Below are 54,685 nucleotides of genomic sequence, written 5' to 3'. Positions count from 1 at the left end.
CCGTAGAGAAAATAGCCGTGGGCCATACCAATTTCTAGGCCGCGCCGCTGGGGCGATAGCCCCTGGCGGTAGGCCGGTAGATTGCCGATGAAGGCTTTAGAAAATCCGGAGGAATTGATCGGCGTTTCTAGATTGCCGATCTGTGGATCCCCAGCGGGCTGAATAGCTTCTGTCATAGGGGGTTTCTCCAACTCAAATAAGGTCACAGCAAATGGAAAAGACGGTTTCTAGATGCCGTTAAGTCCCCAAAAACCATCTTTTAAGCAGCATACTTAGAGCGATCGCAAAGCGTCCTGAGCCGGACGACTGAGCAAGATCTATGCCCTAGGGATGCAGCAGCAAATCGGGGAAGAAGCGGTTGAACTCAATCAAAATACCGGCGGTAATCACCATCCACACGGTGGCAAGCACTGGCGCAGACGACAGATACCGAAGCAAATTATTGTCCATGGTCTAACTAGTTCTCCTGGATCGTAGTTCTGGGAGTAAGCAGAGCAGTTGCCTAGCGAGGAGATACGGTGATCTCGTTATCTTTGGCAAACATAGCCCCGCTGGCGATGTCTTTGAAAGCGGTTAAAGGCCAAGCAAACCCAGTCAGAGCGGTCTTGATAGCCAGGGGCACATCAATAATGATCTCGCTGTCTTCGGGGTTCTTTCTGCCACGCACCGTGATCAGGTAGGCCCGACCGACCCAGCCAATCCAGCCCGCGATGTACAGAAACAGAACGCTAGGAATCAAAAATTCCCCGGCGTGGGCCAGATCGCCATCTACCACCAGGTGAGGCAGGCCGTCGCTGCCGCACAGCAGAGTGGAGCTACCGTAAAAGTCAAACCGAGCCTTTGCCGCATCTGTCTTGGCATTGGCAGCCCGCTTTAGAAACGCTTCATTTTGGCCACAGGGGGTCAGCCCTGCCACGTTGTCGCCAGCCAGGCTAGCGGAGGCCGGGGGGGCAAACCCGAACCAGAGAAACACTACAAGCGCTACAGCAAAAAACCGTCGCATAAACTGTTCCTTTTAATTACCTAAGAAACTAGGGCGATTTGAACGCAAAGTTAAGTTTTTTGAACAAAAATTCACCCAACTTGGTCGCCATAATACCCCGCAGCCGAACCCCCGTAAAGCTAAGATCGGTGGGGTGTTTACATCTCTACAAATTACGGCTTGGCTTACATTAGTACCTCCTCGGCGGCAGTTCAATGGCGACAATCTTAGCTCTAGAAACCAGCTGTGACGAAACGGCGGTGGCGGTGGTGCGCGATCGCGCTATTTTGAGCACCGTCGTTGCCTCGCAAATCGATGTTCACCAGCCCTACGGCGGCGTTGTGCCCGAGGTGGCCTCGCGGCACCACGTCGCTACTCTGGGTGATAGTCTGCGCGTAGCTCTAGAGCAGGCCGGGCTGGGCTGGGCCGACATCGACGCCGTGGCGGCCACCTGCGCCCCAGGACTGGTCGGAGCGCTGCTGGTGGGGCTGACCGCTGGCAAAACCCTGGCCATGGTGCATCACAAGCCCTTTTTAGGGGTGCACCACCTGGAGGGGCACATCTATGCTAACTACCTGGCCAGCCCTGACCTCCAGCCTCCCTACCTGTGCCTGCTGGTGTCGGGGGGGCACACCAGCTTGATCTATGTCAAAGCCTGCGGTCAGTACCAAACCCTGGGCCAAACCCGCGACGATGCGGCGGGCGAAGCCTTTGACAAAGTGGCCCGGCTGCTGGGGTTGGGCTACCCCGGCGGCCCCGCGATCGACAAACTGGCTCAGGTCGGCAATCCCAAAGCCTTTCCCCTGCCCGAAGGCAACATTTCGCTACCGGGCGGCGGCTTTCACCCCTACGACTCCAGCTTTAGCGGGCTAAAAACGGCGGTGCTGCGGCTGGTCGAGAAACTCAAAGCCGAAGGGGTAGACCCGCTGCCCGTTGCCGACCTGGCTGCTAGCTTTCAGGCTACGGTGGCCCGCAGCCTGACGCGGCGGGTGGTGGCCTGTGCCCAGGCCTACGGTCTAACCACGGTGGCAGTAGGGGGTGGAGTCGCCGCCAATAGCGGTCTGCGCCAGCAGCTTCAGCAGGCGGCAGATACCCACGGCCTGCGGGTGATCTTTCCACCCCTCAGCCTGTGTACCGATAACGCCGCCATGATTGGCTGTGCCGCCGCCGACCATCTCAACCACGGCCATCGGTCTGGTCTGGAGCTGGGGGCGCAGTCGCGACTCGACCTGGCACGGGTGATGGAACTTTATGCTCCTCAAGCGGAGCGCTGATCTAACGGCCCATCGGCAGGGCTTGACGCTACACTAGGGAGGCAACGGCGCGTCTCCCTATAACGCTGCTCGCAGTGCTGGTTATTGCGTTGATTTAATTGCAGCATTCTGGATGAGTTCTATGGTTCAAACCCACCCACTCCAGCGCTGGCCCCAGGCTATAGGGCTAGGTGGCCTTGCTCTGGCGGCGCTGCTGACGTTTGGGTGCAGCCCCAATCCCTCAGCTACCAGCGACACCAGTAGTTATGAAGCTCAGCTTGCCCAACATCTAGCGGCTACAGGTGGCGTTATGTACGGGGCCTACTGGTGTCCCCACTGCGCTGACCAAAAAGCTATGTTCAAGGAGTCTGCCGAGCAGTTGCCCTACGTGGAGTGTGCCGCCGATGGTGACAACCCTCAGCCCGAGCTTTGCCAGCAGAAGGGCATTCAGGGCTACCCCACCTGGGAGATTGATGGTCAGCTGTATCCAGGGGTGCGATCGCTCGATGAACTGGCCGATCTATCGGGCTTCTCTGCCTCTCAATAGCACTTTTGTAGCTGGCCAGCCCGCCCAAATTCTCGATATTGTCGCCCAACCTCTGCTCGATTTTCTTTCTACAGCCGCATACAGCCGTTGCATAACCCTAGCTCCCACCCCCACCCTCACCTGCACGAGGTCGATGTCACCGCTGACGGCAGCGCTCATCCCCACGTGCACGATCCCGAGTCGCTGCGGCGCATCGTCAACCGTTTGGCCCGCATTGAGGGCCACATTCGCGGCATTAAAACCATGGTGCAGGAGAGCCGCCCCTGCCCTGACGTGCTGGTGCAGGTGGCGGCGGTGCGGGGCGCACTCGATCGCGTCGCCCGCATTATTCTCGATGAGCATCTGACCGAGTGCATTGGCCGCGCCGCTGTGGACGGCAACATTGAAGAAGAAATTGCCGAACTCAAGGCAGCGCTCGATCGCTTCTTGCCCTAGGTTTAGGGTTTAGGGTTTAGGGTTTTAGAATAAGGCGTTCAGACGGCCCCATCGACCCCAGACCTAGGGCCGTAAACCGCTAAGCCGGAATAAAGCGATCGTGCTCGCGCAGCAGGCGGCGCTCAAACTGACGCACCCAGTGGCTAAAGCGATCGCCCTCCTGAGCCGTTGCAAAGGTCAACGGTTGGCGCAGCAGCAGGGCGACGTATTCTTCCTTGGTGCGCACCACAACGGCGGTTTGCTGCTCTAGCTCAATGCAGATGTGCGAAAAGCCATCTAGCTTGAGCGATGACATCAACAGAGATTTTAACCCTAGTGCCTGAAAGACGAGCTGCACCCAGCTGGTGCTTTCGTTGTCGGCGGTGACAAAATACTCCTGGGGTAGGCCGCTGAAATCAAAAATTGCGACCCCAACAATATTTTCCAACATCGCGTCCTGGGCGGAGAGAGAAGACGCGGGCTGCGCCGGTACAGATGCCTTAGCCGTAGTCATAGACCCATGCAGGTGACACAGAATGCTGAACAAAACAGGCCAGTGAAGGCTGAGCCGTAGAGGAACCCCAATAGGCCTAGCATACCCGGCTGAGCAACCGAAATCATGGTCAAAAATGCGGGCTATAGAATTCAACCGGAGCTAATATGCCGCAGCGGGCGAGGCGCTCAACCTGGCTGCGGTAGCTGAGTCTACAGGCGCTCATCAGCTAGCCCTAGGGGCTGTTATCAATTAGCTGCTAAACGTACAAAAATCAAGGGTTACAGCCCCTAGCCTGTCTTTTGGGTCGGGCGTGGCAAGGCTTGATATCCCGAGCTTTTGGCCACAATTGATGACACGCCCTAGGGTGTGTTATCCCATTCTGGTTTGATATTAAACCCGCTTGGGAGCGGGCTGTCCCGTCGTTGCCAGAGTCTTTTGCCGCAAAAAGTAGGTGCGCATGTGCCCTTTGCCCTTGACCCACACTTCCCCACGCGGGTCGAGGTCGTGGGTGTCTTTGAGGCATTGGTAGGTGGTTTCGCTCACCTGGATATGCTCGGCTACGCCAAACGCTTCCATGCGGCTGGCGGTGTTGACGGTATCGCCCCAGAGGTCGTAGATAAACTTTTTGGTGCCAATCACCCCGGCTACCACCGGCCCGGTGTTGATACCAATTCGCAGCCGGAAGGACTGGCCCGTGCGATCGCTGAAGGCCTGGGCCATAGCCTGCATGTCGAGGGCCATATCGGCGACGGCCTGGGCGTGGTCGTCGCGCTCGTGGGGGATGCCCCCGACCACCATGTAGGCATCGCCAATGGTTTTAATTTTTTCGAGCTGGTGCCGCTCGGCCAGGTCGTCAAACTGAGAAAAAATATCGTTGAGTAACGCCACCAGATCTTGAGGACTGAGGTGCTCAGAGAGCTGGGTAAACTCGACAATGTCGGCAAACAGCACCGTGACTTCGGCAAAGTGGTCAGCGATCGTGTTGCGCCCCTGCTTGAGCCGGGTGGCAATGGGCAAGGGCAAAATATTCAGCAACAGCTGCTCCGATTTCTCTTTTTCCTCCTGCAGGGCTTGCCGCGCCTGCTCCCGCTCGGCAACTACGCTCGCCAACATTAGAGCTGTAAAGGCTAGTACGCAGATAAAAGCCTGAAGCGGTTGCACTGCCTTGAGAGGATCGTCAAAAGAAGTCCAAAACGGCCCCTGCCCCTGGCTCACCCCCCAGGTGGTAATGATGGTGACAATAGCGGTGCCCAGGGCGGCTCCAAACGGCCCCAGTCGCAGGGCCGCCCACAGGAGAATGGGAAACGGCAGGTATTCTAGAGGGTAGGGAGCCTGAGCCATCCGCCGGGGGTCGCAGAACAAATACCAGCTCACGGCCATCAAGATGATCAGCCACAGCACAATCAAAGAGGGCGAGTAAAAGCTCCGAAATCGTTTTACCCCCTGACGCCAGGTAATCATCAGGGCGGTAATCACAACGACGCCAGTCACATTGCCAATCCACCAGCTAAACCAGCTGGGAACATAGTCAGCCCAGCGCATTGGAGTCATCAGGCAGAAGTAGGTGACCCCGATGGTGGCGCTGAGGGTAGCGGGCACAACCGCGCCAAAGCCAATTAAAGCTCCCACATCTTTAATGCGCTGCAGGGAGCTGATAAAGCCAACGCGACGCAGTAACCACAGCCCCAGCAAAGGTTGAAGGGTATTGTTAATAGCACCGACTACATCCCGGTGCCAAACTTGCTCAGGAGAGGTCAGCGTTACTATCAGTGATCCCAGCGTAATACCTGGGGCTAGAGCCGCCCCCGTCATCAGCACAACGCCCTGGCTATAGCCCGCCGGTGGCCAGATAGGCAGTACAGCCTCGCCACTTCCCACAACGTGAAAACTGAGCTTGGCGATGATGGCATAGCCTACAGCCACGGCTAAAACACTGGGCCATCGCCGCCACCAGCGTTTGAACGATGATAAAACCTCAGCCATTGATGACCCCAATGGAAAATTAACGACCCCTTCAAACGCCTGGCTTCTGTACTCTGGCTGGAGCGCCTCGGCTCGGGCCAGCTCAACCGTGGTAATAGTGATTTTGATTAAATCAGTAGCCTGGCCAAAATCGGCCGCTCTACATTAAGTCTTAGCGTTGTCTAAATTTAGGTTGAGCTTAGCGGCTGAGTCTCTGGCCTGCTCGCCCCTGGGTCTAACCTTCACGTAGACTGAGTCAAATTCCGCATTGTGGGCTGGCTCTATGACCTTAGAATGGGAGCGTTTTCTGATTTAGGCCGATAATCTCCAGAAACATTAAGGAAACCATAGACGCTGATCAAAGGGTCGCTAAAAATCGTATGGTTTTTAGAGGACACCGCCCCTCTACAGCGGCTTTCATGTCACTTTATTTGTGTTCGTAAGCGACTAGCATTGTCTATGGCTTCCCCCACCATTGAATCGGTTCTGCACGAAAACCGCCTGTTTCCCCCTGCCGATGAGTTTGCTCAAAACGCATCGATCCAGAGTCTGGAGGACTATCGCGCTCTGGCTGAACAGGCGGCGGCAGACCCCGCCAAGTTTTGGGCCGAGCTGGCCAGCCAGGAGCTGCACTGGTTTAAGCCGTGGGATACGGTGCTGGACTGGCAACCCCCCTTTGCCAAGTGGTTTGTGGGGGGGAAAATCAACATTTCCTACAACTGTTTAGACCGTCACCTGACCACCTGGCGACGCAACAAGGCCGCCCTGATTTGGGAAGGCGAGCCGGGCGACAGCCGCACCCTCACCTATGCCCAGCTGCACCGGGAGGTGTGCCAGGTAGCCAACGTGCTGAAAGGGCTGGGGGTGCAAAAGGGCGATCGCGTCGGTATCTATATGCCGATGGTGCCCGAGGCGGCGATCGCCATGCTGGCCTGCGCCCGCATTGGTGCCCCTCACACCGTCATCTTTGGCGGCTTTAGCGCCGAGGCCCTTAAAGATCGCCTCAACGACGCTGAAGCCAAGGTGGTGATCACCGCCGACGGCGGCTTCCGCAAAGACAAGGTGGTGCCGCTCAAGGCCGCCGTTGACCAGGCGCTAGAGGGCGACGGCGTGCCTAGCGTGTCAGCGGTACTGGTGGTGCAGCGCACCAAAGCAGACATTCCCATGGTGGAGGGGCGCGACCACTGGTGGCACGAGCTACAGGCCATCGCCTCAGCCCACTGCCCCGCTGAAGAAATGGATGCCGAAGATCTGCTGTTCATTCTCTACACCAGCGGCACCACGGGCAAGCCCAAGGGGGTGGTACACACCACGGGTGGCTACAACCTCTACACCCACATGACCTTTAAGTGGGCCTTTGACATTAAAGACACCGATGTCTACTGGTGCACCGCCGATGTCGGCTGGATTACCGGCCACAGCTATATTGTCTACGGGCCGCTGTCAAACGGGGCCACCACGGTGATGTACGAAGGGGTGCCGCGCCCCTCTAACCCCGGCTGCTTCTGGGATGTAATCGAGAAGTACGGCGTTACCATTTTCTACACTGCCCCTACGGCCATTCGCGCCTTCATTAAAATGGGCGACGCACTGCCCAAGGCCCGCGATCTGTCGTCGCTGCGGCTGCTGGGCACGGTGGGTGAGCCGATCAATCCCGAAGCCTGGATGTGGTATCACCAGGTGATCGGCGGTGAGCGCTGCCCGATTGTCGATACCTGGTGGCAGACGGAAACCGGCGGCTTTATGATCACGCCGCTGCCGGGGGCAATTCCGACCAAGCCCGGTTCCGCCACCCTGCCCTTCCCCGGCATTCTCGCTGACGTGGTGGATTTGGAGGGCAACCCGGTGGCCCCCGGCGAGGGCGGCTACCTGGTGATCAAGCACCCCTGGCCCAGCATGATGCGCACGGTCTACGGCGACGACGATCGCTTTCGCCGCACCTACTGGGAGCACATTGCCCCGGTCGAGGGCCAGTACCTCTACTTTGCCGGTGACGGTGCCCGCAAAGACGCCGACGGCTACTTCTGGGTGATGGGCCGCGTCGATGACGTCATCAATGTATCGGGCCACCGTCTGGGCACGATGGAGGTCGAGTCGGCCCTGGTGTCGCACCCCGCCGTAGCGGAGGCCGCCGTGGTGGGCCGCAAAGACGAGGTCAAGGGTGAAGACATTTTTGCCTTTGTGATTCTAGAGGGCCAGTACAGCCCCAGCGACGAGCTGAAGCAGACCCTCAAGCAGCATGTGGTGAACGAAATCGGCGCGATCGCGCGCCCCGGTGAAATTCAGTTTGCCGACGCTTTGCCCAAGACGCGATCGGGCAAGATCATTCGCCGCTTTTTGCGCAATTTAGCCAGTGGGGAGGCGATCGCAGGCGATGCCTCCACCATGGAAGACCAGAGCGTGCTCGATCAGCTGCGCCAGAGCTGACGCTGGGCTAAAACGAGTTGAAGCTGGCTCCAGGGGGCGTTGCGGCGAGCCCTGGAGCTAGCTTCGATGCGTTGCAGATGGCCGGCGATCGCCGCCTACTCTCAAGCGGCAATGCCAACAGCGGGGTGGTTTACCCGCTGAGAACGCCGTTTTGCGCGACGCTGTGCCAGAGAAGAAAAACAGCCATACCCGTTCCTTGGCCAAAGTTGATGGAACGCATATTTTTAGAGCAGATCTGCCCCCGGTTTATCGTCATGAATTCCGTAGGGGCGCGGCCTGTTGCGCCCCTACAAACCCATTAGGGGTACTCATTCGGGATTTAGGACCAATTATTTGGAGGAGCATCTTGTCAGAGACCTGGTGGGCGTTCCAGCACATTAAGAGTGTCAACCAATGGTCGATTGGCAGATCTATGCCCTAAGATAGATGTTATTTTTTCTATCGTGAAAAACAGGTTTTTGAGCGTTAGCCCGATGCATAAATGTAGTATTGACCTCTCGCCACAAAACCCCTGTGAAATGATTGACTTAAACCATTGTTTCCATTGGCTCAAAACTTGAATGACGCTATTTCAGGGCCGGGTTAGTCTGAGGAGAACTTTGCCTTTTGACCGGAGGGCGGTTCAATAGGTGTGAAACGAAGAATAGGAATGTAGCGGTCAGATTATGCCGCTACTCTGTACGGGGCTGCTGAGTACTGGGCAGTCAGAAAGACCCGAGTTAGGGGAGCGATCGCCCTACCCCCTGGGTAAACTAACGGCGCAGCCGCAGCTGTATCGAATCGAGAGCTTTTCTAAAGTCACCTGGGTCGAAGGGAATCAATAGCATGTGGAGGCAATCAACAAAAGCTGATCAAAATCATTTATTTTTTGGATGACAGCTCTTGGCGCTATGCCTATAATTGGTTGTGCGAGTAAGCAGATTTGTTTGCTATTATTCATTTGCTATTACTCAATGGCTGTCAACCTTGTTCACGGGTTGGGCCGATATTTTTCACTATTCAACTTCACGTCTCATCACAAGGATTTTTCCTGAACAATGGCCGAAAAACCCACTCCCCTCACCGGTAAAGCATTACTACAGAAGGTTAAAGACCTTTCTGACCTCACCAAGCGCGAAACGGCCAGAGAATGTGGCTACTACACCCTCACCAAAGACAATCAGGTGCGGGTCAATCTGTCCGGCTTTTATGATGCACTGCTAGAGGCTAAAGGCATCAATCTTGATCCTGAAAGCAACAAAGATGGTCGAGGGCGCGAAGCCACTTATCGGGTGAGCGTTCACAAAAATGGTCAGATTGTTATTGGGGCTACCTACACTCAAGAAATGGGCCTTAAATCTGGCGATGAGTTTGAAATTAAGCTGGGCTACAAGCACATTCACCTGAAGCAGCTTGACGCTAATTCGGATGAAGAATAGTACGGGTCTACTATGGTAGGTTTGACGGTAACTATGGTGGCGATCGCCCATCTAGCTGTTTTTTTTTGAGCTGGATGGCCCTGGGCATTCCAGCTAGTCTGCTGGTTGCTCGGATGGGTCAAATTCCACTGACGTATCCGGTTGCCCCCCAGCACAAATTACCCCTGCTGCTGCCGCTCTACCTAGTAGCGCCGGTAGCGGTTGAGGTGCACCGTCGCCTAGGGGCAGGTGCCTGGTCTGACTACGGCATTGCCTGGGATCAGTCCTTTTGGGGGTTGATGGTGGTGGGCTTTGCGATCGCGGCGGGCGGCGTAGTGGCGCTCGTTGCACTACAGCTGAGCCTGGGCTGGCGAAGGTGGCAGCCCTTTGCTCAGTCCCCTCCCCTACAGCCCTTTGCTACTCAGGCGCAGAGCCCGGAAGCTCTAGGGTCTAGCACCCAAACGGCAGAACCTTCGCCAGGGGTCGTGCTGCTGGCGGTGCTGCCCCTGGCGCTATTTGTGGGCTGGATTGAAGAACTGGTCTTTCGCGGCGTGCTGGTGAATGGGCTGGGTCAGGCCTGGCCCGTTTGGGTGATGGCGATTGCCGTCAGCTTCATTTTTGCCGTCTCTCACCTGGTGTGGGATGGCCCCGCCGGAGCGCCTCAGCTGCCAGGCTTAGCGATCATGGGAGCCGTGCTGCTGCTAGCTCGCTGGGTAACCGGGGGCAGCCTGGGGCTGGCCTGGGGGCTGCACGCAGGCTGGGTGTATGCGATCGCCGCGATCGATGCCCTGGCTCTGCTCAAGCCCGGTAAAGACGGCCCCCTTTGGCTGGTGGGGTTGCCCGATCAGCCGCTGACGGGGGTGCTGCCGATGGGGCTGCTGGTGCTGACCGGCGTTGGGCTATGGCTATTTGGGTGACAGCGAGATCAGCGTAATCGGCGTCAGCGGCTGCCAGCGGGTGAGCGAGCCAACTCGAACACCATGCTGCACCTGAATTTGACGCAGTTGAACCGACCAGGATCGGGGGCTGGCGGCGGTGCTATCGACCCAGGCGAGCACCGTGCCCGTGTGCTCTAGGGTGGCCAGGGCTAGGACGATTCGCCCCTGGGGTTTGAGATGGCGCGCACAATGGTCGAGAATGTCGCTCAGGTGACCGCCGCTGCCGCCAATAAAAATGCGATCGGGGTCGGGCAGAGCAGCTAGCGCTGCGGGTGCAGCACCATAGACGGGGTAAAGGTTGGGGCTGCCCAGGCGGCGCTGATTTTGCTGAATCAGACTGTGGCCAGCGGCGGTTTTTTCGATCGCATAGATCTGGGCCGTGGGGCAGAGCCGGCTGAGTTCTACGCTGACAGAGCCTGTGCCCGCGCCAATATCCCAAATCACCTGCTCGGGCCTGGGGTCGAGGTCGGCCAGTATTTGAATGCGAATGTCGCGCTTGGTGATCAAACTGGGGCGATCGCTAAAGGTGGCAAAGGCGCGATCGGGCAGACCCACCAGGGGCAGATCGTCGCTGTCAAAATCGGCCTGCCGCCGCTGCAAGACGACCACGTTGAGGCTGGCAAAAGTTGCGGAGGCGATTGCCTCCGGCGCAAATTCGCGCACCTGTTCGCCCTCGCCGCCCAGGTTTTCGCACACCCACAGGCGGTAGGAGCAGGGCAACTCTAAACTCAGAACGAGCTGCCCCAGAGCGGCTGGGGTATGGACGGGGTCGGTCAGAACCGCAATCAGTTCGTCGCCTCGACGCAGGGCCGCCTCTACATCCTGGGTCGAGCGGCCGTGGGCGCTGACTAGCGTGGCTCCCTGCCAGGGCCGCTTGAGTCGGCTAAAGGCCAGCTGCACCGCGCTCAGATGGGGGTGAAAGACGAGACTTTCTGACGGTAAATGGTCGAGTAACAGCCGCCCCAGGCCAAAAAAGAGCGGGTCGCCCGAGGCCAGCACCACCACGATGCCGGGTTCGCCACTGGCCAGCCACTGGCGCAGGCGATCGAGAATAGTCTTGAGGTCGTCCAGGGGCCACCGCTCGGCCTGCCCCTCGGTAATGTACTTGGGGAAGTAGCTGAGCTGGCGATCGCTGCCCACCAGCACCGCCGCCCGCTGAATTAGCGCCAGACTGGCCGGAGTCAGCCCCGCCTGCCCGTCTAGCCCCACCCCCACCACATGAATTGAAGGATGAATTGAAGGCTCGCCTACAGAATTAGCCAGGGTCACGGCTGCTGCTCCCAGGCCAGCACCAGCAGAGCGTTGAGCATGGCGGCGGCCACCGCTGAGCCCCCCTTGCGCCCGTCAACCCGAATTTGCGGCACCGCAGTCTGAGCCAGCCGCTGCTTGGATGCCTCAACCGCCACAAAGCCCACCGGAGCGCCGATTACCAGCGCGGGCTGGACCAAGCCTGCACGAATGCGATCGCACAGCGCCATCAACGCCGTGGGCGCGTTGCCAATCACCACCAGCGCCTCGGGGTACTCCTCCAGACACCGCAGCAGCCCGGTCTCGGTGCGGGTGCGCCCCGGCTGGGCTGGCTCGCCCACCGCTACCGCCGTCAGCAGCGGATTTTGAAACGTGCGCTCCACCATCCCCACTACCCCCTGGCGCACCATCGTCACATCTACAATAATGGGGCCAGCCTTGGAGAGGTGCTGGAGAGCAGCGGCGATCGCCCCCTCGCCAAACACCACCCGCTGCTTAAATTCAAAATCAGCGGTACTGTGAATCACCCGTCGCACCACCGCATACTCAGCCGGGGTAAAGTCATGAACCCCAAACTCTTGGTCTATCAGCGCAAAGCTTTCTTCTAAAATGGGACTTTGTACTAGCTTTGCCATAGATCCAATCCAATAATCTCGTCTTTAGAACTGCTCCCCGCAGGAGGTTTATCATCCCACGATGCCCCGCAGGAAGAGGAATGCAAAGTTCAAAATTTTGCATGCAAAATTTTGAACTTTGCATTCCTCCGCTCCCTTCGACTCCGCTCCCTTCGACTCCGCTCCCTTCGACTCCGCTCCCTTCGACTCCGCTCAGGGACCATCCACCCACCTACCCTTCCCCCCCATCCCATGCCCGCCTACTACTTCTGGGGCGACGACGACTTTGCCCTCCAAAAGGCCATCCACGACCTGCGCCAGCGCACCCTCGACCAGGCCTGGGCCAGCTTTAACTACGACATTATTTCTGCTGAGGCCGCCAGTAGCCCGACCCAGGCGCTAAACCAGGCGATGACGCCTCCCTTTGGGCAGGGGCAGCGGCTGGTGTGGCTGCAAAATACCGGTCTGGGCCAGCGCTGCCCGGAGACTACCCTGGCCGAGTTTGAGCGCACGCTGCCCCAGCTGCCCGATACCACGGTGCTGCTGCTGACCAGCACCGCTAAGCCCGACGGGCGCGCCAAATTTACCAAATTCTTTAAGACCTGGGGCGAAATTCGCGAGTTTGCCACTATTCCGCCCTGGAAGACCGATCAAATTCGTCAGCAGGTGGTGAGCGTGGCCCAGGGGCGAGGGATGTCTCTAGAGTCGGCCACCGTCGACCTGCTGGCCGAGGCCGTGGGCAACGACACCCGACAGCTGCACCTGGAGCTAGAAAAGCTGGCCCTCTACTGGGGGGCTCGCCTGCATCCCATTCCACCGACCGTGGCGGCGGAACTGGTGACCGTTTCTACCCAAACCAGCCTGAAGCTGGCCCAGGCGATTAAGCAGGGCGATACCCCTACGGCCCTGGCGTTGGTGAATGACCTGCTCGATCGCAACGAGCCCGCCCTGCGGATTGTCGCCACTCTAGTCAGCCAGTTTCGGCTGTGGCTGTGGCTGAAGGTGCTGATACAGGCCGGGGTGCACAGTGACGCCGAGGTGGCCGCTGCCGCTGAGGTGGCCAACCCCAAGCGTATTTATTTTTTAAAGCAGGAGGTGCGATCGCTAACTCTAGCCCAATTGCAATGTATTCTGCCTTTGCTACTAGAATTAGAGTCTGATTTAAAGCAGGGCCGAGATGAACGCGCTACTCTACACACAAAAGTTATAGAACTTTGCCAGGGGCTTAAGCCGGGGGGGGCATAGCCTCAGACTGGAACTAGTGCAGGTTCTGCCCCGTCTGGGCTGAAAGCCTGTCCAGATTAAGCATCTAGGCGACACACCGGGGCGGCACCTCCCAGCCTAAGCAGACGCTTTCAGTTGTTAGAGCACGATCGTTGGAGCACGGGGCCATTCTGGTTAACACCAGCACAGGAGAAACACATAATAATGATTCACCGATTTATTCACCGTTTACCACTTGCAAACCCCAGTCGCAGTGCCGTTATCGCGGCGGCGGTGGCCAGCTTTAGCCTGCTGGCGGGGGCGGGGGCTCAGCTGCCCACGGCGGCGGGCCTCATTACCCTGGGATCCGCCTGGGCCCAGGACAGCGGCGTATCTGAGGAAGAAATCATCGGCTACGCCACCTCAATTCTAGAGATGGATGCCCCCCGCAACGAGGCGCTAAGCCAGATTAGAACGCTGCTAACCGGCACCGGGCAAGACCTCGCCAGTGTCGATATGAGCTGCACCGGCACCGCCAACCTCAACCAGCTGCCCCGCAACCTGCGCAGCAGCGTGCGCACGATTGTGGTCAACTACTGCAACCAGGCCAGCGACATTGTCAAAGCCAACGGTCTGACGCCCCGCGAGTTTAACGCGATTACAGCCGCCTATCCCCAGGATCCGGCCCTGGCGGAGCAGATTCGAGCGGCCATGATTGAGCTTCAGCAGCAGTCTGCCAACGGCGGCACTCAGTAATGCAGTTTATCGATCAAGCTGAAGTTGAGGTAATCGCGGGCGACGGCGGCGACGGCATAGTGGCGTTTCGGCGCGAGAAATACGTGCCCGCTGGGGGGCCAGCCGGAGGCAACGGTGGCCCCGGCGGTTCGGTGTATCTAAAGGCCACACCACAGCTGCAAACCCTGCTCGATTTTCGCTACGCCCATCGGTTCAAAGCCGATAACGGCCAGCGGGGCGGCCCCAAGAATATGACCGGGGCCGCTGGGTCTGATTTATACCTGGAGGTGCCCTGCGGTACGGCGGTGTATGACGTTGAGACCGACGAACTGCTGGGCGATTTGGTCACCGCCGACCAGGTACTGTGCGTGGCCCAGGGGGGTAAAGGTGGCTTAGGCAACCGCCACTTTTTAAGCAATCGCAACCGGGCTCCAGAGCATGCTCTACCGGGCTTGCCGGGCGAGGAGCGGCGTCTGCGCCTGGAGCTAAAGCTGCTGGCAGAAGTGGGTATTGTGGGCCTGCCCAACGCGGGCAAGTCAACCCTGATTTCGGCCCTGTCGGCGGCTCGGCCCAAAATTGCCGACTACCCGTTTACCACTCTGGTGCCCAACCTGGGTGTGGTGCGCCGCCCTACCGGCGATGGCACCGTCTTTGCCGATATTCCTGGGCTAATTGAGGGAGCGCACCAGGGGCTGGGGCTGGGCCACGAGTTTTTGCGCCATATCGAGCGCACCCGGCTGCTGCTGCACGTGGTCGACGCCACCGCCGAGCACCCGCTCGACAACTTTCACACCATTCAGCAAGAGCTAGAGGCCTACGGCCGCGACCTCAGCGATCGCCCCCAGGTGCTGGCCCTCAACAAAGTCGATGCCCTTACCCCTGAGGTGCTGGCTGAGCTGATGAGCCAGTTTGAGGCGCTGGGGCCGGGGCCAGTGTACGGCATTTCGGCGGTGGCTGGTACGGGGCTGGGGCCAATGCTGCAGCAGATCTGGGCCCTGCTCGACCAAATGCCGTTGCTAGGCCACGGTCTTAGGGCACCTTAAGCCTGTATCTCAGCAGGGGTTAGGCGTTGGTCATGGGTGTTTTTGCATTTCCGGGGCAATCTGACGGGGAAGCCACGATGGGCGATAATCGGCCCGGTGACGCGATCGCCCCGCCCGGACTTGCCTGCCCGCTTGGTCTGCCCTGGGCCGAACGACTGCAGCGGCGCAGCCAGGCGATCGCAGCGCTCCAGCTAGAGCACCCCAGCAGCATTCCCGCCTGGGAAGAAGCCGCTCAGGTGGCCGCTCAATTTTTAGGGGTGCCCCTGGTTATGGTAACCGTGGCCAACGGCCCCACAGAATACGTCTATGCCGCCTTTGGCCTGTCCTCCTTGGGCGTAGGAAATCCCCTGTCGCAGCAGCGCCAGCTGCCCCTTAGCAGCGGGCTGGGGGGCTATATTCTCGACAGCGAACAGCCGCTGGTTGTGCCCGATACCACCGAAAACCCGGTCTTAGCCCAGAGCGAGCTGGTCAGCACCTACGGCATTAGAGCCTACTGTGGCGTACCGCTGAGAACGGGCCAGGGCACCTGCCTGGGCACCCTGGCCGTTATGGATATGCGCCCCAGACGGTTTAGCGAACAAGAGCTGGGTTTTTTGGCCATGGCGGCCCGCTGGGGCATGAGCGAGTACGAGCGCCAGAGCGCCAGGGCCATCTTGACTCCACCTGGCTCAGCAGGGCCAGTGGGGCTCGAAGCCATCGCCAATCGGGTGCGCCTTGACCTGCTGACCCAGCTCACCCATGAGCTGCGCAGTCCTTTGACGACGGTGCTGGGCATGAGCACCATGCTGAGCCGCGAAATCTACGGCCCCCTGACCCCTAAGCAGCGAGAGTACACCGACATTGTGCACCGCAGCAGCCAGACCCTAATGACCCTGGTCGATGAACTCATTGACCTCAACCCTGCAGAGGCGGAGCGCACCGACCTAGTGCCCACGGCCGTCGATATTGAGGCCCTTGGGCAGCAGGTGGTGACAGCCCTCACTCCGCTGGCCGAGAAACACGGTCACATTCTCAACCTGACTGTAGAACCGGGAGAAACCCACTGGATACTAGACCAGCGGGTGGTTAAACAGATTTTGTATCACCTGATGGTTGGCATTATGCATGCGGCCGGAGACAACAGCACCCTGCGCGTTCACGCCTGCCGACGGGGCCAGGGGTTGACCCTGGGTTTGTGGTTGTCTAACCCCTGGCTGGGGGAAGGGCTCCCGGCGGAGGTAGCCGAACTATTGCAGGTCTCAACCGCCCCGCTGGCCCCCAGTGCGATCCCCCGTCCCCTGCTGGGGCTGCTGCTGAGTCAGCACCTGGCCCAGCGCCACGGCGGTCAGATTAAGGTTCAGGGCAGCGGCGACAGCAATCGGCTGGAAGTGCTGCTGCCCAGGCTAGAGACCGCCGTGGCTCGCCCAGAAGTGAGCCGCGAGGCCGAAGTAGGGGTGACGCTTTAGTCAAGGGCTGGTGGGTTTACGTAAGCTTAACCAGAACCCGACGTTTCCTTAAGCTGCATCCGACACCATTACTGGTTAGTGCAGACCTTAGGGCGCTAGGGGTGGTCGTAGCCAGGGGCCAGGGCAGCGTTCATTCAATTGCCAGCGCTTTGGGGTTTGCCCGAGTCGTTATTAGGCGCTTGGCCCTGCTGTGCAAAATGTAACCCCTGCTCTATCCCCGCTGTCGGGTGTGCAAGAGCGCATTTTAATTATCGACGACGAAGATTTGATTCGTGAAACCGTAGCCATGGCGCTCAGTGAGCAGGGCTATCAGGTCACCACAGCCGAGTCGGGGCAGCGGGCCCTGGAGCTAATTTTTCCGGCCTCTACCGAGGGGCTGGCAGGGCTGAAGGTTGATCTGGCGATTGTCGATCTGATGCTGCCTGGGGTCAATGGGCTCGACATTTGCCGGTTGATGCGCCACCACAACCTGGATATTCCCATTCTGATTTTGAGCGCCAAGGGAGCGGAGCTGGATCGAGTGGTGGGGCTAGAGGTGGGGGCCGACGACTACCTGGCTAAACCCTTCGGCATGCGAGAGCTGATTGCCCGCTGTCGGGCTTTGCTGCGGCGACAGCAGTGGTCAACGGCAAAACCCGATACCGCTGTTCTGACCTATAAAGACATTGTGCTGTGCACCACCGAGTTCAGGGTGACGGTGGCGGGCCAGGAGGTGAGCCTGTCGCCCAAAGAATTTCGCATTTTGGAGCTGTTTATTCAGAGCCCTAACCGGGTTTGGTCCCGCGAAGAGCTGATTCAGGCGGTTTGGGGGGCAGATTTTGTCGGCGATCGCAAGACTGTAGACGTGCACATTCGCTGGCTGCGCGAAAAAATTGAGGTTGACCCGGCTAACCCGCAGTACGTGACGACGCTGAGGGGGTTTGGGTATCGGTTTGGGTAGGTGGGTGAGTAGGCGGGTGGGTGAGTAGGCGGGTGGATGAGTGGGAGGGTAGATGGGTGGGGGAGTAAGGGAGGGGGGATTGCTATATGATCGGGGGAAAAGATGATGCTTGGCTGGGAGGTCAATTGTGCGAGAGATTTTGATTAGCCTGGGGGTTTTGGCCGCCTGTTGTGTGGTGCTGCTGGTGGCTCAGTTTACCGGCTCTCAGCCGGAGGCGATCGCCTCTAACCTGAACCGCGCCGAGGTGGCTGAGGCCGCCACTACCCTGAGTGAGCCGGTGGCGCAGATTGCCCAGGCTGCCGCCGATTTGGCTCCCGACGTTACCCCAGAGGCCGCTATGCCCGCCGAAGATTTAGTGACTACCGACTCCGGTCTTCAGTACGTCGATGTGGTTGAGGGCACCGGGGCGATGCCGCAGCCGGGGCAGCGGGTCACGGTGCACTACACCGGCACCCTCGAAGACGGCACTAAGTTCGACAGCTCTCGCGATCGCGGTCGGCCTTTCACCTTTCAAATTGGCGTTGGTCAGGTGATCAAGGGCTGGGATGAAGGGGTTGGCACCATGCGAGTGGGCGGTCAGCGCCAGCTGATCATTCCTGCCGAGCTGGGCTACGGCAGCCGGGGCGCAGGCGGAGTCATTCCACCCAATGCAACGCTGCTGTTTGATGTTGAGCTGCTGCGCATCGGCTAAACACCTAGGGTGCAGGTCAGAACTGGTGGCGATCGCAACTCGCGATCGCCACCAGTTCTGTCTTTAAATCTCCTCTTACCGGCTGAAACGACGGCGGCCAGGCCTAACAGCCCGACTCCAGGGACTGCTGAAAATTGCGCAGGGCGCGCTGGGTCTTAGGCCCGGCTACGCCGTCCACAGGGCCAGGATCGTAGCCGCGCTTGGCCAGCTGCTGCTGCACCTGACGGGTGCCTTCGGTCAGGCTTTCGTCGAGTTCTTCGAGCAGCTCCAGGGCTTTGTCGCCGGGGTTGGCGGTGTGGGTCAAATCGAGCAGCTCGCGCAGCCGCGACTTCAGGTTTTCGTTGACCGAGGCGTAGACCCGAGTGGCGCTACCCAGCCCGATGGCGTGGTCGATAAAGTGGTCGGCTTCGTTGATCCAAAAATCGAGGCGACCGTCGGTTTCGGCCATAGCCAGCAGCTGGTCGAGGCGCTGACTTTCGGCGTCGCTGAGGCTGGGGCGGGCCGCTAGCTGACAGTATTCGCGCACCAGGTCCAAACAATCGGCGTCGGCAATCCCTGGAATTTGAGGCGTTAACGATTCACCCATGATCTGACTCGCGTGTTTCGGTACGGTATCAATACGATCTGCACAGCCTGTACAGCTGATTCAGGGTTGGATCTGTAGTTTACTCGCTGAGAGGCCAGGGTAGCGAGGGGGAAATCCCCACAACTCCTAGTGCCCAGCCATTTTGTGGCCAATGTCGGTAACGTTAGCCTGCGCGATGGGGCTGCTGTAGACAAACTGCCCTTCGCTAATCACCAGAATGCGATCGCTGAGGGCCAGCAGCTCGTCGAGGTCTTCGCTGACCAGCAGCACCGCCACCCCCCGATTGCGGGCCTCGACAATGGCGTTGTGAATTTGATCGACGGCGGAGAAGTCCAGGCCAAAGCAGGGGTTGGCGGCAATCAGCACCTTGATGTCGGGCGCAGACAGCTCCCGCGCCAGCACTGTACGCTGCACATTGCCCCCCGATAGGTTTTGCACCGGGGTTTCGGGGGAGGGAGTTTTGACCCTAAAGGTTTCGATTAGCCCCTGGGCCGCTCGGCGAATCGCGCCCAGCCTGAGCCACATCCAGCGGGCCTGGGGCGGGCGATCGAAGGTGCGCAGGGCCATGTTTTCGGCCACGCTCATGCCGGGGACGCAGGCGTTGCGCAGGGGTTCTTCGGGCAGGGCACAGACGCCGTGGCGCACCATTTCGGCGCGGGTGGCGCGGTAGGGCTGGCCGGTAATGCAAATTTGGCCCTCGGTAGGCGATCGCTGCCCGGCCAGCACCTCTACCAGCTCTCGCTGGCCGTTGCCTGAGACCCCAGCAATGCCGACAATTTCGCCGCTGTGCACGGTCAAATCGAGGGGGCCAAAGGCGGTGAGACCGTTGTCTTTAGAGGCCCCTAACCCCTTCACCTCCAGCACCGGCTGCCGCGACACCGCATCGATTTTAGCCACGGTTTTGGTGATGCGCTCGGTCCCCAGCATCAGTCGGGCCATATCGGCCACGGTGAGGTCGGCGACGGCCCCGTGGCCCGCCAGCTGGCCCTTGTGCAGCACCGTCACCTCATCGGTAAAGGCCAGCACCTCACGAAACTTGTGGGTAATCAACAGCACGCTGAGGTGACCCGCCTGGACCTCCTGGCGCAGCAGCCCCAGCACCTCGTCGGCCTCGTCGGGGGTGAGCACCGAGGTCGGCTCATCGAGAATGAGAATGCGGCTTTGCAGGTAGAGCTGCTTGAGAATTTCAAGCTTTTGCTTTTGGCCCGCCGCCAGCTGCCCCACGGGCAGATCGAGGTCAACCTGAAAGGGCGATCGCGCCATAAAGGCGCGCAGAGCGGCGTGCTCCTGCTTCCAGTTGATCACCTGGGTGCGATCGTAGCGGCTGAGCACCAGGTTTTCGGCCACCGTCATGGCGGGCACCGAGGTAAAGTGCTGGTACACCATGCCAATGCCGCAGCTGTGGGCGTCTTTGGGGCTTTTGATCGAGTAGACCCGGTCGTCGATTAGCACCTGCCCGGCGGTGGGGGCGTAGAAGCCCATAATGCACTTCACCAGCGTGCTTTTGCCCGCGCCGTTTTCGCCCAGCAGGCCGTGAAAGGTGCCGGGCTTGAGGGTGAGGGAAACATCTTTGAGGGCCACCAGACTGCCAAACCGCTTGGTCATGTTGACCACCTTGAGTTCGGGGGGTGGGTTGAGGTGCAGCAGCGGTGGGGCAAGGGTGGTCATGGCAAAGGCTGTGCAACTGCGAGCATCATACCGCTATCCCCTGGTGCAGGGCTGTGAGCAAACGGTCATTTTCGGCCTCCGTGCGCACGGCGACCCGAAAGTAGTTTGCCCCCAGTTCGGCAAAGCTCACGCAGTCGCGAATCAAAACCTGGTGGCGGCGCAGCAGCCGCTCCTGCAGCAGCGGAGCCGGAGTTGTGGTCTTGACCAGCAGATAGTTGGCGGCCCCCAGCAGCGGCGACAGTCCCGCGATCGCCTGTAGTCCGTTCAAGAGGGTCTCGCGGGTGGGGGGTAGCCACTCCCAGGTGCGGGTTTGGAAGGCCGTATCGCCCACCGCCGCGATCGCCGCCGCCGCCGCCAGAGCATTCACCGGCCAGGGGTCGCGCCAGCGCTGCCAGCGGCGCAGGCGATCGGGGTGGCCCAGGGCATAGCCAATCCGCAGACCGGGCAGCGTATAGAACTTGGTCAGCGACCTGAGCACAACCAGGTTGGGGTGATGGCCCAGATGGCGAATCAGGGACTGCTGCTGGTCAGGGGGCACAAAATCCATGAAGGCTTCATCCACAATTACCGTGGCAAACTGCTCCAGCAGCGGCTCTAGCTCAGCCAGGGCGAACAGCCGCCCCGTGGGGTTGTGGGGATTGTTGATCAAAATGCTGGTGGCTTTAGGCTCAGGCCAGGATGCCGCCCGATCGAGGCTACCTATTCCCTCCAGGGATAAGGGCCAGGGGCGGACGGCAACGTCGAATGCCGCCAGGGCGCGCCCGTAGTCGCCAAACGCGGGGGTGAGTAGATGGCAAGCTGTGCCGGCTGCCGCCAGGTCGCGGGCGGCCCAGGTCAGCAGCTCGGCTGCCCCATTGCCGGGCAGTACCCAGTCGGCGGGCAGCTGATGATGGCAGGCCAGGGCATGACGCAGATCGCCATAGCCGGGGTCGGGATAGTGGCGCAGCTGCCCCAGCGCCTCGGTCATGGCCTGCACAACCGAGCCGGGTGGCCCCAGCGGGTTAATGCTGGCCGAAAAATCAAGTAAAGAATCGGGGGAACAGTCAGCGATCGCCGCCGCCCAGGCCAAATTTCCCCCGTGAACAGGTCGATTTGAAGGTGTGTGAGTAGACGATGGTTGAATCAAGAGGTGCTTACTTAGCCACCTTCTCTTTGAACAACTTACCGGCCGAAAAGGCAGGAACCTTGGTCGCCGGAATCACCATGGTGTCGCCGGTTTTGGGGTTGCGGCCTTCCCGCTCTTTGCGCTCGCGGCGCTCAAAAGAGCCAAACCCTACCAGGGTGACCTTCTCGCCCGCCGCTACGGCTTCAATAATGGCGTCGATGGTGGCAGAAATAACCAGGTCTACCTCCTTCTTGGTCACGGGTTTGTCGCTACTAGAAGATGCCTTCTCAGCCACCGTATCAACGAGTTCAGCTTTGTTCATACCTGTCTCCTATGGGCAAAAAACAATGGGATCCAGTCGCATTCTGACGATAGGCCCAGAACCTAAACAACAGTCCCGGCAGCCAGAATGGCTGAAACCCCTGTCAATCCAGAATTTCACTGCCTCATTCTAAGGGCAACCCCCAAAAAGTGGATCGCCAAAAGCTTTAATTTATGTGGATTTCGGGGTTTTTTAAGAAAGTTAAACAACTAAATGCCCCAGGGGGCTATGAAGTAGACCCCTGGGGCAAGCGCTAAACGCCTTGCTAAACAAGGCATTCATGGATTTTGGCTGATTTAGCCCGCCGGGCTACCGGCCCAGTTGACCCAGTCCTGGGGCTTGAGAAAAACGTCGTATAGCCGTGCCTCCGGGCTGTCGGCAGCGGGGGTGTAGCCGTATTCCCAGCGCACCAGCGGGGGCAGCGACATCAAAATCGACTCGGTGCGACCGTTGGTTTGCAGGCCAAAGATGGTGCCCCGGTCATAGACCAGGTTGAACTCCACATAGCGACCCCGGCGGTAGAGCTGAAACTGCCGCTGATGGTCGCTGTACTCGGTACTGTGACGGCGCTCGACGATGGGAACGTAGGCGGGCAAGAAGGCATTGCCGCAGTCGCGAGCAAAGTTAAATAGATCGTCCCAGCTGCGCTGGGGCAGTTCACCGATGCCCTGGCTGGTCTGATCGGCGGTTTTGCCCGCGTCGGGGCCGCGGTAGAGCGTACCCTGCCCGTCCTGGTAGTCGAAGAAAATGCCGCCGACGCCCCGGGTTTCGCCGCGATGCTTGAGGTAGAAGTACTCGTCGCACCAGGGCTTAAAGACCGAGTAGTAGCTGGGGTTGTGGCGATCGCAGGTCTGCTTCAACGTCTGGTGGAAGTGCACCACGTCTGCGTCGAAGGGGTAGTAGGGGGTGAGGTCGATGCCGCCGCCAAACCACCACACTGGCCCGGCCTCAAAGTAGCGGTAGTTGAGGTGCACCGTGGGCACGTAGGGGTTGCGGGGGTGCAGCACCATCGACGTGCCGGTGGCGTAGAAGCGGTGGCCCGCCGCCTCGGGGCGCTGCACCAAAATCGACGGCGGCAGGTGGTCGCCCCACACTTCAGAAAAGTTTACGCCGCCCTGCTCAAACACGTTGCCCTGCTTGATCACGCGCGATCGCCCGCCGCCGCCCTCGGGCCGCTCCCAGGCGTCTTGCTGAAACTGGGCACCGCCGTCGAGGGCCTCAAGCCGCTGGCAAATGCTGTCCTGGAGCTGCTTCAGCATGGCGCTGACGCGATCGCGGGAATCTGCCGGAGGAGCGGTGGTAACGGGCTTAGAAACAGGGGTAGTGGTCATGGCATCGGGAAAACAATACGTTATGTCGGCACCGGGTTGAATATGTCACACTGTGGAATGGCTTTTGTGCGGAGCTTAGGATCCATTTTTTGCCGTCGCTGGATTTTTTCTGCTCTGGCAGCAGCTCTTGGTGAGCTACAGGCTCAGGCAACACAGCCAACGGTACCCAGTTTTCTCACGCTACCGTGAAACCATACCCAACACCCAAATCATCCACCAGGTTGAGAAAAATGTTTAGAAACGCAACGCTCTGTAACGAAAGCCCCAGATAGCTGATCCCCCTGTCGCCCTGCGACGTCCTGTTCCCTTTACCGCCATGATTTTTCTGCCCATGTCCCCAATTGGCTGCTGCTGTCAGGTGTTGACCTGGGGACCTCGCCCTGGAGGCTGCCGTGTTTAGAGCCTGGTCATTTCCCCGCCCGTTTCTCACCCTGATGCAGCTGATTCAGCACTGGGTGCAGGTGCAGCAGCAGCTCGAAAAGTCGTACCTGGCCGTGAGCAGCGCCTCGGTAGACGTGCTCTGGCAAACCATTATGGACCTGGCCGATGTTTCCTGGCATCCGCTGTTGACCAGCACCAACGCCCCCCGGGGCCTGAAGCCCAAGCCGGGGCTAATCTACCGGGCGTTTACTCGCTTCTGCCCGGTGCCGGTGGATATTTTTGTGGAGCGGGTGCAGCCCTGCGAGCTGATCAGCGTGCGGGTGCTGCCCATCCCTGGCCTGGAGGAACGGGTTACCTATCACCTCAAGTCAACCGTGCGGGGCACCCAAATTTCCTACTCGGTGACGCTGCGGGGGTGGCTGTCGCCCCTGGCCTGGTCGCTGCTGCGTCCCTACGCGGCCAGAGTGGCTTCGGCCCTGGCTGAGGCCGCCGAGCACCCCGATCTTTTAAATAGCCGCAATTCCCGCTCTCAGGCCTGGTAAGGCTCTGTCCTAAGCACATGTGCTCAAGGGGGACGGTGCGGCTTAAGATAGTGAATGGCCTACGTTGACCTCGCCCTGGCGGGGTGGTGGGCATGGCCCACCCTACGGCATCCCTGGACGGCGATACCCCAAGGGGTTGCCAATGCTGTCCGCCTTTCTCGCTGAACGTTGCCCTGTACCTGGCCTAACTCCCCCAACTCCATGAGCCTAACCCTCTCCGAAGTTTCTGTTCTAGATGTGCTGCGCCCGGTACAAGACCCGGAGCTGCAAAAGAGCCTGGTGGATCTCAATATGATCCGCAATGTGGCGATCGATAACGGCACCGTCAGCTTTACCCTGGTGCTGACCACCCCGGCCTGCCCCCTGCGGGAGTTCATTGTTGAAGACTGCGAGAAAGCGGTTCGTACGCTGCCGGGGGTCGAGACCGTAAAGGTAGACGTGACCGCCGAAACACCCCAGCAAAAGGGGCTGCCCGATCGCACCGGCATTGGCGGCGTTAAAAATATCATTGCGGTGTCTAGCGGCAAGGGCGGCGTGGGCAAGAGCACCGTGGCGGTGAACTTGGCCGTCGCGCTGGCCCAGGCCGGGGCCGCCGTCGGCCTGATCGACGCCGATATCTACGGCCCCAACGCGCCGATCATGATGGGGCTCACCGAGGCTCAGGTGGTGGTCAAACAGGGCGAAATTTTAGAACCCGCCTTCAACCACGGCGTCAAAATGGTGTCGATGGGCTTTTTGATCGATCGCGATCAGCCGGTGATCTGGCGCGGCCCCATGCTCAACGGCATTATTCGTCAGTTTTTGTACCAGGTGGAGTGGGGCCAGCTTGACTATTTAATTGTCGATTTGCCCCCCGGTACCGGCGACGCCCAGCTTACCCTGGCCCAGGCGGTGCCGATGGCGGGCGCGGTGATTGTCTCAACCCCGCAGTCGGTGGCTATTTCAGACGCGCGGCGGGGGCTGAAGATGTTTCAGCAGCTCCAGGTGCCGGTGCTGGGCATTGTCGAAAACATGAGCGTGTTCATTCCTCCCGATGCGCCCGAAAAGCGCTACGACATCTTTGGCTCCGGCGGCGGCGAGCTGTTGTCGAAGGAGCTGGGGCTGCCGGTGCTGGGCTGCATTCCGCTAGAAATGCTGGTGCGCGAGGGGGGCGATGCGGGCATCCCCATTGTGGTGCAGCATCCCGACTCCGAGAGCGCCAAAGCGCTGCGGGCGATGGCCGAGCAGGTGGCGGCTAAGGTATCGGTGGCCGCGCTGGCGTCTTAGATTCAGGGTTTGGGGTGCAAGGTATGGGGGTTTAAGGTCCCTGCACCTTATGCCCTATGTCTTGCACCTTCTACCGCTTGTTCTTGGCATAATCGATTGGGTGAACCGGGAGTCGACGGCGATGTTTGTAACCAATGTGCAAAAGCAGTGGCGATCGCTGCTGGCCAACTGGCAGGGCATTGACTGGGTGCTGCTGGCGCTGCCGGTGGCGCTGACCATTTTTGGGGCGATCGTCATTCACAGCACTCAGCTCAACACAGAAAGCACCGGCTATGGCATCAACCACGCGGTGCTGGGGGCAATTGGTCTGAGCATAGCGCTGTGGATTGCCCGCAGCCGTTACGAGTACCTGCTCAACTGGCAGTGGATTATCTACGGCGTGGTCAACGCACTGCTGATCGCGGTATTGTTTGTCGGTACCGTGGGCGGCGGTGCCCAAAGCTGGCTGGGGGTGGGCGGATTTTACGTGCAGCCCTCAGAGTTTGCCAAGCTGAGCATCATCATTACGCTGGCCGCGATGCTCAGCCGCCGCGATGCCTCTAGCCTGTGGGGCGTGGCTAGCGCACTGGCGGTGCTGGCGCTGCCCTGGGCGCTGGTCTTTATTCAGCCCGACCTGGGCACCTCGCTGGTGTTTGGGGCGATTACCCTGGCCATGCTCTACTGGGCCAACTGTAACCCCGGCTGGCTGGTGCTGTTTGTGTCGCCGTTGGTGGCGGCGATTTTGTTTCACCTGGTGCTGCCGAGCTGGCTGGTGTGGAGCCTGGGCATGGGGCTAATTGCCTGGTTTACGCTGCCCTGGCGCTGGTTTAGCACCGTGGTGGCAACGGCGGTTAACCTGGTGGCGGGCAAGCTGGGCGATATTTTCTGGAACTTGCTGCAAGACTACCAAAAAAACCGTCTGGTGCTGTTTCTAGACCCCGACAAAGACCCCCTGGGCGGCGGCTATCACCTGATTCAGTCGCGGATTGCGATCGGGGCCGGCAAAATTTGGGGCCAGGGCTGGGGGCACGGGACGCAAACCCAGCTCAATTTTATTCCTGAGCAGCACACCGACTTTATCTTTTCGGCGATCGGTGAAGAGTGGGGCTTTGTGGGGTCGATGGTGGTGATTTTGGCCTACTGGCTGATCTGCTTTCGCCTGGTGATTATTGCCCAAAATGCCAAGGATGACTTTGGCTCGCTGCTGGTGATTGGCGTACTGGCGATGGTGATGTTTCAGGTGTTGATCAACATTGGTATGACCATCGGCCTGGCCCCGATTACGGGGTTACCACTGCCGTGGCTGAGCCACGGGCGAGCGGCACTGCTGACGAACTTTATTGCCCTGGGCATGGTGGAGTCGGTGGCCAACTTCCGCCATCGACTGCGGTTTACAGATTAGGGCGATCGCATGACTTCTCCATCGCTACCCTCACTGAATGAAACCTACCGGCGCTTGAACCTGACAACCGAGGCGATCGCTCAATTCTGCAAAAAGTAGCAGATTTTGGAGCCGTCTTTGTTTGGTTCTGTATCTGATGGTTTTGAATTAGGGGCCAGGTGCCTTTGGTGCTGTGACCAATAACGCTATGGCTATAGAAGGCACCCGACCCCTTAAAAGCCTCACCCCACCTGTCTGTCGCGCCGCAGCAGGCTAAACACCTCGCCTTGCTCTGGGGTAATCAAAATGCCGAACGGTGGGATGGTCACGAGCTGGCTCCACTCGCGCTGCTCGGCGTACCTGAGTAAATGCAGGTGGTTAATCGCCCCTCGCACCCCCTCGGGCGTGCCAATGACCAAGTGGCGCAATCGCTCTGGCCGAGGGCTGGGGTTTGCCAGGCGTAGGGGATTGAGACCCCCGAGTTCTTGCAGAACTCGGGGGTCTTGGCGGGTAAAACACAACATAATCGGGTTCCTTTCCGGTGAAACGACGGGGAAGAAACCCAAAAACTTGGCCGCCCCAGACATGTGCAGTTCAGGGCGGCCAGGTATGATCAACCTTAGCCTCCGAGACTGGTTACGCAGTCGACGGGGTTAGCTGCTGGTTGGTGTTGCAAGCACCTTCCAGCGGCGTTTGACCAAATTTTTGGGAAGCTCAGGCTGCTCGCACGCAGCCATAGCTCAGTAACGTACCGCATTCAGACGCTCAAATCAAGTCAAAATTGCTACCTGCTGAGATGTCTGTCGAGTTTTATCTGATTCTCTACTATTGTTCTATGACCGCTTAGCTCTGGGAGTCTTTTCTATGACTCAGATCTCATCGTCGCTGGTACTTGGCGTTGACGAATTTCTGACCCGCTATGGCGATAACCCGCGCTACGAGCTGGCCGACGGAGAACTGATTGACATAGAACCTACCGGCCTCCACGAAACCACTGCCGGAAAAATCGCCAGCCAGCTCAGCATTGAAATCGATCGCCAGGGCCATCCGTGGATTATTCCTCGCACCTGTTTGCTGCGACCGTTTGCCGATGCTGCACAGCAGTATCGGCTGGGTGAAGCGATCGATTCACCATTGTTTCCTCAGCTAGCGCTACGGCTAGAGAGGTTATGCCACGGTAGCCTCGGCAGATTTTGGCAATGCCACCGATATATAGCGCTGGCCAGTTCGCTTAGGATAATGCTGACCGCCTGTAGCCAAGCCTGGGACAGCGAACTGGCTTATAGCCATCGCTCATAAGCTACTTACAAAAACGTCCTAACCGTTGTGGCGACGGCTATATTTGCCCGCTTGCAGCTTTTTATGATTCAAGCTCCTGACACTCGCGCAAAATCTGGTTCAGTAGAGCGGGTGCAATCCAAAAATTGGCTTCTCGCTGCAAGCGCTCCATAGCAACTTGCATAGAAACCACCGACCCTTCGTGCCAACCTCTTAGCAAGATGCCCAGAATACCTGTAAGGGCTAAGTCCAAAGACCTTGCAGATTGTCGGGCTTCTTTTTCATCGAGTAAAATTCTGTCAGCCGATACCTCTATAGCTAGGGCGATCGCTTCAGATTCTCCCTGATGAAGTTGCCTTCGCAGTAGAGCAATGAGGGATACATTGCTTACCGTTTGGGGCACGAGCCAGCCTTCATCTATGGCTTCTCGCAAGCGGCTGGAACCGGGTAAGGCTTGATCTACTTTCAATTCGCTAAGAACAGCTTGAGGGATCAGAATTTGCCCAAACTGCTGGGGTAGCAGAAACAGATGGTCAATAATCGCCAGGTTGAGCAACGGTGAGGTGTTACTGACGACGGGCATACTCCATATCTTCTGCGAGTTCGGTTTCAGAATAGTGCCGAGGGATCTGACGCTCTCCTAAAAGCTGGCTAAATTGCCAGTGGTCTAGGTTGGCTAGTTCACGGGCTTTGCCAAAGGATAATAGCTCTTGGGCGTAGAGAGCAAGCGCTAGTTCTTTCAGCAGCTCTGCTTCCATACGACCCTCCGGTAGCCGAATGGATTGAATGATGGATTCAGGAATGGAGAGTTGCATGGTTCTAGCTTGTTAAGATGTACCGCCACAAAAAGCGGCTTGTTTAAGCATAGCTGAGGACTTGTAAGGTGGCTTTATGGGTATCTCCTGTATCACCAACCAATTTCCTCCGATGCGAACTGCGGAGCGAATACGGCGATAGTGTTTAGCCGGGGTGCGGGAATCTCTGTCCAGCGTACTGTAGCGATCGCTGAATGTCTTCAGGCTCTAGGTAGGGGTAGTCTTCGATGATGGCTTCTGGTGTTTGTCCATTGGCAACCAGGTTTAAAGCTAACGAGACAGGCACTCGCATGACGCGAATGCAGGCTTGCCCTGACATGATTTTGGGGTCAGAGGTGATGCGATCGAAGGTTCTAGAGGGTTCTACCGGGCTCAGTATGCTGGCTACAGCGCTGATTGACTGAAAGCCCCTGATGGCAAAGGTTTAAGGATATATAAATCGTTCTCAGCATACTCGTTCCCGTAGAGCCCAATGATATCTGAGACTGAGAGTTTAGAGATCCAGCTAAACATAACCATTACCCTTAATTGAACTTAGTTAAATATGGGGTTGAACGGCTTCGGTAGCTTCGGCATGATGCCAGTCAGCAGATGTAGGATGATCACAAGGCCTTAGCCCGTGCTCACTATCAAGCTGAATACCTTTCGCACCTCCTCAACCACAATCTCTACCCCTCCTCCGCATTTTCAGCAAACCGCACATCCTCATAGAGCAGTTCAATGGGGGCTTGCCAGTCCACACTGGCGAGGCTCAAGGTTTCTGTTTCTATATAGGTTTGCAAATCCCAACGGCGAGACGAGATGCGACGATAGCGATCAACACTAATTTGGTCAGCACTGATCAAAACATATTCTTGCAGAGTGGGTATTTGGCGGTAGTGCGTAAAATTGTTGCCCCGGTCATAGTCAGCAGTGCTCGGCGATAGCACCTCCACAATTAGGCTCGGGTAGCGAATAAGTTTAATCGCGTTGCGAATGTCCTCCGGACAGGCTACGCCAACGCGTTCATCACAGCTCACCATCACATCGGGGTAGTGGTAAGGCCCATTCTGTGAAACCTCCACCTTGACACCAGCCATTACCACCAGACAGCCCTTACCGCGCAAATGGGCCTTTAGCGCAGACGCTAAATTTAGCGCAATTTGATTGTGGGGAATCGTGCCCCCCGTCATCGCAAAGACTTCCCCATTCACATAGGCGTATTTGCTCTCCTGGGTAGATTCCCACTCCAGGTATTCCTGGGGAGCCATCGGGGTAACGTTGAGCCTTGCGATCATAGGTTTTGCCGAGCCCTTATGGATTGAAGGGAAGCCGGGTTGAGCCTTGCTCCTATTGTGGCACAGGGGTTTTGTCTCACAAGCAGACCAGCAGCCAGGGTTCGGGTACCTCCAAAATAATGACGACTCAGTTCGGTAGCTCAACCCTTGGCAGGCTTAACCTAACTGTCGGTAGTTCAACAGGTCGCCAAGCACCTCCCCCTGCTCTGGCGCGATCGCCTGTTGCACCGCCCTAGTGCCGGGCACCCTAGTTTTGCGGTGCCGCTCATTCTAGGAGGCACAGTCTCCGAGGAGCATTCCAAGCGCTGGAACGAGGGGCAGCAAAGCGTTGACCATCGCCCTCAGCGCTCCCCAATCTGCCCACCCTCAATCTTGGCTTCCATCAGCGCTACCGCTGGCTCGTAAAGCTGCAGCCCCAGCAGCACCAGGCGCACCAGCATTTGGTCGGGGTAGCGCTGGCTTTTCTCCGCTAGCTCCAGAATGCGATCGGTAGGAATGTGGGAGTTAAACAAGATCAAGTTGGCCTGCAGCTCGCTCAGCAGCGATCGCTGGTGGGTTTGGGCGCTAGCTCGCAGGTGCTGCCCAAGGTCGCTGGTCAGCAGTAGCTCCAGAATTTCGGCGATAAAGGGCGATCGTTTGCGGCCCCCTTCTACTTCACACTGGGCCTCAATAGCTGCCAGCAGTTCTGCTGACATGTAAAGCGTGGGGCGACAGCCGCCCTCTGATGCATTTGGCTGGGCTGCATTTGGCTGAGCTTGGTCGTGGGACATGGCGGTAAATTGCTAGCTAGCGGCCTGGTTAGGGCGATCGCATGACTCAGTTACACAAATATCTACTCCGGTTTTCTTCGCAATCCGCAATCATCGGTCAAAATAGAAATTCGGATCAGAGTTGATTATTCAGCCTAAAAGTTGATTAAGTCAGATGAATGTTGATCCTTTCTGTGCTGAACGACTACGCTGGCGAAGATCCTTTAGATGGTGCATTGGCTCAGCAGTGCACCCTACGGTTGACCACCCGCCGACCCATCCACCCACCTACCCATCCACCCCTTCCCCCGTCCCATGGCAAAGTCCCCCACCTCGATCTCCACCAAAATGACCGGCGCGCAGATTCGCCAGACGTTTCTGGAGTTTTACGCGGCGCGGGGCCACGCCATTAAGCCGAGCGCGTCGCTGGTGCCCGAAGATCCCACCGTGCTGCTCACTATTGCGGGAATGCTCCAGTTCAAGCCTATTTTCCTCGGCCAGCGGGCAGCCGATGTCGATCGCGCCACCACCTCGCAGAAGTGCATTCGCACCAACGACATCGAGAACGTGGGCCGCACGGCGCGCCACCACACGTTCTTTGAGATGCTGGGCAACTTCAGCTTTGGGGATTATTTTAAGGAGCAGGCGATCGCCTGGGCCTGGGAGCTGTCCACGGAAGTCTTTAAGCTACCGCCCGAGCGGCTGGTGGTCAGCGTCTTTCGCGAAGACGACGATGCCTTTGCCATCTGGCGCGATCAGGTTGGCATTCCGGCCCACCGCATTCAGCGCATGGATGAGGCCGACAACTTCTGGGCCTCTGGCCCCACCGGCCCCTGCGGCCCCTGCTCGGAGATTTACTACGACTTTCACCCTGAGCTGGGCGACGACAACATTGACCTCGAAGACGACTCGCGCTTTATCGAGTTCTACAACCTGGTGTTTATGCAGTACAACCAGGATGCCGAGGGCAACCTGACGCCGCTGCAAAAGCAGAACATCGACACCGGCCTGGGTCTGGAGCGGATGGCCCAGATTTTGCAGCAGGTGCCCAACAACTACGAAACCGACCTGATCCTGCCGATTATCAAGACGGCGGCGGATCTGGCCGGGCTCGACTACGGCAAAGCCGACGAGAAGACGAAGGTCTCCCTTAAGGTGATTGGCGACCACGTGCGGGCCGTCGTTCACATGATTGCCGACGGCATCACCGCCTCCAACGTGGGTCGGGGCTACATTCTGCGGCGGCTGATTCGGCGGGTGGTGCGCCACGGGCGGCTGATTGGCATCGAGGGCGCGTTCATCAGCAAAGTGGCCGAGACAGCGATTCAGCTGGCGGAGGAACCGTTCCCCAATACCCGGCAGCGCGAGGCCCAGATCAAGGCCGAACTCGATCGCGAAGAGGCCCGCTTTCTGGAGACCCTGGAGCGGGGTGAAAAGCTGCTGGCCGACATTCTCAAGCGCGAGAGCGGCTCGAAGACCAAGCAGATTGCGGGTACCGATGCCTTCGTGCTCTACGACACCTACGGCTTTCCGCTGGAGCTAACCCAGGAAGTGGCCGAAGAGCAGGGGCTCACCGTCGATGTGGCCGGGTTTGAAACGGCGATGGAAGAGCAGCGCCAGCGCTCCAAGGACGCCCACGAAACCATTGACCTGACTGTGCAGGGTAGCCTGGACAGTCTGGCGGAGCACATTCACTCGACCGAGTTTTTGGGCTACAAAGACACCAGCAGCACCAGCAAAGTCGAGGCCCTGCTGGTCGGTGGCGAGTCGGTGGAGGCGATCGCCGCTGGTCAGGAGGCCCAGGTGGTGCTGAACCAGACGCCGTTCTACGCCGAGTCGGGCGGTCAGGTGGGCGATCGCGGCTACCTCTCCGGTGACGACCTGCTGATTCGGGTTCACGATGTCAAAAAGGACGGCGATTTCTTCGTTCACTTTGGCAAAGTCGAGCGGGGAACGCTGGCAGTAGGCGACCAGGTGACGGCGCAGATCGATCGCGCCTGTCGTCGTCGCGCCCAGGCCAACCACACCGCCACTCACCTCTTGCAGGCGGCGCTGAAAAAGTTGGTAGACCCCGATATTTCCCAGGCCGGTTCGCTGGTGGCCTTCGATCGCCTGCGGTTTGACTTCAACTGCCCCCGCGCCCTGACCCCTGAGGAGGTGCAGCAGGTGGAAGAGCAGGTCAACACCTGGATTGCCGAGGGGCACCAGGGCGATGTCAGCGTGATGGCGCTAGAGGAAGCCAAGGCCAAGGGCGCGATCGCCATGTTTGGCGAAAAGTACAGCGCCGAAGTGCGGGTGATCGACTTCCCCGGTGTGTCGATGGAGCTGTGCGGCGGCACCCACGTCAGCAACACCGCCGAGATTGGCCTGTTCAAAATCATCTCTGAAACCGGGGTGGCCTCCGGCACTCGCCGGATTGAGGCGGTGGCTGGCCCCGCCGTGCTGGAGTACCTGAACGTGCGCGATGCCGTGGTGCGCGACCTGAGCGATCGCTTTAAGGCCAAGCCCGAGGAGCTGAGCGATCGCGTCACCACCCTGCAAACCGACCTCAAGACGGCTCAAAAAGAGCTGGAGGCGCTGAAGTCGGAGCTGGCGGTGCTCAAGTCTGACCAGCTGCTGGCCAGTGCCGAAGCGGTGGGCTCCCTCAAAATTGTTGTAGCGGAGCTAGAGGGCGTCAGCGCTGAAGCGCTCAAGACCGCCGCCGAGCGCCTGCTGCAAAAGCTGGGGGCCGGGGCTGTAGTGCTGGGCTCTGTGCCTGAGCCCGACAAGGTGAGCCTGGTGGCGGCCTTTAGCCCCGAAGTGATCGCACAAAAGCTGCAGGCGGGCAAGTTCATCGGCGGCATCGCCAAGATTGCGGGCGGCGGCGGCGGCGGGCGGCCCAACCTGGCTCAGGCGGGCGGGCGCGATGCCAGCAAGCTGCCTGAAGCCTTGGAGAGCGCCAGGGCGCAGCTGTTAGAGGTACTGGGTTAGGTTCGGCTGATTGTGGCAGTCGATTGGTAGGGGCGTAGCATGCTACGCCCCTACGGGGTGACGGATTGTGGCGTCGGGGTTTACCAAATCCCTCGTCCCAGTGCTCTGCATTGGAATGCTTGGCGGAGGCTCTGCCTCCTAAAATGAGCGATGGAACTGTGAGGGAACGGTTATCTAATCTAGACGACGCTTCCTGGAGGGAGGCTTCCCTGCGGGAGCGGCTGTGGTGTCAGGCTCCGCTAGGGTCAGGGTGCCGAACTTGGGCGACCAGAACTCGCCCCGGCTCTGGAAAAAGGCGACCTCTTTGCACTTGCCGCGCCGATGGTCGAGCAGCGAGCAGCGCAGCATCACTTTGTCCTGGCCGTCTTTGGTGTAGGCGTAGCGCTCCAGCAGGGCACCGCAGACCGGGCAGGGGCAATCTGTAAATTGAGCCGGTTGGGTGGTCTGGCGCGGCAGCTCGTAGCGCTTGGCCTTGGCATTCCAGAACATGACGGTGCCGCAGCCGGAGCCAGAGCACTTGAGAAAGTGTTTGGTCTTGAGCTTTTTAGAGCGCGACGGCACTTTGTCCATCGCCTCCCCGCAGGTGGGGCACTTGGTTTTGGTGGGTTTTGCGTTGGCGGGTTTTGCGTTTGATGGCGCGGGTTGAGCGGCGAGTGTTTCACCGGGCTTTTCACCGAAGTTTGGCGGCTTCTCGGCAAAGGTGGGCAGGGAGAGCAGCTGAGATCTGGCTTTGGCGATCGCAGGCCCAAAGTAGCTCTGGTTCCAGCCGATCAGGTAGGTTTGCCACTCCTGCTCGCCCGCTGCGATCGCATCCAGGGCCGCCTCCATTTGGGCGGTAAACTCCGGCTGAATCAAGTCTGGCAGCAGCGTTGCTAAGGCGCTGTCTAGCTCCAGCCCCAGGGCGGTCGGCTGCAGCTTGCCCTGGAGCAGGTCTACATACTCTCGCTGGCGCAGGGTTTTGATGGTGGGGGCGTAGGTGCTGGGTCGGCCAATGCCCTTTTGCTCCATTAGCTTCACCAGCTTGGGTTCGCTGTAGCGGGGCGGCGGCTGGGTTTGCTTGGCATCGGCCTGGGTCTGCTCTAGCCGTAGCGACTGCCCCTGGGTCAGCGCTGGCAGTACAGAGTCGGCGCTGAGGTTGTTCCAGTAGCGGGTGTAGCCGGCAAACTCCAGCACCTGCCCTCGGGCCTCCCAGTAGGCTTGGCCCGACTGGGTGACAATGCGGGTCTTGCGCAGGCGAGCCGGAGCGCACTGAGAGGCCACCGCCCGGTTCCAGATCAGTTCGTAGAGGCGAAACTGCTCGGCGGAGAGGTCTCGCTGTAGCTGCTGGGGCAGGTGGTTAACGTCGGTGGGGCGAATCGCTTCGTGGGCTTCCTGCGAGCCTTTTACGGCCCGGTGCCGGGTGGTCTGGCGGGGCAGGTTGGTGGGGTCGTGCTGCTGGAGATACTGCTGCACCGAGTCCCGAAAGGGGGCCGAAAGGATCACCGAGTCGGTGCGCATATAGGTGATGTGCCCTTTTTCGTAGAGGGCCTGGGCCACCTTCATAGTGTGCTCGGGGCTAAAGTGCAGCTTAGAACCCGCCGCCTGTTGCAGGGTTGAGGTGACAAACGGGGGCGGCGGCGATTGGGTGGCTTGCTTGCCCTCAATTTGGAGCACCTGGTGGGGGTGGTTTTGAGCGATCGCCACCAGTTCATCGGCCCGCGCCTGGGAGATCACCCGCTCGGATTCTTTCTCGGCTCCCTTCTCAAGCCCTTTCTCGTCGGTATCGGAGGCCGACTTGCGCTGGGGCTGAGGGCTGCTGCGGTAGAAGGCTTTGAACCCCTCGCGGTAGCTCACCCAAACGCTCCAGTAGTCTTGGGGCGTAAAGGCCTGAATTTCGCGCTCGCGCTTGCAGAGCAAATGCAGAGCCGCACTCTGAACCCGGCCCATCGATTTGGCTCCGTTGTGCAGGGGCCACACCACGTGACGGCTGCCGGTGTAGCCGACCAGCTTGTCGAGGCAGTCGCGGGCGCGACCGGCGGCAACCAGATTTTGATCGAGGGTACGGGGGCGAGCGATCGCGGCTCTCACCGCCTGGGGCGTAATTTCGCTGTAGACGACTCGCTGGGGCTGGCGCAGGTTAAGCGCCTGCTGCAGGTGCCAGCCAATGGTTTCGCCCTCGCGATCGGGGTCGGTGGCGATATAGACGCGATCGGCCTTTTTGACCGCCTGGCGTAGCTCAGCCAGCACCTTTTTGGCGCGATCGTCGTGGGGCTGGTAGCGGCAGGCGATTTCGGTAGCGCCCAGGTCAAAGCCCAGGGCGTCGTCGCCGTCGTTGGCCAGCTCGCGAATGTGCCCCATGCTGGCCTTGATGATCCAGTCGGGGCCTAAAATTTGCCCCAGTTTTTTCAGCTTGCCGGGGCTCTCAATTAACAGCAGGTTCGGCATCGCCACCTCAACGTGACCCTCAGGTTTAATGGTACACCTGAATTAGTTTTTGGGTGACGTTCCCGTCGTGAGCGTTTCAGCCAACCAATAAGCCCTCTTAAATGGCCAGCAACAGCAGGCTGTAGCCCGCCGCGCCGATCGCAAAGGAGCCGAAGTGGCTTTTGCGCTCCTCCGGCAGTTCTTCTTTGAGCACGTTGAGAATGACGCCGCCCGCCAAAAAGGCAAAGAGAACCGCGATCGCCGCCCGGTGAATCTCGGTACTGGTCCCGATCGCCCAGCCCACCATGATGGCCGCCGCCAAAACCCAGCGCCCGATCTGGTCGTAGTTGTGCTTATGGTCTTGCCGCAGGCCGTAGTCGTTGACCACAAAATGGAGCGCCATGGCCACGGCAAAGGTAAACAGACTGGCCAGATTGGGAGTTTCTCGATGCAGCAGCAGGTAGCCAATCAGGGCGTTGTACACCGCAAAAGAGGCCATATGAATGCCAAATACGTGGCGTTCAGCCACATCCCCTTGCCCCTTGGCCTGATTTTGCTGCCGAGATTGCTTAGTTAGCCGTTCCAGCCCGTAAAAAATAGCGACGCCCAGCAGAGCAATCAAGTACACATGGTTTTCTAAAAACAAAAGCTCTCTATTTAGCGTTGCTTGAATAGATTCTTGCTGTTCGCTGAGTTCAGGCAAAATATGAACGAACACGTAAGCTACCGACACGCCACTGCCAAACGAAAGCCAGCGGCTGCGGGGAACCACCTGCAAAAACAGTAGATTTTTAGCCAGCAGATGCACAATCGCCAGCCCAGCCGCAATCAGCCCCGATAGGGTAACAAGGCCAATACCTGCGCTGGTAACCTCTGGCGTCGTCATGGCTTAACCCTCTTTTTTTGCCTTGACCTGCGAGTTTTTTGCTCGCCAGCCGTCTAATGCTAAACCTGTCCGGTTACCCCCTGTGGGTAGGGGCCTTGCACTACAAGGCCTGGCGAGGCACCTAGTTTGAATCGGGGTTTCTCACGCCGGGACTGGATACAAGCATGGCCCTAGTTGTTCTGGGTCTCAACAATGATGGTGGTGCAGGCCCAAAGCCTTTTTTTGAAATCATTGAACAACTTTGAGAACTTCTACCCCGTTCTTTGGCCTTAATCTTGCCGGTTTAACAGACCTACAATCCAATGTTAACCGTCCAACAGGCTTTGCACCTGCTGAATTAGGACTGGATTGCCCACCTCCTGGGCGATGCTTAGCCCTGTCTCTAGATACTGCCGCGCCAGGGCTGTTTGCCCCTGCTGAGCAGCCACCTGGCCCGCGTTGACTAACGCCTCGACCTCAGCGGCTCGGTTAAACCCCACAGCCAGGGTATCGATCTGCTGCTGGTAGTAGTTAAGGGCGACAGCCAAACTGCCGCTGTCTACCGCTGCATCGCCGAGTTCGGCATAGACCAGGCCCAAAAAAGAGGCCGTTTGCTGAATTTGGTTGGGGTCGCTGCCTGCCAGGTAGGCCGCCAGCGCCGGTTCGAGCAGGGCGGCAGCCCCCGCTAAATCTCCCTGGTTGTAGAGCAGGGCGGCTCTTTGGCGCTGTAGTGCGGCTTGCTCTACAGGTGTTTGAGCCAGTAGCCAGGGCACCACCTCAACCGGAAGTGCCCCAGCTGACGCGCTAGCCGCCTGCGCGGGCCAGGCGGTGATCAGCGTGATGAGCGGAAAGCAAACTGCGATCGCGGCTGCGCCATTGACCATTTCAACAAACTCAACTCAGCATCCATAAACATACCTGTTGCCCAGGCTAGCTCAGCAACAATTCTCTCTATTACTTGGTCCCAGGTGCTCAATTGGCAAGACTGTCCAGCGGCTGATACTGAATTACATTTTAAGGAATAGGTCTAAGGGATAGAACTAAGACTAACGATAGAGGTCAAAGGCGACTGCGGTTCCTAGAGTCTAACCAGATTTGTAGGACCCCCATGGCCCAAGATGTTTTTGATTTGCCCGGTCCTAAGGGGAATTCTCTAGCTGGCAATTTGCTAGAAATGGGGGCCGACCCCCTGGGCTTTTTAACGCATTGCGCCCGCAACTTTGACGAACTGGTGCCAATGCAGCTGGGGCTAACACCCGCCTGCCTGGTCAACCAGCCCGATTTAATCGAAGCGGTGTTGCGCGATCGCGATACCTTCATCAAGAGCAGGGGCTTTCGCGTGCTTAAAACCCTGCTGGGGGAGGGGCTGCTAACCGCCGAGGGCGACTCCTGGTTTTGGCAACGCAAGCTGGCCCAGCCCGTCTTTCACCAACAGCGCATTCACGGCTACGGCCACATCATGGTCGACTACACCCGCCAAATGCTGCAGGGCTGGGGCGACGGCGATACCCTCGATATTCACCGAGAAATGATGGCGCTGACCCTGCGCATTGTCATGAAGTGCATCTTTGATAAAGACGTCAACGAAGGGCAGGCCAGCACTGTCGCCCACGCCCTCGATGTCGCCATGGACTGGTTTGAGAACAAGCGCAAGCAGGGCTTTCTCGTGTGGGAGTGGTTCCCCCGGCCCGAAAATATTCGCTATCGTCAGGCGATCGCCCGCATGGATGAGGCTATTTACGCCCTCATTCAGGAGCGGCGCGAGCATCTGGGCGAATCAAACGACCTCTTGACTATGCTGATGCAGGCCGAAGATGACGCCACTGGAGAGCGCATGGACGACAAACTCCTGCGCGATGAAGTGGCCACTCTAATGCTGGCCGGTCACGAAACCACCGCCAACGCCCTTTCTTGGACATGGATGCTGCTGTCACAAAACCCTCAGGTGTGGGAACGACTGCAGCATGAGCTGGAGACTGTGCTGCAGGGCCGCCCGCCCGCCATCGACGACCTGCCCCAGCTCAGCTACACCAGCAATATCATCAAAGAATCGATGCGGCTGTACCCGCCGGTATCGCTGCTGGGTCGAGAGGTCGCTAAAGACACCACCCTCGGCGACTACCAAATACCCCAGGGCATGGTGCTGCTGCTGAGTCAGTGGGTTATGCACCGCAGCCCCGACTACTTTGACCAAGCCGATCAGTTTTGGCCCGAACGGTGGGACAACAACCTAGAAAAATCGCTGCCCCGCGGCGTTTACTTTCCTTTTGGCGATGGTCCCCGCATCTGCATTGGCAAGGGGTTTGCCCAAATGGAAGCCGTGCTGCTGCTGGCGACCATAGCCCAGCAGTTTAGAGTGCAGGTGGTGCCTGGGTTTGAAATCGTGCCCCAGCCATCTATTACGCTGAGGCCCGAAACCGGCATTCAGGTCACTCTTAACCAGCTCACCCTAGCCGACAAAAACGCCTAGCCGCTCTAAGCTTGGGCAGAGGCATTACACCGACACAGCCTGGGCCGGGTGCTTGCCCTCGCAAAATTCCTCCACAATTTTGCTGTTGAAAGCGGGGATGTCGCCAGGGTTGCGGCTGGTCACCAGACCCTGATCGACCACAACCTCTTGATCGACCCAGTTGGCCCCGGCATTGCTGAGGTCGGTTTTGAGAGAGGGCCAGGAGGTTACCTTCCGCCCCTTAACCACACCGGCTTCAACCAGCGTCCAGGGGCCGTGGCAAATCGCGCCAACAGGCTTGCTGTCGGCAAAGAACGCCCGCACAAACTGAACGGCCTGCTCGTTAGTTCTGAGCTGATCAGGGTTCAATACCCCGCCCGGCAGTACAAGCGCATCGTAATCGCTGGGTTTAACCTGGTCAAGGGTGCGATCGACCGCTACTTTATCGCCCTTGTCATGATGATTCCAGCCCTGAATCGAGTCCCCGTGGGGAGCGACAACGTGCACCTGGGCACCGGCTTTTTCTAGGGCCTGTTTCGGCTCGGTCAATTCTACTTGCTCAAAGCCATCGGTGGCTAAGATCGCCACCTTACGATTTTTAAGTTCTTGAGCCATGCTGATTCTCCTTGGTTATCGGTTTTAAAATTTCACTGCTCTCATTTTGGTTTGCCTGAACTTGCGCCTTCTAGGAACTAATGGGTCTAATCTTTAAGCGCGTCAGCTATAGACACAATCCACTATTTTGCTTAAAAGCAAAGAGCCAATGACATCTACCAGTTGAGATAGTTAACAGCTGGAATGTTTGAATCTACGCCTGTGCCTAACCTCCAAAAGCCGTCAGGCGAAATAGTCCAGATTGAGAGCTACTCTCAGCTTAGGCACTCCACTTGCGCGTAACGTCTAGCCCTGGGTGGAATTCTTGAACCGGCACTGTAAATGGGTTGCAACAGCCCCAGCGGATATCTGTATCAATGCTGTAGCTGATGGGCCAGAGCAATGCCGATCTCAACTCCTAAAAACCCTACTGCCGGGCTACCCAGACCGTATAGCAGCGTCTGGCTGTAAATCCCTTGCCTAACCAAGTTAAACGTTTCTAGCACGTAGGTTGAGAATGTGGTGTAAGACCCCAAAAACCCAGTCAAAACCAAGCTGTTGAAGGGAACATGAGTGCCTGACTGTAAAACGGTAGCCCCAAAACCCATCAGACAGGCTCCAGACAGGTTGACGATAAAGGTGCCCGCAGGAAAGCGCCCACTCATTTTTTGCGTACAGAATAGCGTCAGGTAATAGCGGCTAACTGCTCCTAAAATGGCACCCAGGGCAATCCAGGCGGGCAGAAGTTGGGAGTGCATAATTTTGGTGGGCTACAGCCTTGCGCGAAGTCATTCAGAGGGCACAGGTTTAATTCTAGGCTGATCATTTTGAGTGATTCTGACCCAGCTTGATTAATAACCACTCTGACAGAATAATGCCTAACTGCAGGCTGAGTAAGCCCAACAGTATGCTTCCCATCCAGTAAAATAGAGCCGGGCCGAGCTGCTGCTGCGCCAGGAGGCTGGCGCTATCTAATTCGTAGCTTGAAAAAGTTGTGTAAGACCCCAAAAATCCAGTCAAGAGCAGCAATTTTAGATCGGGATGTCTACTAATTGCTGGAGCTGTAAGTGGGATGACTAAAAGGCCCATGCCAAAACACCCGCTCACATTGATAATCAAGGTGCTAAAGGGCATTGCCTGACCCCAAATATTACTGATGCTGAGCCCAAGATAATATCGGCTCAAAGCGCCTGCGATCGCCCCCAATGCGATCGCTGCGATCGTCCTGACAACCGGCTGTTGCTGCATCGGCTTAGATTCCTAAATCGCGTAACGCCAGCCGAATCTGCTCTAGCCGCCGCCGATTGACGCCCAGATCAGATTCTCCCAACCGCGCCGCCGATCGCAGGTGAATCAGGTGATCTTCTGGCGGCAAATAAAATTCCAAATCGTCAACAAACCCCAGCAGACGACTGGTTGATTTGGCGCGAATGTAGTCATCTGTTTGCACAATAACCTCAGTGCGAGGCACAACCTTCAGCACCTTGACTAGCAGGTCGCGAGCCGCATCGCGATCGCGGCTGTACTCAATGGGTGCGATCGCGTGGGCGGCATCGGCACCCTGGCTCACCCAGCAGTTGGGAGTTTGCGGACAGGGCGACAGTTGACCATCCTGCACGCCCAGCGTCGGCGCTTCGCCCGCAAACTGCAAACCTGGCAATGCCCCGAGCGCTGCGGGCACTGCCCCCGAACTCAGCCAGAGCGCGATCGCGAGTAACCCAGCCAAAACAGTAGACATAAGCAATCTCCGTGGGGAACTGTGATGGAACGGCACTTCTTTTTACAATTAGAAGTGGACTAGAAACAGGCGTTTTTCTAAAGGTTTTAACCGAATGCCCACTACTGTTGAACTCGCCACCTTTGGGGCCGGGTGTTTTTGGGGTGTAGAGGCCGCCTTTCGCCAACTCGATGGCGTGGTCGATACCTCGGTGGGCTACATGGGTGGCCACTTTGAGAACCCCTGCTACCTGGATGTGCTGTCGCGCATTACCGGCCACGCCGAAGTCTGCCAGGTGCAGTTCAACCCCGCTGAGGTTGCCTACGACGCCCTGCTCGAAACCTTCTGGCGCATTCACGACCCCACCAGCCTCAACCGCCAGGGGGGCGATCGCGGTGAGCAGTACCGCTCGGTGATTTTTTACCACACCCCCCAGCAGGCCCAGATCGCCCGCCGCGCCAAACATCAGTTACAGAATTCCGGCCAGTACCCTAAGCCGATTGTGACCGACATAGAACCCGCCAGCGCCTACTGGCTCGCCTCAGAAGAGCACCAGCAATACTTTGGCTAATTACCCCTGCTCTACCCAGGCAATCACCTGGTCGCCTAGGCGCACATCGTTGAGGCGATCGATTTCGCGAATGCCGGTGGGGCTGGTGACATTGACCTCAGTGAGGTAGCCACCGATGATGTCGATGCCGACGAAGTAGAGGCCGTCGCGAATCAGGGTGGGGGCCAGCTGGCGGCAGATGTCGAGTTCGCGATCGGTAATCTCGGCTTTGGCCACCCGGCCCCCCACCGCCATGTTGCCGCGAAACTCGCTGCCGGTGGGAATGCGGTTGACCGCGCCAATGGGCTCGCCATTGAGCAAAATAATCCGCTTGTCGCCGTCTTTGGCGGCGGGCAGATAAGTTTGCACCATCACCGGCTCCTGGCCCTGGCGAGTGCTGATTTCAACCATGGAGTTGAGGTTGCGATCGCCCGCCTGCAAAAACAAAATCCCCTCCCCGGCCTTGCCGCCCAGGGGCTTGAGCACCGCCGAACCCCAGCGCTCTACCGTTTCGCGAATCACCGCCTTGCTCTGGGTGACGATAGTTTCTGGAATCGCGTCGCTAAACTGTAGGGCGTACATTTTTTCGTTGGCCGCCCGCAGCCCGCTGGGGGCGTTGATCACTCTCGTTTTGGCCGAATCCACATAGTCGAGAATGTAGGTGGCGTAGAGGTAGGGCACCGTTACCGGCGGGTCGGTGCGCATAAACACCGCATCCATGTCTTCTAACGGGCGCTGCACCGCCTCGCCCAGCTCAAACCAGGGGGTGGCTGCGGCCCACAGCCCATCCACCAGCTGCACCGGAGTCAGCTTGACCGGGTGCAGCAGCGCCAGCGCCTTGCCCGCCACCACGCTCAGGGCGTTGGCCGCCGTCACCCAAACCTCATGGCCCCGGTTCTGAGCGGCTTCCATAATTGCCACACTGGTGTCGTGGCCGGGGTCGAGCCGGTGAATGGGGTCGATAATAAATACAAATTTCACAGGGAATGCCCTTTACTCCAACTAGAGTTTTAGCATCCCACGCCAGGGGCAGCATGAGGCGGGGCTGAGACGGCTATTTGGCACCCAACGCCAGCAGTTCATCGACCGTCAGCCGCAGAGTTGGGAAACCCGCCGAGCGAATCTGCTGCTGCCCCCGAAAGGCCCGCCCCTGATAGCTCTCCTGCATCAGCAGGGCCAGTACCGTGACTTCAGCCGCCGTCGGGTCAACAATCCAGTACTCAGGAATGCGGCGCTGCTCGTACTGCTGGCGCTTGTCGATGTAGTCGCAGCGGTAGCTGTCGTCGCCGGGACTGCTGTAGGGAGCGACGATTTCGACCACCAGGGCTGGGTTTGGCACGTCGAGGGCGATCGCACTCTGTTTGCCGCTGAGCTGAGCGGCCAGTGTGGGCGTGAGCACCATCAAATCAGGAAAGCGATTCTCCTGAGGAATTTCGGGCAGAGTCGGCACCTGCAGGGTAACGGCATGGGTACAGATGAGCCTGCCATTCACCACCCGCTCTAGCCGTTTTGCCAGCCCCAGGGTCAGCGCGATGGTGCTGTCGTTTTGGGGCGGCAGCTCAACCGGCACACCATTCGTCAGCTCCTGCCGCCGCTGGGCAAGAGCATCTTGAGCAAGATACTCAGTAAACGTTAGGGATCGGGAGTAGCCGGAAGGCATGGTAAAAGCCTCTTGGTTCTACCCCCAGGGTAAACCTCAAAAAAGCTGGCCTGTTCTGCCCTGAAGGGTAGATTTGAGCCAACAGATCGACTGAAATTCCAGCGACTATTTCAGCTAAACCTGACCGTTTTTTTCCTTTAGTGAAAGCTTCTTTTGCAAGGGCGATCGCCTCAGCCAATTCACTGGTCGTCCCTGCTACAGCACCGCAATGCACTCAATTTCTACGGCCACATCCTTGGGCAGCCGCGACACCTCAACACAGGCGCGAGCCGGCGCATGGTCGCCGCCGAAGTACTTGGCATAGACCTCGTTGACGGTGGCAAAGTCATTCATGTCTTTGAGAAATACCGAGGTTTTGACCACATTGTCAAAGCTGGCCCCGGCGGCGGTAAGAATCGCCTTCAGGTTGGCAATCACCTGCTCAGTCTGGGCCACCACATCGCCTTCACCGACTAGCGCCCCCGTGGCTGGGTCGAGGGCCACCTGGCCCGAGACAAAAAGCATTTGCCCGCTGACGGCTACCGCCTGGTTGTAGGGGCCAACGGGAGCGGGGGCGGTGGGGGTGTTGATGATGGTGCGCTGCATGGGGAGGTAGGTGGGTGGATGGGTGGATGGGTGACGGGGTAACAGGGTGGATGGGTAACAGGGTGGATGGGTAACAAGGTGACGGAGTAGGGAAGGTGGGGGATAACGAGATGATGGGATGAATGGACTTTGCCTGAGTCATAGACCCGCCCACCCATCCACCCATCCACTCACCCACTCACCCACCCCTCACCCGCTGCCAAAGCGGGGGCGCTGGCCATAAAAGCGATACTGCCAATAATCGCGCAAAATGCGATCGTGATCAAAGCAAAGGTTGGCGGGCGTTTCCCAGGGGTTGATGATGGCGGCGGTTTTGGCATCGTCGCCCGCAACGGGGTCGGCGGTGGCGGTGGCCAGAAATACCACGCTCAGGGTGTGCTGGCGGGGGTCGCGATCGGGGGCAGAGTAAACGGCGAACTGCTCAACTAGCTCGACGGTGAGGCCGGTTTCTTCATGGGCCTCGCGGCGGGCGGCGGTCTCGACGCTTTCGCCGTAGTCGACAAAGCCACCGGGTAGCGCCCAGCCCAGGGGCTCGTGGTGGCGTTCGATCAGCACGATGGGGCGGTGGGGATGGTGCAGCAGCTCAATAACAATGTCGACGGTGGGGGCAGGGTTGCGATAGGCGGTCATGAAGAAGTGACTTTATAGAAAATTCGTTCAACCTAAAATAACTCTCTAGGCAGCCGACTGCCCGCCGAAGGCCGTGCTAGAGTCTACTGGAATTAAACCGAGCTAACTATGCCCTTTCCCCGTGCCAGTGGCATTTTGCTGCATCCCACGTCGCTGCCCAGTCGGTTTGGGATTGGCGACCTAGGTCCAGAAGCCTACCGATTTATAGATTTTTTAGCACATACTCGCCAGCAGCTCTGGCAGGTGCTGCCCCTGGGGCCGACTGGTCACGGCAATTCGCCCTACCTGTGCTACTCGTCGATGGCGGGCAACCCGCTGTTGATTAGCCTGGAGGTGCTGTGCGATCGCGGCCTGCTCTACCCCGACGAACTGCACGAGCTAGAGCACCTGCCCGCTGAATGGGTGTCCTTTGATGAGGTGATTCCGGTCAAGATGCGGCTGCTGGAGCGAGCGGCTAGCCGGTTTCATGAGAAGGCTTCGGAAGAAGATAAAAACGATCTGGCTCAGTTCAGCGAAGAGTGCCACTTTTGGGTCGATGAGTTTGCCTTCTTTATGGCGCTCAAAAATGCCCACGGCGGCGCGGGCTGGACCGACTGGCCCAGCGCGATCGCCCGGCGCGAGCCCGAGGCTATGGCCGAATGGCGCGACAAGCTGGCCAACGAAATTTTTTGCCAAAAGTTCTTGCAGTTTGAGTTTCACCGCCAGTGGCAGTCGCTGCGGCAGTACGCCCGCGATCGCCAGATTCAGATCATCGGTGACATTCCCATCTACGTTGCCCACGACAGCGTCGATGTATGGGCCTACCCCGACAACTTTATGCTCGATAAAGAAACGCTGGCTCCTTCGCTGATGGCCGGCGTGCCCCCCGACTACTTCAGCGAAACCGGACAGCTCTGGGGCAACCCCACCTACAACTGGGACGTGCTAAAAGAGCGAGAGTTTAACTGGTGGATTCAGCGCATCAACGCGCTGCTGGGCTACGTTGATATCATTCGGGTCGATCACTTTCGCGGGCTGCAGGCCTACTGGGGCGTACCCGCTGGCGAAGACACCGCTATGAACGGCGAATGGATCGACGCTCCCGGCACCGAGCTGTTTGAAACCGTGCGCCAAAAGTTCGGCAGCCTGCCGGTGATGGCCGAAGATCTGGGCATGATCACCCCTGAGGTCGAAGCGCTGCGCGATGAGTTTGAGTTTCCGGGCATGAAGATTCTGCACTTTGCCTTTGGCGGTGACAGCACCAACCCCTACCTGCCTTTCAACTACGTGCCCAACAGCGTGGTCTACACCGGCACCCACGACAACGACACCACCGTGGGCTGGTTTGAAAAAATGCCTGACTACGAGCGCCATCGCCTGATGGACTACATTGGCTGTCTCAGCCCTGAGGGCGTTCACTGGACTCTGATTCGTCTGGCGCTCATGTCGGTTGCCAACCAGGCGATCGTGCCCCTGCAAGACGTACTGGGCTACGGCAGCGACTGCCGCATGAACACCCCCGGCAAATCTGACGGCAACTGGGGCTGGCGCTACCGGGCCGAGGTGCTGACCGATGAGGTGCGCGATCGCCTGCGGTGGCTGACCGAGCTGTCGAATCGAGCCCCAGCAGAGGGGTAAATGAAAAGAGGCCGCAGTTGCGGCCTCTTTTCGATTCCTTCTACCGTTCCTAGCGGCTCAGGGTCAGCACCGGAATGCCTCGCATCAAAATATCGGTGACAGAAATTACCCCTAACAGCGCCCCGTCTTGAACAACGGGGGCGCGCTGTACCCCTGTGTCCGACAGCACCTGGGAGGCTGCTTGAATCGAGAGGTCGGGGGTTAGCGAAATGCAGGGCTGCCGCATGATGTCTTGCACCAGCACCTTCTCGGGGTCGTGGCCGCGGGCGACGACGGTATAGACAATATCGCGCTCGGTCACCATACCAAAGGGCATATCCTGAGAGCGGTGCTCAACCAGGAGCGATCGAATTTGCCGATGCTGCATCAGGTCTATGGCCTCGGCCACGGTGGCTCCGCTGGCAATCGTGGTGACGTGATGGGTCATGATGTCGGCAACGGTCAGCATAGGACTCTCCAGGAAACAGTGGGTAGGGGTAAGAAAGTAAACTCTGAAACGGCTGCACGGGAAGCGCAGACGATGGATAAGCCTCGACACAGGCAGAGAGCGAATATTTAGCGCTTGGCCAGAACCCGTTGGTAGCGTGCCAACCCAAAGAGCAAGCGACCAGAGAGCGCTACAGCGTCGCTGGCAGCGTCCTTGGCAAAAACTCTGGCCCTGGTCGACTCGATGGTGAATCGGCGCATAAATTCTGCTCAGCTGGCACTGCTATGCTGACCTGCTCAGCCAGATTAGTGAGCTATCTATAGGTTTATCTATGGGTTATAGATAGCCCTACAGCGATGCCTAAGCCTGTATCAATCTTATTTATGGTGCCCCCTGAGGCGGGCCACCCCCCTCATATTTGTACCTTTTCTTTAGATTTGCCCGTTTGACTCAGCCAAAAATGTTACAGACGATAAGCGCCAACGTGTCACCTTTTCCAAGCCGTCCAAAGAAGCATTCTAAAGAAGCATTCTATTTCGCAGGCCTATTTTTTAAGTTCCACGGTGCTGACTAAGGCCCCTTGCACGAGCCGGGGGGCTTGGGGGGCCATTGTCGAGGCCGCCGGCGCTGAAACACCTGCTGATGCTGAAGCCGTCGATGCAGGTAGGTGAGGGCACCACCCGCGATCGGCACCAGGGGCATGAGCGCTAGCCACAGGGCAGACGGAGGCTGCGGAGGCTGCGCTACCACCAGGGGCGTAAAGGCCAGGGTTTGCGCCCCCAGGGCCGGGGCGGGCAGCGCGAGAACGTTTTGGCGCAGGAGAGCGTCTAGGGCGAGCCAGGTTTGGGCACCTACTGTGCCATCGACGGTAACGCCCTGCTGCTGCTGCAGCGATCGCACCGCCGCCTCTGTATCGGCCCCATATCGACCGTCGATTGGCCCCCGGTAAAGCCCTAGCCTGGCCAGCTCTCGCTGTACATAACTAACCTGATCACCGCGATCGCCGGGCCGCAGCAGGGGCCGGGCCGCTGCATTCTGCACCTGAGCCAGGCCAGGCGCTGCGGATCCCAGCGGCATGCAGCCCAGGGCCATCAGCCCAACCAGGCAACTAACCAGCAGGCCGCTCCAGCAACCGGGCTTTGGCCATCGGGTGGTCATGGTATTACTCCCCAGGAAACGCCCACAGCCACAGGGGCAAGGTTAACAGCAGACTGGCCGAACTGAGACCTACACAGGTCACCGACAGGTCGCGATCGAGGTCGTAGGCCTCAGCCAGCACCAGGTTTGAAAAGGCGCAGGGCATGCCCGCCTGCAAGATCATCACCAGTCGGGGCGCGCCATCTACCCCCAGCAGGGTGAGACCGATACCCACGGCCAGGGGCAGTATCAGCATCTTAATCGCCACGGCTACGGTTGCCAGGTGCAGGTGGTGCCACGAGCTGAGCTGCTGAATGCGCAGCCCCATCAGCACCAGCGATAGCATCACGATCGCCCAGGCAAACTGGTATAGACCCTGGTCGAGCCAGGCGGGTAGGGCGATCGCTTTTAACCCCAGCCCCAACCCAAAGGCCAGAATGATCGGGTTTTGCCCGACGGCTCGCAGCCTGGTCAACCACTGCCGCTGCTGAGCCGCTGGGGGCCTCTGCCCGCCCAGCTCCGAGGCCAAAATTGCCCCCAGCCCGTAGGAGCCCAACAGGGTGCCCAGGGCATCGTAAAACAACGCCCAGCCAAACACCCCTACCCCGAGCTGAGGCAGCAGCAGCACCACCGGATAGCCGATGTAGCCCGTGTTGCCCAGCATGGCCGCCAGCGAAAAGCTGCCCTGGGTGGGCGGCGGCCACTGGGCCTGGGGCGTACGGCGAATCCACAGGCGGCTGCACAGCAGCCCCAGCAAAATGGCGGCCCAGGCCACTACCGGAGCCAGGTACAGGTTGCCCGACAGATCGGCCCGCCGCATAAACCCGACAATGCTGAGGGGAATGCCCAGCCAAAACAAAAACCGCCCCAGCCGCAGAGGCACCTGCTGATGTAGTTTTAGAGATTCTGGTGAACTGGGGTCAAAGCGCTGGAGCAAGGCCCCCAGAGCAATGCCAGCCCCGATGCCAGCCCCGATCGGCCCGTACAGACGCATCAATACCTCAAGCGGTGGCACAATAGCAGCCCTCCATGGCTCCAGTTACTCTGCTGCACGTACGCTGTCCCAAACCTCTGCCCCTGCTCTTTAACTCACCCTCTGCCCTGCGATTGTGACAGGCGAGGCCGGAGTTTGCGTCAGCCTGACTCAAGAGGTTGCGATCGCGGCGTTGCGGGCCATAATGGGTAGAGCTTTGCCGGAAGCGAATGACCATGTCACCCATCGACGATATTCCCCAAGCGGCCCGCGACGTACCTCTATACTCTACGGAGTCAGGCCAACCCGCCTGGCTGCGGCGCACTCGAATGCTGCGCCGGACTTTGGGTTTAGCGCTGCTGGCTTTGGCCGCAGGCGGGCTCGTGGCCTGGTACCAGACCAACGGGTTTTCTGCTACAGAATTTGCTCAGCCCTTCGAGACCATGATCAATCGCTCTGCCGCAGAGGCAGACGGCACCGCCCCGGTGGATAGCGGCCTGGATGAGAACCGCGCTGTCGCCAATCAGCTAGCCCCCTCCAGCCATACCCTGCTCAACCATCGCGCCTACGACGAAGCCCCTGCCGAAGACCTCGTGACGCTATCCAGCAACGCCAGCATTCGAATGCGCTCTACGGCGGCGGCCCAGTACGAGGCCATGACCCAGGCCGCCGCCCGCCAGGGAGTTAGACTGGTGCCCCTGTCGGGCTTTCGCTCCCAGGCTGAGCAGGAGCAGATATTCTTTAGCCTTAAGGCCGAGCGCGGCCAGGATGCCCAAACCCGCGCCGAGGTCAGCGCCCCACCGGGCTACAGCGAGCACCACACCGGCTACGCCGTCGATATTGGCGACGGCAATCAGGCGGGCACCAACCTCAACACCGACTTTCAAACAACCCGCGCCTACGAGTGGCTAGATACCAACGCCGTGCACTTCGGCTTTGAGCTGTCGTTTCCGCCCGACAACTTTCAGGGGGTAGCCTTTGAGCCCTGGCACTGGCGCTTTGTGGGCGATCGCACCAGCCTGGAGACTTTTTATCGCGAGTGAGCTGGCGCAAGTCAATCGGCGCGAGTAAACTGGCGTGAGTCAATTGGCGCGAGTAGACCCATAGCGCTGTCACCCCCCGGTTCTACAGCGTTGTCTAACGGTCGCCGACATGGTTCTTAGCTATTTTGCCTGGCGCTGATATATGACCCTTGCACGTCAAAAGTTTTCTGGGTACAGGTCAGCGGCATGGTTAAAAGGAACGGCAAAGACGGTAGTGCCCTGGGCCATGATTGGCGTTGTCCTCAGCGGGGCGTTTGGCCTTAAAAGCTTGCACTCCCAAGCCGAGCAGACCATCTCCGCTGCCCTCGGGCGATCGGTTCAGCTCGGCGGCGTGCGCGGCATTTCCCACCGCGGGCTGTGGCTGGGCAAGACCGTGATTCCCCTCACCGAAGCCGAGGCGCTGGCCGGGCAGATCGACGCCGTGGCGATCGCGTTTAACCCCTGGGCACTGCTGACTCGGCGCAAATGGCAGGCGGCGGTAACCCTGGTGCGGCCTGAGTTTTTGGTGGTGCTGCCTGAGGATGGGGCTGGCCCCAGCTTTAGCCTAGGTAGTGGAGGGGGAGCGGCGATCGCCCCCACCCGCTCTGTTAGCTTAGAAACGTTGCGGGTTGAGGCTGGTGCGTTTACCCTGTACGCCGCCCGACCAAACCCCGATGCCCCCGGTCAGCGATCGTCCCTGACGCTGCAAAATATTCAGGCCACGGTCAGCCGATCGCAGCGGCCCCAGCGCGATCGGGTTACTTTTGAGCTGGCTGGACGGCTCGGGCAGGGCCTGATCCAGACCAGGGGCACGGTCGATTTGAGCCAGCGATCGCTCCAGGCCAGTCTGCAGACGCAAAACCTGCCCCTGACTGGCCTCAATCCGGCCTTACCCTCGGCGGTTACCCTCCAGGCTGGAGCCATCGACAGCGACTTGAGCCTGTTTACCCCTTTGCCCAATGCCGCCGAGCCTCCCCTGGCGGCCCTCGACCTGGAGGGGAAAGTGGTGGTGCAGGATAGCCAGGCTCGGCTGGGGCAGCTATCGGCCCTGGTTAACCCTTTGCACAGCACGCTGATGTTTCAGGGGCAGCGGGTGCGCCTGGCCGACACCCACCTGCAGGTCGGTCCGCTGACCATCAACGCAGCGGGCAGCCTAGACCTGAAGACTGGCTATGACCTGAGTGTTCAGGTGCCAACCGTGGCCAGCGATGATTTGCAAACCATCGTGGGCGATCGCCTGCCCGTAGACCCCAGCCAGCCCTGGCAGTGGCAGGGCTGGATTACAGGATCATTTGAAGACCCTACGGATGAAGACCCCACACGTAAAGACCCTGCGGTGGTGGTGCGGCCCGACCCGGCTCTGACGCCGCCCGGCCGTCTGCCGCTCGACCTGGGTCTGGCAGCGGTGACGCTGGGTATGCAGGCCCAGGCGCTGCCCACCCGCGACTGGGTAAGCCCCATTGAAGGGGCGACCTACGGGTTTCGCAACGACGGAGCCTGGTTTACCCTCAGCGATGGCACGGTGGTGCCACCCCTGTCTGAGGCCGCCTACCAGCAGGCCAGTGGGTTACTGGGCAGCGGTCTGCGCCCGGCCCTCGATCGCAAGTTTTTTTGGTTTTTGCAAACCAACCCCTACGTCACCGCGATCGCCGCCGACTTGGCCAAGGGCAAGCTGCTGGGCTACCGCCAGGGCAACCGCTTCGACACCGATCGCTTTTTTTTAGACTATTTTGTGCCGGTTTACGCCGAGTCGAGCCGGGCGGCGGGGCTAGACCCCGGCGAGGCCCTGTGGATGCTGGACCACTCTCTGCGCACCCTGCAAGACCCGCTGCTGCGCAGCCCCGATGCCCGTCCTATTACAACCGGGTCGGGCACCGTCGGCTCGTTTTGGGCGGGGGAGCAGCTGTTGTCGATGCAGCAGCTGCTGACTCGGCCGCTGCTGGCGCTGCCGGGGCCAACCGGGCAGCTGGCTCGTCTAGCCGTGCTCAAGCAGCTCAATGCCTCTACCTCCCTCGACAGTCGGCGGCTGTCGAGCACCCCAGAGCTGATGTCTAAAATTCCCAACGTCACGTTTGGGGCCGAAGAGGGGGCGATCGCCCTGGCCCTGGGCATGATGCGGTTTGAGGGCGAGGGCATTTACCCGGAGTCGCTGCGATCGCTGGCCGCCTCAATTGAGCAAAACGAGCTAGACAAGCACGCCCTGCGCACCGCTATCACCGACAAAATGCGGCACTTGGCCACTGAGGATAGGGCCGCCCTGAGCTTTGCCCTGCTGCAGTTTAGCGATCGCGATTGGGCCGCCGTGGGCATGGGCAAGCACCTGATTCCCGGCGGGGCAGGCCACCTTACGGGCAGCAACACGCTGTCGGTGCTGGTGTCTCGTCAGGAGAAGGCGGGCTACGGCCTGGAGGCGGCTTACCAGAATAGTCGCCTGCTGCTGCTGGAAATGCTGTCGGGGGCCGACCGGGCAGCGGGGGGCGATCGCCTGCTGTTTGCGGTGCTCAAAGACTACGCCTTTAGCCCCCGCTTTTGGCAAATTTTGGCCCAAAAAGAACCGCTGCTGGCCGCTCGGCTGGGGGCGATCGCCGCCGACATCAGCCGCTACCGACAGCTGGCCCAGCAGGGGGCTAATCTGCACGAGGCCTTCTACGCGGCCCTGGTCACCGCCAACCAGGATATTGGCGTCAGCGCTACGCTCAAGCAGGCCGTGGGGTTTCAGGCCCACCTGGCCCGCCTGCTCGACCAGGCCTTTGCCCCCGCCAACCCCGGCGATCGCCGCTACCGCACCTTTCGCCGCAGCCTTGCCATCTACCTCAGAGAAGCTCCCGACATTTCGGTCTATGGCGGTACCGAAGCGGCGCTGCGGGCCTATGGTCAAGAGACCCTCAACGTGCAGGAGCTGATCGCCGTCGATGTAGCCGATGCCCCCCGGATTCGAGCCATGGCCCGCCTATACCAAGAGGCTTTAGCCAGGGGCCTGATTACAGAATGGGACGTCGCCGGGTTTCAGCGCATTTTGCTGACGGGGGCGCTGCTGGCGGCGGGGGTAGAGCGCCCCGCCTTACCCGCCGAACTGCGGAATGTGGGCTTTCCCAGCGCTCAGTTTCGTCGCGACCTGCTGTTTGTGGTAGGAGTAGAGGGCATTCAGGTGGAGGCGACCCGGCTGGGCATTCAGGCCCACGACCATCGGGTGAGCTTTCAGCCAGTGGCCCGGCCCGACTATCGTGCGCCTGGGCTGAATGGAGCCGACCCCGCTAGCTGCCCCACCGAGCCCTACGTGGCCGCGATCGCCCTTGGTGCCGCCAGCGCCTTCGTTTGGGATGCCGAGGCTCAGCGGGTAATCCTGCGGCGGGGCAGTACTCGCTGCCCCCTGCCCGAGAGCTGGACGGCGCTGTTTTTCCCGGCCCTGCTGGAGAGCATACCGATTGAGCACTCCGAGGCGGGCCGCGATCGCCTCCAGACCAGCCTGCAAACCGCCAAACAGCTCGAAGCCGGGATCTTTTGAGTCCCTAGCCCTCGCTCTCCATCCTCGCTACCATAGAGCAACGCCGACCGACAACAGCAGATGTTGCTGTCAACAAATGATGTTGCTGTCAACAAGTAAAGTATTGCTTGATGGAGTGATTGGAGACGACATGCGCGACACCACCCTCAACACCATTGCCATCGTCATCTTTGGGGTGACTATGGCCAGCCTGCTGGGGCCGATTATCGACTTGTCGCCAGCGGTGGTGGCGGTGTTTGCCGCCGTAGGACTGGGGGTGTTTAGCCTTGACCAGCTGGGTCTGGGCGGCCGCATTGGCGATATTTTGATGGACACGGTAGCCTGGGCCTCGCCTGAACACCGCCAGCGGGTGCTGCACCACGAGGCGGGCCATTTTTTGGCGGCGGTGCTGCTCGACATTCCGGTTGAGGCCTATACCCTCAACACCTGGGAAGCCTGGAAGCAGGGCATTCCCGGTCAGGGCGGCGTGGTGTTTGGCCCCAGCGACCCGGCAGCGCTGGCTCGCCTCACCCCCCAGAGCATCGATCGCTACTGTCAGGTGTGGATGGCGGGCATTGCCGCCGAGC

56 protein-coding genes (2 of these 56 cut by a window edge) are annotated in these 54,685 nt (G+C 59.3%); 24 read left to right on the top strand and 32 right to left on the bottom strand.

Annotated elements, in window-relative coordinates; genetic code table 11:
* From ACQ4N7_RS14385 to ACQ4N7_RS14375, 3 genes are all read right to left on the bottom strand, one after another.
* A protein-coding gene (locus ACQ4N7_RS14385; protein ID WP_430712192.1) for a photosystem I reaction center subunit XI crosses the window boundary here: on the bottom strand, positions 1-176 show its start. It extends 307 nt beyond the left edge of the window; the window shows 176 of its 483 coding nt (coding positions 1-176); it begins with the start codon at positions 174-176; the stop codon falls past the left edge of the window.
* 148 nt (positions 177-324) lie between these two features.
* Positions 325-450: a photosystem I reaction center subunit IX gene (gene psaJ, locus ACQ4N7_RS14380; protein WP_017301046.1), complete on the bottom strand. Its 126-nt coding sequence runs from the start codon at positions 448-450 to the stop codon at positions 325-327.
* Between the two features lie 52 nt (positions 451-502).
* On the bottom strand, positions 503-1,003 hold the full coding sequence (locus ACQ4N7_RS14375) for a Photosystem I reaction center subunit III (protein ID WP_430712191.1): 501 nt from the start codon (positions 1,001-1,003) through the stop codon (positions 503-505).
* 194 nt (positions 1,004-1,197) lie between these two features.
* Here ACQ4N7_RS14375 and tsaD point away from each other — a divergent pair, with 194 nt between their 5' ends.
* The 3 genes from tsaD to ACQ4N7_RS14360 all read left to right on the top strand — a co-directional run bounded on the left by tsaD (position 1,198) and on the right by ACQ4N7_RS14360 (position 3,217).
* Positions 1,198-2,256 (top strand): tRNA (adenosine(37)-N6)-threonylcarbamoyltransferase complex transferase subunit TsaD, encoded by a 1,059-nt coding sequence (gene tsaD, locus ACQ4N7_RS14370; RefSeq protein WP_430712190.1) that lies wholly within the window; start codon positions 1,198-1,200, stop codon positions 2,254-2,256.
* A gap of 121 nt (positions 2,257-2,377) precedes the next feature.
* Positions 2,378-2,782, top strand: coding sequence for a protein disulfide isomerase family protein (locus tag ACQ4N7_RS14365; protein ID WP_430712189.1), 405 nt, complete (start codon positions 2,378-2,380; stop codon positions 2,780-2,782).
* An 87-nt stretch (positions 2,783-2,869) separates the two neighbouring features.
* Positions 2,870-3,217, top strand: a complete 348-nt coding sequence (locus ACQ4N7_RS14360; RefSeq protein WP_430712188.1) for a metal-sensing transcriptional repressor — start codon at positions 2,870-2,872, stop codon at positions 3,215-3,217.
* A 79-nt stretch (positions 3,218-3,296) separates the two neighbouring features.
* Here the strand turns inward: ACQ4N7_RS14360 and ACQ4N7_RS14355 are convergent, their stop codons facing one another.
* Both ACQ4N7_RS14355 and ACQ4N7_RS14350 read right to left on the bottom strand, forming a co-directional pair.
* Positions 3,297-3,710: a hypothetical protein gene (locus tag ACQ4N7_RS14355; RefSeq protein ID WP_430712187.1), complete on the bottom strand. Its 414-nt coding sequence runs from the start codon at positions 3,708-3,710 to the stop codon at positions 3,297-3,299.
* A gap of 372 nt (positions 3,711-4,082) precedes the next feature.
* Positions 4,083-5,675, bottom strand: coding sequence for an adenylate/guanylate cyclase domain-containing protein (locus ACQ4N7_RS14350; protein ID WP_430712186.1), 1,593 nt, complete (start codon positions 5,673-5,675; stop codon positions 4,083-4,085).
* Positions 5,676-6,113: 438 nt separating this feature from the next.
* Here ACQ4N7_RS14350 and acs point away from each other — a divergent pair, with 438 nt between their 5' ends.
* The 4 genes from acs (at position 6,114) to ACQ4N7_RS14330 (ending at position 10,395) form a co-directional block, all read left to right on the top strand.
* Entirely contained in the window at positions 6,114-8,081 is a 1,968-nt protein-coding gene (acs, locus tag ACQ4N7_RS14345; RefSeq protein WP_430712185.1) for an acetate--CoA ligase, read from the top strand.
* Between the two features lie 665 nt (positions 8,082-8,746).
* Entirely contained in the window at positions 8,747-8,905 is a 159-nt protein-coding gene (locus tag ACQ4N7_RS14340; RefSeq protein WP_430712184.1) for a hypothetical protein, read from the top strand.
* 213 nt (positions 8,906-9,118) lie between these two features.
* Positions 9,119-9,499, top strand: coding sequence for an AbrB family transcriptional regulator (locus ACQ4N7_RS14335; protein ID WP_430712183.1), 381 nt, complete (start codon positions 9,119-9,121; stop codon positions 9,497-9,499).
* A 113-nt stretch (positions 9,500-9,612) separates the two neighbouring features.
* Positions 9,613-10,395: a CPBP family intramembrane glutamic endopeptidase gene (locus ACQ4N7_RS14330; RefSeq protein ID WP_430712182.1), complete on the top strand. Its 783-nt coding sequence runs from the start codon at positions 9,613-9,615 to the stop codon at positions 10,393-10,395.
* Here ACQ4N7_RS14330 and cbiE read toward each other — a convergent pair.
* Positions 10,384-11,685: a precorrin-6y C5,15-methyltransferase (decarboxylating) subunit CbiE gene (gene cbiE / locus ACQ4N7_RS14325; RefSeq protein ID WP_430712181.1), complete on the bottom strand. Its 1,302-nt coding sequence runs from the start codon at positions 11,683-11,685 to the stop codon at positions 10,384-10,386. The two genes, ACQ4N7_RS14330 and cbiE, sit on opposite strands and share 12 nt — an antisense overlap.
* Entirely contained in the window at positions 11,682-12,299 is a 618-nt protein-coding gene (locus ACQ4N7_RS14320; RefSeq protein WP_430712180.1) for a precorrin-8X methylmutase, read from the bottom strand. The genes cbiE and ACQ4N7_RS14320 overlap by 4 nt, the downstream gene beginning before the upstream one ends.
* A 231-nt stretch (positions 12,300-12,530) precedes the next feature.
* Between ACQ4N7_RS14320 and holA the strand changes: the two genes are divergently transcribed.
* The 6 genes from holA (at position 12,531) to ACQ4N7_RS14290 (ending at position 18,335) form a co-directional block, all read left to right on the top strand.
* Complete coding sequence (gene holA, locus ACQ4N7_RS14315; RefSeq protein ID WP_430712179.1) at positions 12,531-13,523, top strand: DNA polymerase III subunit delta; 993 nt, start codon at positions 12,531-12,533, stop codon at positions 13,521-13,523.
* A gap of 183 nt (positions 13,524-13,706) precedes the next feature.
* A complete protein-coding gene (locus ACQ4N7_RS14310) occupies positions 13,707-14,237 on the top strand; it encodes a DUF4168 domain-containing protein (RefSeq protein WP_430712178.1) in 531 nt (176 codons plus the stop codon).
* Positions 14,237-15,259: a GTPase ObgE gene (gene obgE / locus ACQ4N7_RS14305; RefSeq protein ID WP_430712177.1), complete on the top strand. Its 1,023-nt coding sequence runs from the start codon at positions 14,237-14,239 to the stop codon at positions 15,257-15,259. The genes ACQ4N7_RS14310 and obgE overlap by 1 nt, the downstream gene beginning before the upstream one ends.
* 32 nt (positions 15,260-15,291) lie before the next feature.
* Entirely contained in the window at positions 15,292-16,704 is a 1,413-nt protein-coding gene (locus tag ACQ4N7_RS14300) for a GAF domain-containing sensor histidine kinase (RefSeq protein ID WP_430712176.1), read from the top strand.
* Positions 16,705-16,894: 190 nt separating this feature from the next.
* Positions 16,895-17,644 (top strand): response regulator transcription factor, encoded by a 750-nt coding sequence (locus ACQ4N7_RS14295; RefSeq protein WP_430712175.1) that lies wholly within the window; start codon positions 16,895-16,897, stop codon positions 17,642-17,644.
* A gap of 127 nt (positions 17,645-17,771) precedes the next feature.
* Entirely contained in the window at positions 17,772-18,335 is a 564-nt protein-coding gene (locus ACQ4N7_RS14290; protein ID WP_430712174.1) for an FKBP-type peptidyl-prolyl cis-trans isomerase, read from the top strand.
* Between the two features lie 103 nt (positions 18,336-18,438).
* On the opposite strand, the gene ACQ4N7_RS14285 is transcribed toward ACQ4N7_RS14290, so the two are convergent.
* From ACQ4N7_RS14285 to hemF, 5 genes are all read right to left on the bottom strand, one after another.
* Positions 18,439-18,921, bottom strand: coding sequence for a peptidoglycan-binding domain-containing protein (locus ACQ4N7_RS14285; protein ID WP_430712173.1), 483 nt, complete (start codon positions 18,919-18,921; stop codon positions 18,439-18,441).
* A gap of 126 nt (positions 18,922-19,047) precedes the next feature.
* Positions 19,048-20,589 (bottom strand): ABC transporter ATP-binding protein, encoded by a 1,542-nt coding sequence (locus tag ACQ4N7_RS14280; protein ID WP_430712172.1) that lies wholly within the window; start codon positions 20,587-20,589, stop codon positions 19,048-19,050.
* Between the two features lie 25 nt (positions 20,590-20,614).
* The gene (gene cobD, locus ACQ4N7_RS14275; RefSeq protein ID WP_430712171.1) at positions 20,615-21,715 is read right to left on the bottom strand and encodes a threonine-phosphate decarboxylase CobD; all 1,101 of its coding nucleotides are present in this window, start codon (positions 21,713-21,715) and stop codon (positions 20,615-20,617) included.
* 7 nt (positions 21,716-21,722) lie between these two features.
* Positions 21,723-22,016 (bottom strand): HU family DNA-binding protein, encoded by a 294-nt coding sequence (locus ACQ4N7_RS14270; RefSeq protein WP_035984599.1) that lies wholly within the window; start codon positions 22,014-22,016, stop codon positions 21,723-21,725.
* 296 nt (positions 22,017-22,312) lie between these two features.
* Entirely contained in the window at positions 22,313-23,347 is a 1,035-nt protein-coding gene (gene hemF / locus ACQ4N7_RS14265; RefSeq protein ID WP_430712170.1) for an oxygen-dependent coproporphyrinogen oxidase, read from the bottom strand.
* A gap of 434 nt (positions 23,348-23,781) precedes the next feature.
* Between hemF and ACQ4N7_RS14260 the strand changes: the two genes are divergently transcribed.
* The 3 genes from ACQ4N7_RS14260 (at position 23,782) to rodA (ending at position 26,917) form a co-directional block, all read left to right on the top strand.
* Entirely contained in the window at positions 23,782-24,270 is a 489-nt protein-coding gene (locus tag ACQ4N7_RS14260) for an SRPBCC family protein (RefSeq protein ID WP_430712201.1), read from the top strand.
* Between the two features lie 201 nt (positions 24,271-24,471).
* The gene (locus ACQ4N7_RS14255; protein WP_430712169.1) at positions 24,472-25,536 is read left to right on the top strand and encodes an Mrp/NBP35 family ATP-binding protein; all 1,065 of its coding nucleotides are present in this window, start codon (positions 24,472-24,474) and stop codon (positions 25,534-25,536) included.
* Between the two features lie 121 nt (positions 25,537-25,657).
* Entirely contained in the window at positions 25,658-26,917 is a 1,260-nt protein-coding gene (rodA, locus tag ACQ4N7_RS14250) for a rod shape-determining protein RodA (protein ID WP_430712168.1), read from the top strand.
* Between the two features lie 221 nt (positions 26,918-27,138).
* On the opposite strand, the gene ACQ4N7_RS14245 is transcribed toward rodA, so the two are convergent.
* Positions 27,139-27,420: a hypothetical protein gene (locus ACQ4N7_RS14245; RefSeq protein WP_430712167.1), complete on the bottom strand. Its 282-nt coding sequence runs from the start codon at positions 27,418-27,420 to the stop codon at positions 27,139-27,141.
* 340 nt (positions 27,421-27,760) lie between these two features.
* Between ACQ4N7_RS14245 and ACQ4N7_RS14240 the strand changes: the two genes are divergently transcribed.
* A complete protein-coding gene (locus tag ACQ4N7_RS14240; protein WP_430712166.1) occupies positions 27,761-28,195 on the top strand; it encodes a hypothetical protein in 435 nt (144 codons plus the stop codon).
* A 61-nt stretch (positions 28,196-28,256) separates the two neighbouring features.
* On the opposite strand, the gene ACQ4N7_RS14235 is transcribed toward ACQ4N7_RS14240, so the two are convergent.
* The 5 genes from ACQ4N7_RS14235 to ACQ4N7_RS14215 form a co-directional block, all read right to left on the bottom strand.
* Positions 28,257-28,757: a DUF3368 domain-containing protein gene (locus tag ACQ4N7_RS14235; RefSeq protein WP_430712165.1), complete on the bottom strand. Its 501-nt coding sequence runs from the start codon at positions 28,755-28,757 to the stop codon at positions 28,257-28,259.
* Positions 28,741-28,989 (bottom strand): UPF0175 family protein, encoded by a 249-nt coding sequence (locus ACQ4N7_RS14230; RefSeq protein WP_430712164.1) that lies wholly within the window; start codon positions 28,987-28,989, stop codon positions 28,741-28,743. Before ACQ4N7_RS14230 ends, ACQ4N7_RS14235 begins: the two co-directional genes overlap by 17 nt.
* Positions 28,990-29,134: 145 nt before the next feature.
* The gene (locus ACQ4N7_RS14225) at positions 29,135-29,329 is read right to left on the bottom strand and encodes a DUF433 domain-containing protein (RefSeq protein WP_430712200.1); all 195 of its coding nucleotides are present in this window, start codon (positions 29,327-29,329) and stop codon (positions 29,135-29,137) included.
* A gap of 328 nt (positions 29,330-29,657) precedes the next feature.
* On the bottom strand, positions 29,658-30,266 hold the full coding sequence (locus ACQ4N7_RS14220; RefSeq protein ID WP_430712163.1) for a Uma2 family endonuclease: 609 nt from the start codon (positions 30,264-30,266) through the stop codon (positions 29,658-29,660).
* Positions 30,267-30,607: 341 nt separating this feature from the next.
* Positions 30,608-31,036, bottom strand: a complete 429-nt coding sequence (locus ACQ4N7_RS14215) for a hypothetical protein (protein ID WP_430712162.1) — start codon at positions 31,034-31,036, stop codon at positions 30,608-30,610.
* Between the two features lie 294 nt (positions 31,037-31,330).
* On the opposite strand from ACQ4N7_RS14215, the gene alaS reads away from it, so the two are divergent.
* Positions 31,331-33,985: an alanine--tRNA ligase gene (alaS, locus tag ACQ4N7_RS14210; RefSeq protein WP_430712161.1), complete on the top strand. Its 2,655-nt coding sequence runs from the start codon at positions 31,331-31,333 to the stop codon at positions 33,983-33,985.
* 174 nt (positions 33,986-34,159) lie between these two features.
* On the opposite strand, the gene topA is transcribed toward alaS, so the two are convergent.
* From topA to ACQ4N7_RS14195, 3 genes are all read right to left on the bottom strand, one after another.
* On the bottom strand, positions 34,160-36,409 hold the full coding sequence (topA, locus tag ACQ4N7_RS14205) for a type I DNA topoisomerase (RefSeq protein ID WP_430712160.1): 2,250 nt from the start codon (positions 36,407-36,409) through the stop codon (positions 34,160-34,162).
* A 97-nt stretch (positions 36,410-36,506) separates the two neighbouring features.
* Positions 36,507-37,274, bottom strand: a complete 768-nt coding sequence (locus ACQ4N7_RS14200) for a hypothetical protein (RefSeq protein WP_430712159.1) — start codon at positions 37,272-37,274, stop codon at positions 36,507-36,509.
* A gap of 305 nt (positions 37,275-37,579) precedes the next feature.
* Positions 37,580-38,137: a tetratricopeptide repeat protein gene (locus ACQ4N7_RS14195; protein WP_430712158.1), complete on the bottom strand. Its 558-nt coding sequence runs from the start codon at positions 38,135-38,137 to the stop codon at positions 37,580-37,582.
* A 224-nt stretch (positions 38,138-38,361) separates the two neighbouring features.
* On the opposite strand from ACQ4N7_RS14195, the gene ACQ4N7_RS14190 reads away from it, so the two are divergent.
* Positions 38,362-39,723, top strand: coding sequence for a cytochrome P450 (locus ACQ4N7_RS14190; protein ID WP_430712157.1), 1,362 nt, complete (start codon positions 38,362-38,364; stop codon positions 39,721-39,723).
* A 24-nt stretch (positions 39,724-39,747) separates the two neighbouring features.
* On the opposite strand, the gene ACQ4N7_RS14185 is transcribed toward ACQ4N7_RS14190, so the two are convergent.
* From ACQ4N7_RS14185 to ACQ4N7_RS14170, 4 genes are all read right to left on the bottom strand, one after another.
* Positions 39,748-40,317: a type 1 glutamine amidotransferase domain-containing protein gene (locus ACQ4N7_RS14185; protein ID WP_430712156.1), complete on the bottom strand. Its 570-nt coding sequence runs from the start codon at positions 40,315-40,317 to the stop codon at positions 39,748-39,750.
* Positions 40,318-40,670: 353 nt separating this feature from the next.
* Positions 40,671-41,054 (bottom strand): fluoride efflux transporter CrcB, encoded by a 384-nt coding sequence (crcB, locus tag ACQ4N7_RS14180; RefSeq protein ID WP_430712155.1) that lies wholly within the window; start codon positions 41,052-41,054, stop codon positions 40,671-40,673.
* 64 nt (positions 41,055-41,118) lie between these two features.
* Positions 41,119-41,544: a fluoride efflux transporter CrcB gene (gene crcB, locus ACQ4N7_RS14175; protein WP_430712154.1), complete on the bottom strand. Its 426-nt coding sequence runs from the start codon at positions 41,542-41,544 to the stop codon at positions 41,119-41,121.
* A gap of 4 nt (positions 41,545-41,548) precedes the next feature.
* Positions 41,549-42,034 (bottom strand): DUF1499 domain-containing protein, encoded by a 486-nt coding sequence (locus ACQ4N7_RS14170; RefSeq protein ID WP_430712153.1) that lies wholly within the window; start codon positions 42,032-42,034, stop codon positions 41,549-41,551.
* A 94-nt stretch (positions 42,035-42,128) separates the two neighbouring features.
* Between ACQ4N7_RS14170 and msrA the strand changes: the two genes are divergently transcribed.
* On the top strand, positions 42,129-42,584 hold the full coding sequence (msrA, locus tag ACQ4N7_RS14165; RefSeq protein ID WP_430712152.1) for a peptide-methionine (S)-S-oxide reductase MsrA: 456 nt from the start codon (positions 42,129-42,131) through the stop codon (positions 42,582-42,584).
* On the opposite strand, the gene gshB is transcribed toward msrA, so the two are convergent.
* The 4 genes from gshB to ACQ4N7_RS14145 form a co-directional block, all read right to left on the bottom strand.
* Positions 42,585-43,544, bottom strand: coding sequence for a glutathione synthase (gshB, locus tag ACQ4N7_RS14160; protein ID WP_430712151.1), 960 nt, complete (start codon positions 43,542-43,544; stop codon positions 42,585-42,587).
* A gap of 73 nt (positions 43,545-43,617) precedes the next feature.
* Positions 43,618-44,223, bottom strand: a complete 606-nt coding sequence (locus tag ACQ4N7_RS14155; RefSeq protein WP_430712150.1) for a Uma2 family endonuclease — start codon at positions 44,221-44,223, stop codon at positions 43,618-43,620.
* Positions 44,224-44,418: 195 nt separating this feature from the next.
* Positions 44,419-44,808: a RidA family protein gene (locus ACQ4N7_RS14150; protein WP_430712149.1), complete on the bottom strand. Its 390-nt coding sequence runs from the start codon at positions 44,806-44,808 to the stop codon at positions 44,419-44,421.
* A gap of 189 nt (positions 44,809-44,997) precedes the next feature.
* Positions 44,998-45,438 carry an NUDIX domain-containing protein gene (locus ACQ4N7_RS14145; protein ID WP_430712148.1) on the bottom strand — a complete coding sequence of 147 codons (441 nt, stop codon included), beginning with the start codon at positions 45,436-45,438 and terminating at the stop codon, positions 44,998-45,000.
* Positions 45,439-45,546: 108 nt separating this feature from the next.
* Here ACQ4N7_RS14145 and malQ point away from each other — a divergent pair, with 108 nt between their 5' ends.
* The gene (gene malQ / locus ACQ4N7_RS14140) at positions 45,547-47,055 is read left to right on the top strand and encodes a 4-alpha-glucanotransferase (protein WP_430712147.1); all 1,509 of its coding nucleotides are present in this window, start codon (positions 45,547-45,549) and stop codon (positions 47,053-47,055) included.
* A 49-nt stretch (positions 47,056-47,104) separates the two neighbouring features.
* Here the strand turns inward: malQ and ACQ4N7_RS14135 are convergent, their stop codons facing one another.
* The 3 genes from ACQ4N7_RS14135 to ACQ4N7_RS14125 all read right to left on the bottom strand — a co-directional run bounded on the left by ACQ4N7_RS14135 (position 47,105) and on the right by ACQ4N7_RS14125 (position 49,613).
* Positions 47,105-47,503, bottom strand: a complete 399-nt coding sequence (locus ACQ4N7_RS14135; RefSeq protein WP_430712146.1) for a CBS domain-containing protein — start codon at positions 47,501-47,503, stop codon at positions 47,105-47,107.
* A 549-nt stretch (positions 47,504-48,052) separates the two neighbouring features.
* On the bottom strand, positions 48,053-48,640 hold the full coding sequence (locus ACQ4N7_RS14130; RefSeq protein WP_430712145.1) for a peptidoglycan-binding domain-containing protein: 588 nt from the start codon (positions 48,638-48,640) through the stop codon (positions 48,053-48,055).
* A 4-nt stretch (positions 48,641-48,644) separates the two neighbouring features.
* Positions 48,645-49,613, bottom strand: coding sequence for an AEC family transporter (locus ACQ4N7_RS14125; RefSeq protein WP_430712199.1), 969 nt, complete (start codon positions 49,611-49,613; stop codon positions 48,645-48,647).
* Between the two features lie 215 nt (positions 49,614-49,828).
* Here ACQ4N7_RS14125 and ACQ4N7_RS14120 point away from each other — a divergent pair, with 215 nt between their 5' ends.
* The 3 genes from ACQ4N7_RS14120 to ACQ4N7_RS14110 all read left to right on the top strand — a co-directional run.
* On the top strand, positions 49,829-50,635 hold the full coding sequence (locus tag ACQ4N7_RS14120; RefSeq protein WP_430712144.1) for a M15 family metallopeptidase: 807 nt from the start codon (positions 49,829-49,831) through the stop codon (positions 50,633-50,635).
* A 142-nt stretch (positions 50,636-50,777) separates the two neighbouring features.
* Entirely contained in the window at positions 50,778-54,119 is a 3,342-nt protein-coding gene (locus ACQ4N7_RS14115) for a DUF748 domain-containing protein (RefSeq protein WP_430712143.1), read from the top strand.
* Between the two features lie 130 nt (positions 54,120-54,249).
* A protein-coding gene (locus ACQ4N7_RS14110) for an ATP-dependent Zn protease (protein ID WP_430712142.1) crosses the window boundary here: on the top strand, positions 54,250-54,685 show its 5' portion. The gene runs 251 nt beyond the window's last position; 436 of the gene's 687 nt are visible here — the first part of the coding sequence; the start codon lies at positions 54,250-54,252; the stop codon falls past the right edge of the window.

This window comes from Nodosilinea sp. AN01ver1 (assembly GCF_050565655.1).
In the GTDB taxonomy this organism is placed as follows: Bacteria; Cyanobacteriota; Cyanobacteriia; order Phormidesmidales; family Phormidesmidaceae; genus Nodosilinea.
This window is presented reverse-complemented; position numbering and strand designations above follow the sequence as displayed.

What these genes read in the sequence shown, in the direction of transcription:
- ACQ4N7_RS14340 (WP_430712184.1), top strand. Translation starts at nt 8,747, where the DNA reads ATGCCGCTACTCTGTACGGGGCTGCTGAGTACTGGGCAGTCAGAAAGA.
- rodA (WP_430712168.1), top strand. Translation starts at nt 25,658, where the DNA reads ATGTTTGTAACCAATGTGCAAAAGCAGTGGCGATCGCTGCTGGCCAAC.
- ACQ4N7_RS14300 (WP_430712176.1), top strand. Translation starts at nt 15,292, where the DNA reads ATGGGTGTTTTTGCATTTCCGGGGCAATCTGACGGGGAAGCCACGATG.
- crcB (WP_430712155.1), bottom strand. Translation starts at nt 41,054, where the DNA reads ATGCACTCCCAACTTCTGCCCGCCTGGATTGCCCTGGGTGCCATTTTA.
- acs (WP_430712185.1), top strand. Translation starts at nt 6,114, where the DNA reads ATGGCTTCCCCCACCATTGAATCGGTTCTGCACGAAAACCGCCTGTTT.
- ACQ4N7_RS14185 (WP_430712156.1), bottom strand. Translation starts at nt 40,317, where the DNA reads ATGGCTCAAGAACTTAAAAATCGTAAGGTGGCGATCTTAGCCACCGAT.
- ACQ4N7_RS14115 (WP_430712143.1), top strand. Translation starts at nt 50,778, where the DNA reads ATGACCCTTGCACGTCAAAAGTTTTCTGGGTACAGGTCAGCGGCATGG.
- topA (WP_430712160.1), bottom strand. Translation starts at nt 36,409, where the DNA reads ATGCCGAACCTGCTGTTAATTGAGAGCCCCGGCAAGCTGAAAAAACTG.
- psaJ (WP_017301046.1), bottom strand. Translation starts at nt 450, where the DNA reads ATGGACAATAATTTGCTTCGGTATCTGTCGTCTGCGCCAGTGCTTGCC.
- malQ (WP_430712147.1), top strand. Translation starts at nt 45,547, where the DNA reads ATGCCCTTTCCCCGTGCCAGTGGCATTTTGCTGCATCCCACGTCGCTG.
- ACQ4N7_RS14255 (WP_430712169.1), top strand. Translation starts at nt 24,472, where the DNA reads ATGAGCCTAACCCTCTCCGAAGTTTCTGTTCTAGATGTGCTGCGCCCG.
- tsaD (WP_430712190.1), top strand. Translation starts at nt 1,198, where the DNA reads ATGGCGACAATCTTAGCTCTAGAAACCAGCTGTGACGAAACGGCGGTG.
- ACQ4N7_RS14355 (WP_430712187.1), bottom strand. Translation starts at nt 3,710, where the DNA reads ATGACTACGGCTAAGGCATCTGTACCGGCGCAGCCCGCGTCTTCTCTC.
- ACQ4N7_RS14330 (WP_430712182.1), top strand. Translation starts at nt 9,613, where the DNA reads ATGGGTCAAATTCCACTGACGTATCCGGTTGCCCCCCAGCACAAATTA.
- ACQ4N7_RS14230 (WP_430712164.1), bottom strand. Translation starts at nt 28,989, where the DNA reads ATGCAACTCTCCATTCCTGAATCCATCATTCAATCCATTCGGCTACCG.
- ACQ4N7_RS14155 (WP_430712150.1), bottom strand. Translation starts at nt 44,223, where the DNA reads ATGCCTTCCGGCTACTCCCGATCCCTAACGTTTACTGAGTATCTTGCT.
- ACQ4N7_RS14120 (WP_430712144.1), top strand. Translation starts at nt 49,829, where the DNA reads ATGTCACCCATCGACGATATTCCCCAAGCGGCCCGCGACGTACCTCTA.
- ACQ4N7_RS14220 (WP_430712163.1), bottom strand. Translation starts at nt 30,266, where the DNA reads ATGATCGCAAGGCTCAACGTTACCCCGATGGCTCCCCAGGAATACCTG.
- alaS (WP_430712161.1), top strand. Translation starts at nt 31,331, where the DNA reads ATGGCAAAGTCCCCCACCTCGATCTCCACCAAAATGACCGGCGCGCAG.
- ACQ4N7_RS14320 (WP_430712180.1), bottom strand. Translation starts at nt 12,299, where the DNA reads ATGGCAAAGCTAGTACAAAGTCCCATTTTAGAAGAAAGCTTTGCGCTG.
- ACQ4N7_RS14150 (WP_430712149.1), bottom strand. Translation starts at nt 44,808, where the DNA reads ATGCAGCGCACCATCATCAACACCCCCACCGCCCCCGCTCCCGTTGGC.
- ACQ4N7_RS14375 (WP_430712191.1), bottom strand. Translation starts at nt 1,003, where the DNA reads ATGCGACGGTTTTTTGCTGTAGCGCTTGTAGTGTTTCTCTGGTTCGGG.
- ACQ4N7_RS14365 (WP_430712189.1), top strand. Translation starts at nt 2,378, where the DNA reads ATGGTTCAAACCCACCCACTCCAGCGCTGGCCCCAGGCTATAGGGCTA.
- ACQ4N7_RS14215 (WP_430712162.1), bottom strand. Translation starts at nt 31,036, where the DNA reads ATGTCCCACGACCAAGCTCAGCCAAATGCAGCCCAGCCAAATGCATCA.
- ACQ4N7_RS14270 (WP_035984599.1), bottom strand. Translation starts at nt 22,016, where the DNA reads ATGAACAAAGCTGAACTCGTTGATACGGTGGCTGAGAAGGCATCTTCT.
- ACQ4N7_RS14190 (WP_430712157.1), top strand. Translation starts at nt 38,362, where the DNA reads ATGGCCCAAGATGTTTTTGATTTGCCCGGTCCTAAGGGGAATTCTCTA.
- ACQ4N7_RS14245 (WP_430712167.1), bottom strand. Translation starts at nt 27,420, where the DNA reads ATGTTGTGTTTTACCCGCCAAGACCCCCGAGTTCTGCAAGAACTCGGG.
- ACQ4N7_RS14240 (WP_430712166.1), top strand. Translation starts at nt 27,761, where the DNA reads ATGACTCAGATCTCATCGTCGCTGGTACTTGGCGTTGACGAATTTCTG.
- ACQ4N7_RS14335 (WP_430712183.1), top strand. Translation starts at nt 9,119, where the DNA reads ATGGCCGAAAAACCCACTCCCCTCACCGGTAAAGCATTACTACAGAAG.
- crcB (WP_430712154.1), bottom strand. Translation starts at nt 41,544, where the DNA reads ATGCAGCAACAGCCGGTTGTCAGGACGATCGCAGCGATCGCATTGGGG.
- obgE (WP_430712177.1), top strand. Translation starts at nt 14,237, where the DNA reads ATGCAGTTTATCGATCAAGCTGAAGTTGAGGTAATCGCGGGCGACGGC.
- ACQ4N7_RS14145 (WP_430712148.1), bottom strand. Translation starts at nt 45,438, where the DNA reads ATGACCGCCTATCGCAACCCTGCCCCCACCGTCGACATTGTTATTGAG.
- ACQ4N7_RS14200 (WP_430712159.1), bottom strand. Translation starts at nt 37,274, where the DNA reads ATGACGACGCCAGAGGTTACCAGCGCAGGTATTGGCCTTGTTACCCTA.
- ACQ4N7_RS14285 (WP_430712173.1), bottom strand. Translation starts at nt 18,921, where the DNA reads ATGGGTGAATCGTTAACGCCTCAAATTCCAGGGATTGCCGACGCCGAT.
- ACQ4N7_RS14260 (WP_430712201.1), top strand. Translation starts at nt 23,782, where the DNA reads ATGCAGCTGATTCAGCACTGGGTGCAGGTGCAGCAGCAGCTCGAAAAG.
- ACQ4N7_RS14195 (WP_430712158.1), bottom strand. Translation starts at nt 38,137, where the DNA reads ATGGTCAATGGCGCAGCCGCGATCGCAGTTTGCTTTCCGCTCATCACG.
- msrA (WP_430712152.1), top strand. Translation starts at nt 42,129, where the DNA reads ATGCCCACTACTGTTGAACTCGCCACCTTTGGGGCCGGGTGTTTTTGG.
- ACQ4N7_RS14235 (WP_430712165.1), bottom strand. Translation starts at nt 28,757, where the DNA reads ATGCCCGTCGTCAGTAACACCTCACCGTTGCTCAACCTGGCGATTATT.
- ACQ4N7_RS14350 (WP_430712186.1), bottom strand. Translation starts at nt 5,675, where the DNA reads ATGGCTGAGGTTTTATCATCGTTCAAACGCTGGTGGCGGCGATGGCCC.
- holA (WP_430712179.1), top strand. Translation starts at nt 12,531, where the DNA reads ATGCCCGCCTACTACTTCTGGGGCGACGACGACTTTGCCCTCCAAAAG.
- ACQ4N7_RS14130 (WP_430712145.1), bottom strand. Translation starts at nt 48,640, where the DNA reads ATGACCACCCGATGGCCAAAGCCCGGTTGCTGGAGCGGCCTGCTGGTT.
- ACQ4N7_RS14280 (WP_430712172.1), bottom strand. Translation starts at nt 20,589, where the DNA reads ATGACCACCCTTGCCCCACCGCTGCTGCACCTCAACCCACCCCCCGAA.
- ACQ4N7_RS14135 (WP_430712146.1), bottom strand. Translation starts at nt 47,503, where the DNA reads ATGCTGACCGTTGCCGACATCATGACCCATCACGTCACCACGATTGCC.
- ACQ4N7_RS14170 (WP_430712153.1), bottom strand. Translation starts at nt 42,034, where the DNA reads ATGTCTACTGTTTTGGCTGGGTTACTCGCGATCGCGCTCTGGCTGAGT.
- hemF (WP_430712170.1), bottom strand. Translation starts at nt 23,347, where the DNA reads ATGACCACTACCCCTGTTTCTAAGCCCGTTACCACCGCTCCTCCGGCA.
- ACQ4N7_RS14125 (WP_430712199.1), bottom strand. Translation starts at nt 49,613, where the DNA reads ATGCGTCTGTACGGGCCGATCGGGGCTGGCATCGGGGCTGGCATTGCT.
- ACQ4N7_RS14310 (WP_430712178.1), top strand. Translation starts at nt 13,707, where the DNA reads ATGATTCACCGATTTATTCACCGTTTACCACTTGCAAACCCCAGTCGC.